This window comes from Psychrobacter sp. TPE 89C (genome assembly GCF_055522395.1).
The window spans coordinates 115,343-172,744 of record NZ_JBVFXW010000002.1 but is presented as its reverse complement, the minus strand read 5'-3'; the positions used below and the strand labels follow the sequence as shown (position 1 = coordinate 172,744).

At 42.1% G+C, this 57,402-nt stretch carries 47 protein-coding genes, 2 tRNA genes and 1 rRNA gene (1 of these 50 running past the window's edge); 32 read left to right on the top strand and 18 right to left on the bottom strand.

Annotation, left to right across the window (positions count from 1 at the left end):
* The 3 genes from rrf to ACZW67_RS01675 all read left to right on the top strand — a co-directional run.
* A 5S ribosomal RNA gene (gene rrf, locus ACZW67_RS01685) occupies positions 1-89 on the top strand; the annotation flags it as partial.
* Between the two features lie 508 nt (positions 90-597).
* Positions 598-1,326, top strand: coding sequence for an SDR family oxidoreductase (locus tag ACZW67_RS01680; protein ID WP_465181916.1), 729 nt, complete (start codon positions 598-600; stop codon positions 1,324-1,326).
* Positions 1,327-1,384: 58 nt separating this feature from the next.
* Positions 1,385-1,978 carry a DsbA family protein gene (locus tag ACZW67_RS01675; RefSeq protein ID WP_465181915.1) on the top strand — a complete coding sequence of 198 codons (594 nt, stop codon included), beginning with the start codon at positions 1,385-1,387 and terminating at the stop codon, positions 1,976-1,978.
* A 167-nt stretch (positions 1,979-2,145) separates the two neighbouring features.
* Here the strand turns inward: ACZW67_RS01675 and ACZW67_RS01670 are convergent, their stop codons facing one another.
* The gene (locus ACZW67_RS01670) at positions 2,146-3,474 is read right to left on the bottom strand and encodes an esterase-like activity of phytase family protein (protein WP_465181914.1); all 1,329 of its coding nucleotides are present in this window, start codon (positions 3,472-3,474) and stop codon (positions 2,146-2,148) included.
* A gap of 431 nt (positions 3,475-3,905) precedes the next feature.
* Here ACZW67_RS01670 and ACZW67_RS01665 point away from each other — a divergent pair, with 431 nt between their 5' ends.
* The 5 genes from ACZW67_RS01665 (at position 3,906) to ahr (ending at position 8,798) form a co-directional block, all read left to right on the top strand.
* Positions 3,906-4,928, top strand: a complete 1,023-nt coding sequence (locus ACZW67_RS01665) for a DUF1852 domain-containing protein (protein WP_465181913.1) — start codon at positions 3,906-3,908, stop codon at positions 4,926-4,928.
* 50 nt (positions 4,929-4,978) lie between these two features.
* Positions 4,979-6,007: a methionine synthase gene (locus ACZW67_RS01660; RefSeq protein ID WP_465181912.1), complete on the top strand. Its 1,029-nt coding sequence runs from the start codon at positions 4,979-4,981 to the stop codon at positions 6,005-6,007.
* A gap of 64 nt (positions 6,008-6,071) precedes the next feature.
* The gene (locus tag ACZW67_RS01655) at positions 6,072-6,584 is read left to right on the top strand and encodes a flavin reductase (protein ID WP_465181920.1); all 513 of its coding nucleotides are present in this window, start codon (positions 6,072-6,074) and stop codon (positions 6,582-6,584) included.
* 69 nt (positions 6,585-6,653) lie between these two features.
* Entirely contained in the window at positions 6,654-7,469 is an 816-nt protein-coding gene (locus tag ACZW67_RS01650) for a sulfite exporter TauE/SafE family protein (protein WP_465181911.1), read from the top strand.
* Between the two features lie 321 nt (positions 7,470-7,790).
* Positions 7,791-8,798 carry an NADPH-dependent aldehyde reductase Ahr gene (gene ahr, locus ACZW67_RS01645; protein WP_465181910.1) on the top strand — a complete coding sequence of 336 codons (1,008 nt, stop codon included), beginning with the start codon at positions 7,791-7,793 and terminating at the stop codon, positions 8,796-8,798.
* 236 nt (positions 8,799-9,034) lie between these two features.
* Here the strand turns inward: ahr and glmS are convergent, their stop codons facing one another.
* The 7 genes from glmS to hisF all read right to left on the bottom strand — a co-directional run bounded on the left by glmS (position 9,035) and on the right by hisF (position 17,009).
* On the bottom strand, positions 9,035-10,879 hold the full coding sequence (gene glmS / locus ACZW67_RS01640) for a glutamine--fructose-6-phosphate transaminase (isomerizing) (protein ID WP_465181909.1): 1,845 nt from the start codon (positions 10,877-10,879) through the stop codon (positions 9,035-9,037).
* Positions 10,880-11,081: 202 nt separating this feature from the next.
* Positions 11,082-12,458, bottom strand: a complete 1,377-nt coding sequence (gene glmU, locus ACZW67_RS01635; protein ID WP_465181908.1) for a bifunctional UDP-N-acetylglucosamine diphosphorylase/glucosamine-1-phosphate N-acetyltransferase GlmU — start codon at positions 12,456-12,458, stop codon at positions 11,082-11,084.
* A 201-nt stretch (positions 12,459-12,659) separates the two neighbouring features.
* Positions 12,660-13,241 carry a phosphatidylglycerophosphatase A family protein gene (locus tag ACZW67_RS01630; RefSeq protein WP_465181907.1) on the bottom strand — a complete coding sequence of 194 codons (582 nt, stop codon included), beginning with the start codon at positions 13,239-13,241 and terminating at the stop codon, positions 12,660-12,662.
* Positions 13,242-13,244: 3 nt separating this feature from the next.
* Entirely contained in the window at positions 13,245-14,276 is a 1,032-nt protein-coding gene (thiL, locus tag ACZW67_RS01625) for a thiamine-phosphate kinase (protein ID WP_465181906.1), read from the bottom strand.
* 2 nt (positions 14,277-14,278) lie between these two features.
* Positions 14,279-15,121, bottom strand: coding sequence for a transcription antitermination factor NusB (gene nusB, locus ACZW67_RS01620; RefSeq protein WP_465181905.1), 843 nt, complete (start codon positions 15,119-15,121; stop codon positions 14,279-14,281).
* A 208-nt stretch (positions 15,122-15,329) separates the two neighbouring features.
* Positions 15,330-15,851 (bottom strand): 6,7-dimethyl-8-ribityllumazine synthase, encoded by a 522-nt coding sequence (ribH, locus tag ACZW67_RS01615; protein WP_194197873.1) that lies wholly within the window; start codon positions 15,849-15,851, stop codon positions 15,330-15,332.
* 375 nt (positions 15,852-16,226) lie between these two features.
* On the bottom strand, positions 16,227-17,009 hold the full coding sequence (hisF, locus tag ACZW67_RS01610; protein ID WP_110923694.1) for an imidazole glycerol phosphate synthase subunit HisF: 783 nt from the start codon (positions 17,007-17,009) through the stop codon (positions 16,227-16,229).
* A gap of 190 nt (positions 17,010-17,199) precedes the next feature.
* On the opposite strand from hisF, the gene ACZW67_RS01605 reads away from it, so the two are divergent.
* From ACZW67_RS01605 to ACZW67_RS01585, 5 genes are all read left to right on the top strand, one after another.
* On the top strand, positions 17,200-18,369 hold the full coding sequence (locus ACZW67_RS01605; RefSeq protein WP_110923693.1) for a homoserine kinase: 1,170 nt from the start codon (positions 17,200-17,202) through the stop codon (positions 18,367-18,369).
* A 47-nt stretch (positions 18,370-18,416) separates the two neighbouring features.
* The gene (locus tag ACZW67_RS01600; protein WP_245905705.1) at positions 18,417-18,746 is read left to right on the top strand and encodes a putative signal transducing protein; all 330 of its coding nucleotides are present in this window, start codon (positions 18,417-18,419) and stop codon (positions 18,744-18,746) included.
* Positions 18,747-19,655 (top strand): class II glutamine amidotransferase, encoded by a 909-nt coding sequence (locus ACZW67_RS01595; RefSeq protein ID WP_465181904.1) that lies wholly within the window; start codon positions 18,747-18,749, stop codon positions 19,653-19,655.
* A gap of 75 nt (positions 19,656-19,730) precedes the next feature.
* The gene (locus ACZW67_RS01590; protein WP_465181903.1) at positions 19,731-20,846 is read left to right on the top strand and encodes an AAA family ATPase; all 1,116 of its coding nucleotides are present in this window, start codon (positions 19,731-19,733) and stop codon (positions 20,844-20,846) included.
* A 2-nt stretch (positions 20,847-20,848) separates the two neighbouring features.
* Positions 20,849-21,310: a type II toxin-antitoxin system VapC family toxin gene (locus tag ACZW67_RS01585; protein ID WP_201549812.1), complete on the top strand. Its 462-nt coding sequence runs from the start codon at positions 20,849-20,851 to the stop codon at positions 21,308-21,310.
* On the opposite strand, the gene ACZW67_RS01580 is transcribed toward ACZW67_RS01585, so the two are convergent.
* A complete protein-coding gene (locus tag ACZW67_RS01580) occupies positions 21,311-21,886 on the bottom strand; it encodes a YchJ family protein (protein WP_465181902.1) in 576 nt (191 codons plus the stop codon).
* Positions 21,887-21,931: 45 nt separating this feature from the next.
* On the bottom strand, positions 21,932-22,648 hold the full coding sequence (locus ACZW67_RS01575) for a metal-dependent hydrolase (protein WP_465181901.1): 717 nt from the start codon (positions 22,646-22,648) through the stop codon (positions 21,932-21,934).
* Between the two features lie 113 nt (positions 22,649-22,761).
* Between ACZW67_RS01575 and ACZW67_RS01570 the strand changes: the two genes are divergently transcribed.
* Positions 22,762-23,754 (top strand): DUF3025 domain-containing protein, encoded by a 993-nt coding sequence (locus tag ACZW67_RS01570; RefSeq protein ID WP_465181900.1) that lies wholly within the window; start codon positions 22,762-22,764, stop codon positions 23,752-23,754.
* Between the two features lie 315 nt (positions 23,755-24,069).
* Entirely contained in the window at positions 24,070-26,898 is a 2,829-nt protein-coding gene (gene acnA, locus ACZW67_RS01565; protein WP_465181899.1) for an aconitate hydratase AcnA, read from the top strand.
* Between the two features lie 114 nt (positions 26,899-27,012).
* Here the strand turns inward: acnA and ACZW67_RS01560 are convergent, their stop codons facing one another.
* The 6 genes from ACZW67_RS01560 to gltX all read right to left on the bottom strand — a co-directional run bounded on the left by ACZW67_RS01560 (position 27,013) and on the right by gltX (position 30,912).
* Positions 27,013-27,471, bottom strand: coding sequence for a hypothetical protein (locus ACZW67_RS01560; RefSeq protein ID WP_465181898.1), 459 nt, complete (start codon positions 27,469-27,471; stop codon positions 27,013-27,015).
* Between the two features lie 32 nt (positions 27,472-27,503).
* On the bottom strand, positions 27,504-28,157 hold the full coding sequence (locus ACZW67_RS01555; RefSeq protein WP_465181897.1) for a LysE family translocator: 654 nt from the start codon (positions 28,155-28,157) through the stop codon (positions 27,504-27,506).
* Between the two features lie 273 nt (positions 28,158-28,430).
* Positions 28,431-28,506 (bottom strand) — tRNA-Glu (locus ACZW67_RS01550).
* Between the two features lie 145 nt (positions 28,507-28,651).
* Positions 28,652-28,727: transfer RNA gene (locus ACZW67_RS01545), tRNA-Ala, on the bottom strand.
* 122 nt (positions 28,728-28,849) lie between these two features.
* Positions 28,850-29,227, bottom strand: a complete 378-nt coding sequence (locus ACZW67_RS01540) for a hypothetical protein (protein ID WP_465181896.1) — start codon at positions 29,225-29,227, stop codon at positions 28,850-28,852.
* Positions 29,228-29,385: 158 nt separating this feature from the next.
* On the bottom strand, positions 29,386-30,912 hold the full coding sequence (gene gltX, locus ACZW67_RS01535; RefSeq protein WP_465181895.1) for a glutamate--tRNA ligase: 1,527 nt from the start codon (positions 30,910-30,912) through the stop codon (positions 29,386-29,388).
* A gap of 491 nt (positions 30,913-31,403) precedes the next feature.
* Here gltX and rsmH point away from each other — a divergent pair, with 491 nt between their 5' ends.
* The 7 genes from rsmH (at position 31,404) to ACZW67_RS01500 (ending at position 41,215) form a co-directional block, all read left to right on the top strand.
* On the top strand, positions 31,404-32,405 hold the full coding sequence (gene rsmH / locus ACZW67_RS01530) for a 16S rRNA (cytosine(1402)-N(4))-methyltransferase RsmH (protein WP_465181919.1): 1,002 nt from the start codon (positions 31,404-31,406) through the stop codon (positions 32,403-32,405).
* A 321-nt stretch (positions 32,406-32,726) separates the two neighbouring features.
* On the top strand, positions 32,727-33,209 hold the full coding sequence (gene ftsL / locus ACZW67_RS01525) for a cell division protein FtsL (protein WP_194197886.1): 483 nt from the start codon (positions 32,727-32,729) through the stop codon (positions 33,207-33,209).
* Positions 33,206-35,311, top strand: coding sequence for a peptidoglycan D,D-transpeptidase FtsI family protein (locus tag ACZW67_RS01520; protein ID WP_465181894.1), 2,106 nt, complete (start codon positions 33,206-33,208; stop codon positions 35,309-35,311). Before ftsL ends, ACZW67_RS01520 begins: the two co-directional genes overlap by 4 nt.
* A gap of 78 nt (positions 35,312-35,389) precedes the next feature.
* A complete protein-coding gene (locus tag ACZW67_RS01515; protein WP_465181893.1) occupies positions 35,390-37,141 on the top strand; it encodes a UDP-N-acetylmuramoyl-L-alanyl-D-glutamate--2,6-diaminopimelate ligase in 1,752 nt (583 codons plus the stop codon).
* A 356-nt stretch (positions 37,142-37,497) separates the two neighbouring features.
* Positions 37,498-38,958, top strand: a complete 1,461-nt coding sequence (locus ACZW67_RS01510) for a UDP-N-acetylmuramoyl-tripeptide--D-alanyl-D-alanine ligase (RefSeq protein ID WP_465181892.1) — start codon at positions 37,498-37,500, stop codon at positions 38,956-38,958.
* Between the two features lie 3 nt (positions 38,959-38,961).
* The gene (gene mraY, locus ACZW67_RS01505; RefSeq protein ID WP_110923675.1) at positions 38,962-40,080 is read left to right on the top strand and encodes a phospho-N-acetylmuramoyl-pentapeptide-transferase; all 1,119 of its coding nucleotides are present in this window, start codon (positions 38,962-38,964) and stop codon (positions 40,078-40,080) included.
* Positions 40,081-40,294: 214 nt separating this feature from the next.
* Positions 40,295-41,215 (top strand): putative RNA methyltransferase, encoded by a 921-nt coding sequence (locus tag ACZW67_RS01500; protein ID WP_465181891.1) that lies wholly within the window; start codon positions 40,295-40,297, stop codon positions 41,213-41,215.
* 60 nt (positions 41,216-41,275) lie between these two features.
* On the opposite strand, the gene ACZW67_RS01495 is transcribed toward ACZW67_RS01500, so the two are convergent.
* Both ACZW67_RS01495 and ACZW67_RS01490 read right to left on the bottom strand, forming a co-directional pair.
* Complete coding sequence (locus ACZW67_RS01495) at positions 41,276-42,070, bottom strand: YdcF family protein (protein ID WP_465181890.1); 795 nt, start codon at positions 42,068-42,070, stop codon at positions 41,276-41,278.
* 206 nt (positions 42,071-42,276) lie between these two features.
* Entirely contained in the window at positions 42,277-42,819 is a 543-nt protein-coding gene (locus ACZW67_RS01490; protein WP_465181889.1) for a redoxin domain-containing protein, read from the bottom strand.
* Positions 42,820-43,654: 835 nt separating this feature from the next.
* Here ACZW67_RS01490 and ACZW67_RS01485 point away from each other — a divergent pair.
* The 10 genes from ACZW67_RS01485 to ACZW67_RS01440 form a co-directional block, all read left to right on the top strand.
* Positions 43,655-44,710 (top strand): BMP family protein, encoded by a 1,056-nt coding sequence (locus tag ACZW67_RS01485; RefSeq protein WP_465181888.1) that lies wholly within the window; start codon positions 43,655-43,657, stop codon positions 44,708-44,710.
* Between the two features lie 1,619 nt (positions 44,711-46,329).
* Positions 46,330-46,941, top strand: a complete 612-nt coding sequence (locus tag ACZW67_RS01480; RefSeq protein WP_465181887.1) for a restriction endonuclease subunit S — start codon at positions 46,330-46,332, stop codon at positions 46,939-46,941.
* The gene (locus tag ACZW67_RS01475; protein WP_465181886.1) at positions 46,941-47,576 is read left to right on the top strand and encodes a hypothetical protein; all 636 of its coding nucleotides are present in this window, start codon (positions 46,941-46,943) and stop codon (positions 47,574-47,576) included. Before ACZW67_RS01480 ends, ACZW67_RS01475 begins: the two co-directional genes overlap by 1 nt.
* Before the next feature lie 97 nt (positions 47,577-47,673).
* Positions 47,674-49,206, top strand: a complete 1,533-nt coding sequence (locus ACZW67_RS01470; RefSeq protein ID WP_465181885.1) for a type I restriction-modification system subunit M — start codon at positions 47,674-47,676, stop codon at positions 49,204-49,206.
* Positions 49,199-50,470, top strand: coding sequence for a restriction endonuclease subunit S (locus tag ACZW67_RS01465; protein ID WP_465181884.1), 1,272 nt, complete (start codon positions 49,199-49,201; stop codon positions 50,468-50,470). Before ACZW67_RS01470 ends, ACZW67_RS01465 begins: the two co-directional genes overlap by 8 nt.
* Positions 50,470-51,003, top strand: a complete 534-nt coding sequence (locus ACZW67_RS01460; RefSeq protein ID WP_465181883.1) for a Pycsar system effector family protein — start codon at positions 50,470-50,472, stop codon at positions 51,001-51,003. The genes ACZW67_RS01465 and ACZW67_RS01460 overlap by 1 nt, the downstream gene beginning before the upstream one ends.
* 15 nt (positions 51,004-51,018) lie before the next feature.
* Complete coding sequence (locus ACZW67_RS01455) at positions 51,019-51,753, top strand: adenylate/guanylate cyclase domain-containing protein (RefSeq protein ID WP_465181882.1); 735 nt, start codon at positions 51,019-51,021, stop codon at positions 51,751-51,753.
* A gap of 149 nt (positions 51,754-51,902) precedes the next feature.
* A complete protein-coding gene (locus tag ACZW67_RS01450; protein ID WP_465181881.1) occupies positions 51,903-53,270 on the top strand; it encodes a KAP family P-loop NTPase fold protein in 1,368 nt (455 codons plus the stop codon).
* 12 nt (positions 53,271-53,282) lie between these two features.
* Positions 53,283-56,591, top strand: a complete 3,309-nt coding sequence (locus tag ACZW67_RS01445; RefSeq protein WP_465181880.1) for a type I restriction endonuclease subunit R — start codon at positions 53,283-53,285, stop codon at positions 56,589-56,591.
* 28 nt (positions 56,592-56,619) lie between these two features.
* Positions 56,620-57,402, top strand: partial view of a M48 family metallopeptidase gene (locus tag ACZW67_RS01440; protein ID WP_465181879.1) — the 5' portion only. Its footprint extends 39 nt past the window's final position; the window shows 783 of its 822 coding nt (coding positions 1-783); it begins with the start codon at positions 56,620-56,622; the stop codon falls past the right edge of the window.

Genomic DNA, 57,402 nt, shown 5'->3' with positions numbered 1-57,402 from the left:
ACCTGATCCCTTCCCGAACTCAGAAGTGAAACATCGTTGCGCCAATGGTAGTGTGGATTCGTCCATGTGAGAGTAGGTCATCGTCAGCTCTCTATACTTAAAAAGAGTCACCCTTAATTGGGTGGCTCTTTTTTTTATCTTTTATTCCTAGTAACCTACGCAGCAAATCCTATTGAAAGGTGAACAAGGAGTAACGACTGTCTCCCAGACAGTCGTCCGCAGTGCAAGACGAAAGGCTATGCCTGTAGATATCTCTTGCGCTGCCTTGAGGAGGAACAATCGAAACACCGTTTCGCCCGACGCAAGACAAGAGCTGTGCTCGCAGTTAGCGGTGCTTTGCTTTAACGGCGCTCTCCTCGTTCGTCAGCTCTCTATTCTAAAGATAAACCCCCAACGCTCACGCGTCGGGGGTTTTCTTTTGCCTATAGTTTGAGGGAAAATAGCTAAGGTACGAGGCATCGAGCAAAAATGCTGGGCAAGTTCAACCCAACGCACATACTATCTCCTTCATCGTTGAATAATGTATCAGCTTGACACCACCCAGAAATAAAGCTACATTTTTGTTAGTTCTAAAAAGGAATCTATAAGGAAATAGATATGTATAGAGCACCTGTAGCGGTTGTCATTGGGGCAGGCGATGCCACTGGCAGCGCTGTTGCAAGACGTTTTGCAAGAGAAGGTTTTACCTTATGCGTGACTAGAAGGAGTATTGATAAACTTAACACGTTAGTCAGTGATATTGAAGCAGCTGGTGGAGTAGCCAAGCCATTTGGTTGTGATGCGCGTGTAGAAAAAGAAATGATCGAGTTATTCGCTCATATTGAAAACGATATTGGGCCGATTGAAGTAGTGGTATTCAATATCGGTGCGAATGTGCATTTCTCCATTGTAGAGACTACAGAAAGAGTTTTTCGAAAAGTATGGGAAATGGCAACATTATCTGGATTTTTGACAGGTAGAGAAGCGGCGAAAGTTATGATTCCTCGTGGAAAAGGGACGATTATTTTCACAGGAGCAACTGCTTCTTTGCGAGGTAGTAAAGGTTTTTCCGCATTTGCTAGCGCTAAATTTGCGTTACGAGCTTTGGCGCAAAGCATGGCACGTGAGTTAGGGCCAGAAGGCATACATGTTGCGCACCCTATTATTGATGGTGCTATTGATACGGCATTTATCCGTGACAACTTTCCTGAGCGCTATGCACTCAAAGACCAAGACGGTATCTTAAATCCTGAGCATATCGCTGAACAGTATTGGCAATTGCATTGTCAGCCAAGAGACAGCTGGACTCATGAGCTTGATTTACGCCCGTGGATGGAAACTTTCTAGTATTTATCTAACTACAAATCCTCCAAGAATTTTAATATACATTGCAAGGAATGCAAAGATGAGTAAACAAATAGAGTTTTTCTTTGATGTGGGTAGTCCAGCCAGTTATTTGGCATGGACACAATTAGAGAGCATGGCACAGCGTCACAATGCTGAAATTATTTGGCGACCTATGTTGCTTGGAGCCGTTTTTCAAGCCGTTGGTAACACTTCACCAGCTGCAGTGCCTGCGAAAGGTGCTTATATGCTCAAAGACCTTAAGCGCTTCTCAACTATTTATCAGGTACCGTTTGAGTTCAATCCATTTTTTCCGTTGAATACGATGCATCTCATGCGAGGTATTACTGCTTACCTAGGAGAACCTGAGTTTCCAAGTTGTCTAACGGCCATCTTTAATGCTTTATGGGCTGAAAAGCTCAATATGGAATCATCAGAGGTAGTCGCTGAAGCTTTGGTCAAAGCGGGTATTGATGCCACTGATTTTATGACACGTATAAGCGATACTGAGATCAAGGAGCGTTTGAAAGCGACTACTGAGGAAGCTGTATCGCGAGGTGTATTTGGTGCACCGAGTTTCTTTGTAAATGGTGAAATGTTCTTTGGACAAGATCGCTTGAGTTTCGTTGAGGATGCTTTAAAAGACTCAATCTAATGTGTAGCGTCAATGTATGAACTGAAAGTACCTGAATGATGGTTGTTTAAATACATAGAAAACCCCTGCTAATATTGAAAATAGCAGGGGTTTATTTTGGTGTCTTATAGCTGAAGACTTTCTAACTTCTAGTTCAATTATGATCTACTACAAGCACTAATGATAATTTATTTCGCCTGTAAAAAATCCTTGACCTCTAACAATAATAGTTCGTTATCATCTGCTCGATTTGGGTCTCGGCTAGAGGAAAAAGGCAGGTTGTTATCATTACCTACCACGATGTGGCTTTCATCGATAATGTCTACATTTTCAATAGTAAAAAATGGAAATACAAATTTATCACCTACTAAAGGTTTTTTAGCCACGGCCTTAGTATCTTTAATGGCCATCAAATCAATATAAGCCACTTTTTCAGCGATCTCACTTTTAGGGTCTAATTTGACCTTATATATACGTTTGAATACGGCTGGTTTGTCAAAGCATTTACTTTTATCTACAGCTGCTGTTTGGCACGCTCTATCGCTTACACCTTCTAAATTGTCTCGTTCAATAATCAAACCATAAGTATCATCGATCATATTAAAGTCTCCGATCGCATACTCGTTATTATCAAGTATGTATTTCCAGCTCTTATCAGTATAGGTATTACGCTTGGTATCAAACTGTAAGATGCGCAAGAAGTTCTGACCATCGACTGAATCATATTGTTGACGCTTTTGGTTATAAACAGCGCCTTCTAATATAGGATATAAATAACGTCCATCTGGGGCTGATGCCATACCTTCAAAGCCTTTGGAGCGTTTGATACTGTATAACGGTAGATTGTCATCGGGTTTGCTTGGTAATTGTAAGGCGGGATGGTCTGGAGAATGTACGGTCTCTCCGTCTACTTTTGTGTCATATATGGCTTTAAGAGTACCTTTGCTATCGAATCTTAGTAACCATGGGCCAAACTCTTCACCTACCCAAATATCACCATCAATGATTTGGAAACTTTCTGGATCAAAATCAGATCCTGTCAAATAGCGGCGATTACTGTCTTGATGCGTAATTCGGTGAGGTATCACTTTATTCTGATCATTAAAGAAAATAGTTTGTATAGGTTCAAAAACCCCTTTATCCCAATCCATTCGATACTGACGCATGAATAACATGGTATCTGGTGAATTGGCTTTACTACCAAAACCATTGTCCGTCAGTATCCAATAACTGCCATCAGGCATATATTTAATACCAGAATGTCCTTGCACAGGTTGTCCCGGAAACGGCAGCTTGATACCAGTGGGACGACCTGCCGATTTACCTTCAACACTGCCCAGTTTTTCAACCAATTGCCCAGTAGTGTATTTACCACTGACTTGCAAATCTTTAGGCGCATCAGTTGGAGCAGAGATAAATGTTTGAGAGGGTAGTAGGGCATGTGAGACCAATTCAGCAGGGTAGGCATCCGCTGCTGTTGCTAGCTGACTCATACCAGTCGTGGCGATGATAGCCATACTTATTCTCAAAAAATTAGCCCTTCTTGTGTACATTTTTTTCTCCAATTCTTCAATTTATTATTGTTGATAGTTAATCAAGAAGATTGAATTATGGCTATGAAGTATGTCTGTTTAATGACATCAAGACGCACGCTGAATAGGATGGTCAATGTGGCTTACGATAATATGAAAGCAATATGGTTATGCCTATTTATGTCTATACGCTCAGTTAAATCAGGCATCTAGAGATTCAATTATTTAGTTAAATAGATAATCAATACTGATACTATCCAATACTCTTTATACTATTAAAATATCTTAATGAATTAAATTCATCTTTTATTTAAATTAAGTCGTTTTTATTCATGTTGAGATTCGGGCATAATCTACTCCATACACAAATTTGGTTTTGTCTCAGATAATGAGAATAGATTAAGGCAGTAGATCCTATGAGTAAAGAATTTACCTGTTCAATTAAGCGTATTCGTTTTGACGAAAACTATCAGCCTGCAGACAGCACGCGATTGACGACTAACTTTGCAAATTTGGCACGTGGCGAGCACCGCGAAGAGAACTTACGTAAAACGTTACGCATGATAAATAACCGTTTTAATGCGTTGGCGCATTGGGACAATCTGACAGCAGACCGTTATTCTGTCGAGGTCGATATCATTTCTGTCGATATGGATGTCGAAGGCAATGGTCATACATTTCCAATCATTGAGACGCTGCAAACAACGATAGTTGATCATAAAAATAACAAACGTATTGACGGTATGATTGGTAATAGCTTCTCTTCTTATGTACGTGACTACGACTTTAGCGTGGTATTGCCAGAGCATCGTGATAAGAATTTAGCATCAATAACGCCAGATAATTTTGGTGAGTTGCATGGCAAACTGTTTCAATACTTATTGAACTCAGAAGCATACAACGCTAGTTTTCATAAAAAACCTGTGATTTGTTTGAGTGTCTCAACCAGTAAAACCTACTACCGTACCGCCAACCAGCATCCTATTTTAGGCATTGAGTACAGACAAGATGACTATTCGTTGACTGATGATTATTTTCACAAAATGGGCTTAACCGTTCGCTACTTCATGCCTGAAAACAGCGCTGCGCCGTTAGCGTTTTATTTTGCAGGTGACCTGCTAGGTGATTACACCGATCTTGAGCTGATAAGCGCTATCAGTACGATGGAGACGTTCCAAAAAATCTACCGTCCTGAGATTTATAATGCCAACTCGAGCGCAGGTGAAGTGTATCAACCAAGCTTAAAGTACCAAGATTACTCGCTGACTCAAATTGTGTATGATCGCGCCGAGCGTAGCCAGATGGCAGTGACACAAGGCAAATTCACTGAAGAACAGTTCATTAAGCCTTACCAAGCCATTTTGGAAGAGTGGGCTGCAAGCTACGATGTGACAAGCGAAGCGGCCAAAAAAAATGTGGCTAAGCAACAAGCTGCCTAACTGATCCTCACTAATTAACATAATAAAAAATAAATAAGAAGATGAATCACATGAAATTATTATTACCGACCTCAACTGCTGGCAGCTTACCGAAACCTTCTTGGCTAGCAGAACCAGAGAAAATCTGGTCACCTTGGGCATTAGAAGGTGAGCAGTTGATGGAAGCCAAACAAGATGCGCTACGTGTGTCACTACAAGAACAAGTACATGCAGGGATTGATATTGTCAGTGATGGCGAGCAGACCCGTCAGCATTTTGTGACCACGTTCATTGAGCATCTGGATGGCGTCAATTTTGAGAAGCGTGAGACGGTCAAAATTCGTAATCGCTATGATGCGAGTGTGCCGTCTGTTGTTGGCGCAGTGAGCCGCCAAAAGCCAGTATTTGTAGAAGATGCTAAGTTTTTGCGTCAGCAAACCGACCAGCCAATCAAGTGGGCGCTACCAGGGCCAATGACGATGATTGATACCCTATATGACGGTCATTATAAAAGCCGTGAAAAATTGGCTTGGGAATTTGCTAAAATTCTGAATCAAGAAGCAAAAGAGCTAGAGGCAGCTGGTGTTGATATTATCCAGTTCGATGAGCCAGCATTTAATGTATTCTTTGATGACGTAAACGACTGGGGCATTGCCACGTTAGAGCGGGCTATTGAAGGCCTAAAATGCGAAACAGCAGTACATATTTGCTACGGCTACGGTATCGAAGCTAATAATAATTGGAAAAAGACACTGGGCTCAGAGTGGCGTCAATATGAGAAAGCCTTTCCTCAACTGCAACAGTCTAAGATCGATATTGTCTCACTCGAATGTCAAAACTCACATGTGCCAATGGATTTGATTGAATTGATTCGCGGTAAAAAGGTAATGGTTGGTGCCATTGATGTGGCAACCAATACTATTGAGACACCAGAAGAGGTAGCAAATACGCTACGCAAAGCGCTACAATTTGTCGATGCGGACAAGCTGTATCCTGCAACCAATTGCGGTATGGCACCTTTGTCTCGCCAAGTTGCAAGAGGCAAGCTAAATGCATTAAGTGCAGGCGCACAGATTGTTCGTCAAGAGCTGACTGCCTAGCGTTTATTGGTACACATCAGTGTTCACCGATCTGAAATTTAGGACTTAAGCAATGATTAAAGATATGATTGAAGCAACTGACTTTAGAGATGCCATGTCTTTATTGACAACCGCAGTAAGTGTTGTCACCACAGAAGGCCCATCTGGTCTTCATGGGTTTACGGCATCTGCAGTATGTAGCGTCACAGATACGCCGCCGACCTTACTTGTCTGTATGAATCAGACGTCTCGATCACATGGCTATTTTATTGAAAATAAAATCTTAAGTGTTAATGTGTTGGGTGCACAGCATGAACAGATATCCAATGCATTCGCTTCTAAATTGCATTCAGCAGAGCGCTTTGAATATGGCGCTTGGACGCAATTGCAGACAGGCGCCCCTATATTAGAAGATGCGTTGGTCAGTTTTGATTGTGAGATTGAGCATATTCAAGAGGTTGGCACGCACAGTGTTTTTATGTGCCGTGTTGTCGCCATCAAACAAACCGAGCAACAAGGCGGGACTGAGGAAAGTTTGGTTTATTTTAATCGTGCCTATTCTCGAGTGGGCCAAATGGCTCAAGTAGAAATCGCTTAAATTGGCGGCTTCATTGTCAGACAAATAAAGTAACCATCTAACTACCTCTAAATAAGAAGTAAATCACTCGTGGAATTAATCATTTTTTTAATCATAGGGGCTCTAGCAGGATTTGCTGCAGGGCTTTTCGGTGTGGGTGGTGGTACCATCATCGTACCACTATTATTCATTGTTTTTACCCAAATGGGTTACCCTGCTGACAATATCATGCATCTGGCATTAGGTACTTCGCTTGCGACCATTATTGTCACGTCCATAAGCTCACTAATGGCGCACAATAAAAAAGGCGCAGTCATGTGGCCTGTTTTCAAAAATCTAGTGCCAGGCTTAGCGATAGGGTGTTTTTTTGGGGCAGGAATTGCAGGGCAGATATCAGGGTTATACCTTCAGATCATCGTTGGCGTATTTTTACTGTGGGTTGCCCATAAGATGTTTGTGGGTGGCAAAAAGAAAACCACTAGCGATACCAGTAATCTTCATACAGCCTTGCCTTCAAAACCTAAACAACTGGCGGCAGGTGGGGTTATCGGTATTGCTTCTGCCATTTTTGGTATCGGCGGTGGCAGTTTAACCGTACCTTATCTCACACGTTATGGTGTGGTGATGCAAAAAGCGGTTGGCACATCAGCTGCGTGCGGCCTACCTATTGCCATTGCAGGTGCATTAGGGTTTATGCTTTTTGGGATGAATAAGGATATAGATGTACCTAATACGATTGGTTTTGTCCACATCTATGCCTTTTTAGGTATTAGTATCATGAGTTTTTTCACTGCTAAATTAGGTGCAAAAGTCGCTCATATATTATCACCGCAATTATTACAGAAGTGCTTTGCCGTACTGTTGACCGTAGTAGGGTGCTATTTTCTTTATAAAGGACTGGTTTGAGTGTAAAGAATCAAACCATCAGCTCATAAATACAAATGCTAATAATGAATCGAGGGTCAAAGTGATAGTCAACTATTGCTTTGACCCTTAGTTTTTTATGATGATTTTTATCATGACCTTTCTATTGATAGCCACACCATAAAGCCTCACAACCCTTATTTTGTATGATGCGTTCTGTTTATAGTCGTGTTGGTGATTCGTCTCGTTTTGCCGATATGTCTCAGTATTATGGTAATCTTAGCTCGTTCAAGTTGAGCGGTCTACTTGTGAGTGTTGTTGTTAAAACAAGTGCTGAGACAATCCTAATAATAAGGAATAACCATGATTAATGCATATGCAGCAAAAGAAAAAGGCGGAGAATTCACCCCTTACCAATATGACCCTGGCGCGCTAGGCGATCACGAAGTAGAAATTGAAGTACACAGCTGCGGCGTTTGTCACAGTGATTTATCTATGTGGGAGAATGAATGGGGCATGACCCAATATCCGTTTGTTGGTGGCCATGAGGTGGCAGGTAAAGTACTGGCAAAGGGTCAGCATGTCACACACTTAGAGCTTGGTGATAAAGTCGGTTTGGGCTGGCACAAAGGCTATTGCAACGTTTGCGATTTGTGCATGAGTGGTGACCACAATTTATGTGCTGAGCAAGAAGGTACTATTATTGGTAACCACGGTGGATTTGCAGATAAAGTACGTGCAAAAGACACCAGCGTTATTAAAATTCCAGAAGGCTTGGACTTTAATGCAGTGGGGCCATTACTTTGTGGCGGTATCACAGTGTTTAACCCATTGGTGCAATACGATATCAAACCAACTTCTAGAGTGGCGGTTATTGGTATTGGTGGCTTAGGTCATTTGGCACTACAATTTGCTAATGCATGGGGCTGTGAAGTAACAGCATTCACCAGCGAATCAAAAATGGAAGAAGCAAAAGAATTGGGTGCGCACCATAGCCTAAATTCAAGAAATGAGAGCGACATTGAAGCAGCAGCAGGCTCTTTTGATTTGGTTATCTCGACTGTGAACGTTGATATGAATTGGAACGCCGTTATCAAAACTTTGAAACCTAAAGGTCGATTGCATTTTGTTGGATTACTGGCTGCTCCGCTAGAGATTTCAGCTGCACCACTGATTATGGCTCAAAATAGCGTGTCAGGTTCGCCAGCTGGGTCACCGTCTACCCTTCGTCAAATGTTAGATTTTGCCGCACGTCACAATATTCAGCCAGTGACTGAAACGTACAAAATGTCTGAGATAAATGAAGCGTTTGCAAGATTAGAAAGTGGTAATGCTCGCTATAGAGTGGTATTAGAAAGAGACCAAAAATAACTAAAACCAATCAGATGCAATCATGGTAGCGATACTCTGTTTTATAGATAGAATATCGCTATTTTTTTATTCAAATTTATGATGTTATTGAACGAAAAACCCCTGCTATTGAATTAACAACAGCAGGGGTAAAGTCATAATCAATAGGATGATACTTTATTACTCAGGATGATACTTTATTACTCAGGATGATAACTAATTACTCAATGACAATCATAATTATATGTTGGCAACAATCATTCCACCGTGACGCTCTTTGCTAAATTGCGAGGCTGATCGACGTCAGTACCACGCATAACTGCCACATGATACGACAACAGCTGCACAGGTACGCTATAAACGATAGGCGCTAGAGTCTCACAAACATCCGGTACATAAACCACATGCAATCTATCTTCTGCGATCATCTGACTAGACTCACTGGCAAACACAAACAACTCACCGTGACGCGCGTGTACCTCTTGCATGTTGGCTTTGAGCTTATCAAACATGCTGTCTTTAGGCGCTAGTACGACGATTGGCATGTCTTTATCAACCAATGCCAATGGGCCATGTTTTAGCTCACCTGCGGCATAGCCCTCTGCATGAATATAAGAAATTTCCTTAAGCTTTAATGCGCCTTCTAATGCAATAGGGAACTGTAAGCCACGGCCTAAAAATAAGCAGCTTCTTTTATCTTCAAAGCTTTCGCTCATCGTTTTAATAGGGGCATCAAGGTTTAAGCTGGCATGTAGTTGGCCCGGCAGCAGTTGTAGCTCGCCAATCAGTGTGCTTACATAATCATCAGTCATACGCTGTTGAATGACACCGACCTTCATGACTAATAACATAAGCGCTGCAAGCTGGGTGGTAAATGCTTTGGTAGATGCCACACCAATCTCAGGACCTGCTAGTGTCGGTAAGAAAATATCTGTCTCGCGTACCAGCGATGAGGTAGGAACATTACATAATGCTAAGCTTACTAGACCTGCTGGGGTATGCTTTTGAATATCACGTAGCGCAGACAAAGTATCAGCCGTTTCACCAGACTGAGAGATGCAAATGACTAGTGAGTTATCAACCACTACGGGATTACGATAACGAAACTCACTGGCTACCTCAACCGAACAGGGAATACGGGTAAGGCTTTCAAACCAATATTTTGCAACCAGACCTGAGTGATAGCTGGTACCACAAGCGAGAACTTGCACATGGCGAATACCTGAAAGCTGCGTTTCATGACGTTGTAAAAAGTCATTACGCAGTTTAGCAGTTTCACTTTTATCGATACCCATCTCAATGGTACGTGCAACTGCATCTGGCTGCTCATAGATTTCTTTGAGCATATAATGTTTGAATTCACCTTTATCCGCATTGTGTTGGGTAGCATCAATCTCATGTATCTGACGCGTAACTTCAACTCCATCCGCGTAGACTCGAATACTGTTACGAGTCAATTTGGCGATATCACCTTCTTCCAAATACATAAAGCGGTTAGTCACTGGCAGAAGTGCTAACTGATCTGAGGCGATAAAGTTCTCACCGATACCTACTCCAATCACCAGTGGCGAGCCTAAACGTACAGTAATGAGCTCTTCTGGGCAGTCAATATGTATAATACCGAGAGCAAAGGCACCATGTAATAACGGAATAACAGTACGAACGGCTTCTAGTAAGTCAGGCGTTGTTTTATAAATATCATTAATCAGATGTGCAACGACTTCAGTATCTGTTTGCGACGTAAACTCATAACCTTTAGCTATTAGCGCTTCTTTAAGCTCAGCATAGTTTTCAACAATGCCGTTATGCACCACCGCGATTTTACCTGAGACATGTGGGTGCGCGTTACGTTGTGCTGGCTCGCCATGCGTCGCCCAACGTGTATGAGCGATACCGATATGGCCATCAAAAAACTCTGGATTGACAGCGACTGCATCGACCAATGCCTGTACTTTGCCCACTTGGCGCTCACGGTGTAACTCACCATCACGAATGACGGTCAAGCCAGCGGAATCATAGCCGCGGTACTCTAAACGCTTAAGACCTTCAAGTAAGATATTGGCGATATTACGTTCAGCAACTGCCCCTACAATTCCACACATGGCTATTCCTTAAGTTTAATTTTTGGTGTCTCTAGATTTTAACTTTTCTATATAGAAGTACTTTACCAATCAACAAGCTGGTTGGCAGATAAGCCGTTAACTTTATAACGTGTTAGATATAATTAAGCAGCACCACAAACATTGCCGCGCTGCTTAATTTGTTTAAGTCTGACTGTTATTGACTTAACGATTGGCGCATCGATTACTTTTTAGTTGGTCGTTGAAAATCGTCTTTCTGTGTTTGTCGCGCGCGGCCAAATGCTAATGCACTAGCATCCACGTTTTTGGTAATAACAGAGCCCGCTGCAACCGTTGCAGTATCACCAATCGTTACTGGTGCGACTAAGCTGGCGTTAGAGCCGATAAAGGCATTGTCTTCAATGATGGTTTGTGATTTATTAGCACCATCATAATTACAGGTAATGACACCAGCTCCGATATTGACACCTGTACCGACAGTCGCATCACCTACGTAACTTAAGTGGTTTACTTTGCTGCCTTGACCAATGGTCGATTTTTTAATTTCTACAAAATTACCGACTTTACTGTTATCAGACAATACTGTCTCAGGGCGCAAATGGGCAAATGGACCAACGTCGACACCAGCACCAACCTCAGCACGATCAATGACACAATAGGGCTTTATATGACAAGCATTACCGAGTTGTGAGTTTTTAATAACACAGCCGGCTTCAATATAGACGTTGTCACCTAGCGTGCAGTTGCCTTCAAATACAACACCGACGTCGATAAACACATCTTGACCTGCTGTCAATGTACCGCGAATATCGACACGGGTAGGGTCAGCAAACTGTACACCCGCTTCTTGTAAGTCAGCGACCAGTTTACTTTGCCATGTACGTTCTAAGCTGGCAAGCTGTTGACGGTTATTGACTCCTTCAATCTCAAACGTATGCTCAGGCTCAATCGCTGCAATCGTGATGCCATCAGCAACTGCCATTTTGACAATATCGGTAAGATAGTATTCTTGTTGCGCGTTGTCGTTAGACAGTTCAGGCAGATATTTATGTAGTAACGCATTATCGACACAATAAATGCCGCTATTAATCTCTTGAATTTGCTGCTCGTCGGCACTGGCATCTTTTTGTTCAACGATAGCAGTGATATTGCCTACATGATCACGTTTGATACGACCTAGTCCAAATGGATTGTCTACCGTCAAAGTCAGCATAGACATGCCATTAGTATTGGCTGTCTTCAGTGCTGATAGAGTTTGATGGCTCACCAAAGGTACATCACCATAGAGAATGAGGCTTTGTCCTTCTTTTGGTAAATCAGACAGCGTCACTTTGACCGCATGGCCTGTACCTAGCTGTTCAGTCTGCGCAACCCAAGTAATTGACGATTGCGTATACTGGTCGATAATTTCCGATTTAACTTGGTCGCCGCCAAAGCCATGAACAATAATGGTCTCGTTGACAGTTAGCTTATGACACGTGTCTAAGACGTGACTCAGCAAAGATTTACCAGCCAAGGTCTGAAGAACTTTTGGCTTAGCTGATTGCATACGCGTGCCTTTACCAGCAGCGAGGATAATTACCGAGAGAGGAGATGTCATAGTAGCCCTACAAATGTAACAGAGTATAATATTGGATTATAGCGCAAATGTTCAGTTAAAAAAATACTGGAATGTGCAGGCATTTGTAATACAACCTGATAACGATAAATAAATTATCTATATAAGAGGATAGCATTCAAATTGCTAGCATAAATAAGAGGTTATATTACGGCCACTATCTATCATAGCGGCTATGGTTCTTTATAACAGCACACCAAACATAACCACTACCCATAACACTGCTGCCATGATACCTGCGATGATGTCATCGAGCATAATACCTAACCCACCAGCAACCTTTTTATCAGCCCAGCCAATCGGTGGCGGTTTAATAATGTCAAAAAACCGAAAGAGTATAAAAGCGATAACAATGGCGAAAATAGAAAACTCTTGAGACACATCTTGCCAAAAGTTTGTGGTTGCAACACCCATATAAGAGAAAGGCAGTAGGGTAATCCAAATACCAGACCACTCATCCCAGACGATATGCGGATCATCATGGCCCTGCATTAGCTCAGAAGTACGTCCGCAAATCCAAATACCGAAAATACAAGATAGAATTGTCAGAATTAGAAAAGGTATGAAGCCCAAGCTCATCAGCGGTATGGCGATGATTAACCCACCAACGGTACCCCAAGTACCAGGGGCAAGGCGCGGCAGACCACTGCCCAAACCAATGCCTAACCAATAGACCATACGATCGAGCGCACTGGCATTTTTAGGCAGTGGTGGGCAGTCATTGGCTTTGCTGATATCAGGCTTGGATAAATCGTGATCAGTCATGAGCTAACCTGTAAAATGTTGGTAACCAGTAAGGTTGGGCCATGTGGCAAATGGCGCGTGCTGAGTGGGTGTGATTGGCTGATTTTGATAATATAGTTCAGGGTGTAATGCTATAGACCTGTTTGCATCTGTCACTAGATCATCAGTCAGTGCGATAACTTCACCGATACAGGTAACAGTTATATTGCCAATAGGGGGTTCAATATGTGCAGGTAAAGTAAATGCCAGCTCGTAATCATCACCACCCGCCAGTTGGCATAATAAGCGCTCAGATAAATCAACAGTTGCCAATGGTTCGCTAGTAGGTAGCTGCTCCACATCAATGCGCATGCCTACAGCGCTTTGCTGGCATATATGCCCGATATCTTGATAGAGACCATCAGAGATGTCTATCATCGCCGTTGCGCCAATTTTGGCCAGTGCTGCGCCTAGCGCAATACGTGGAGTCGGCATATGCAGACGATGGGCCAGCGATATACCAACGGTATTGTCAGAATGTTGCAGGGCATAACTGGCATCGCCAAGCGTCCCTGATACATAAATCTTATCACCAACTTGTGCACCCGAACGATATATAGCAGTTGTGTCTGCGGCAAGTAATCCTTGTGCGCTGACACTCAATACTAAATTATCACTGCGTGTGGTATCACCGCCAATAAGGGCAACACCGAATAACTGGCAGGCGTGAAATAAGCCTTTGGCAAATCCAGTGAGCCATTTTTCATTGGCAAGTTGCTTAGGTAATGCTAATGCCAATAAAATACTATGAGGGGTCGCACCCATCGCGGCAATATCTGAGACATTGACAGCGACCGATTTATAACCAATCGCAAATGCCAATTCATTGATTTGTTGCCAGTCAGCGCTAAAATGCCGACCTTGAACCAATGTATCAATACAGCTGACTAATCGTGACCCTGCAGGCATTGCCATGACGGCTGCATCATCACCGATACCTTTTTCGATACCAGTTAATGGTGCATGTGCCGCTTGCATTTGCGAAAAAATACGCTCAATCAGCTCAAATTCATTCATAGTTAGTCTTGGTTTTTAGCATCGTCAGCGTCTTTTTTGCTCGCTTTAAACTCGCTAATATTTGCACTGGCTTTACTGGCGCTATTGCGTTTGACACTAGTGTTATTTGCGCTAATACGAGGTTTGTTTGATGCAGTTGGGCTGTCATCAATAGTGCTTTCGTTTGTAGCTTCTGTGCTATCAGCTGGTTTTGCTTGAGCTTGTTTAGCCGCTGATTTTTGTGATGTGCGCAGGTTGGCTTTGGTGTCTGATTCTACTTCAGTAGCGCGTAGCTCAACGGCCATTCTATCTAGTACCGCATTAATCAATTTATGCGCGTCAGTGGCACCGAAATGATTGTTAAGCTTCATCGCTTCATCAAGTACTACCTTATAAGGAATCTCTAAGCGATTCTGCAGCTCATAAGTACCAATAAGCAGAATAGCGTGCTCAACGGTGTCCAACTTATCAATGTCGCGATCAAGATGCTGAAGGATTAGAGCATCCAACGCTTCAATTTGCTCTGGGATATCACGCATCATTTCGTGATAGTAGCCGATATGTACAGTATGCATAGCATTAGTGGCACGAGTACGGGCAGCGATATCATGCGGCGCATTGGCTTTCCAACCGAGCTTGCCGTCTACATCGAAACGGCGATCAGTGACGAGCCACTCGTATAGACCTTGCATCGCAAAGCGTCGCGCCTTACGAATAGCGGTGTGACTGGTCTTATAAGAAGACTCACTCATATCGAAGGTTTGATCACCCGCACTGCTGCTCGCTATACGGGTAGCTTCCGCTTGTTTATCATTGATTTGTGCGGTTTTCGCAGCATTAATAGCGTGCTTGAGTTGGTCAGTCATAAGGGGTCAATACCTGAATTTTGAAATAGAATGTTAAATAGTGGTCGGCTGGCACGTTTTGCCAGTCAGTCTTGGATACCGAAATTATATGGTGAGGGCTATCGTAATAACCATAGTCCCATCAACTTCATAAATAATATTACTTATAAATACTGCTTAAATAGCACTGCTTACCTGTGTTAATAAAACCGTTAGACAGTCAATAAAACTAAGCGTCATCACTTTCGTCGTCAATATCTAGCTGTGATAAGACAGCAAGCATTTCTATGACAACCATTGCCGCTTCTGAGCCTTTATTACCAGCTTTCGTGCCAGCACGCTCAATTGCTTGTTCAATGCTATCAGTGGTCAATACGCCATTTGCAACAGGGATATTATAATCCATCGCTACAGCACTTAAGCCTTTTGCAGATTCGCTTGCGACGAAGTCAAAATGCGGCGTACTACCACGAATAATCGCGCCTAAAGCAACGATGGCGTCAAAGCGATCAGACTCAGCGGCACGTTGGGCAACCAATGGCAATTCAAAAGCACCAGGAACGCGAATAACGGTAATATTGCTACCCAATACACCATGACGTAGTAGTGCATCAATTGCACCATCTACCAATGATTCAACCACAAAACCATTAAAACGACCGACTACGATACCAATACGAACGTCTTTGTTTTGATGTAAATTACCGTCGATATGAGTCACGTCATTGCGTTGCTGTTGTAGATTTGACATAAAAAATCCTTTGCTTATTTGGCTTTTAATAAAGATGTGGGCGTAAATGAGTCGCTAAATATAGTGATGCGTTCAAATAACAGGTTCGATTGTTTGGCTTGTTATTCAATAGATACTGATAATCAAAGAAACCGGCAGTTAAATGAACGAAAATAAGTGGTTAGCGCTATGATAACATTTTTTTCTAATTTATTTGTATTTTACCAGTGTGTTATATGGGGTGTATTAGACAATTATAAATGGGCACTGCCATGGTCGAATATCAAACACGCCTTAGTCGGCTCAATCATATTTAAATACAGAGCAGGCGAGTGAGAATACTAAAAATAGTAGGCTCAGCACGCCTAATGCTATATTTGAGTTATATGTGATTGACTATAAACGCATCTGTATCCCTTGCGCTGCCATATATGCTTTGGCTTCTTGTACTGTGTATTCACCAAAATGGAAGATGCTGGCTGCGAGTACCGCATCGACGCCGCCTTCTAATACGCCTTCTGCTAAATGTTGTAAGTTGCCAACGCCGCCTGAGGCAATGACTGGTACATTTACTTGGCTAGTGATTTGTTGCATTAGAGCTAAGTCATAGCCTTTTTTGGTACCGTCGCCGTCCATCGAGGTGACCAATAATTCACCTGCACCCAGATCAGCCATCTTTTTCGCCCAAGCAACCGCATCAATGCCAGTTGGCTTACGACCACCGTGAGTGAATATCTCCCAACGTGGGACGACAATACCATTAACATTGATATCAGCGACACGCTTAGCATCGATGGCAACGACGATACATTGATTGCCAAATTTTTGCGAGGCTTCACCAACGAACTCTGGCGTAAACACTGCTGCTGAGTTAATCGCGACTTTATCCGCGCCCGCATTGAGTAAATTGCGGATATCAGCGATTTTACGCACGCCGCCGCCGACTGTAAGCGGGACAAATACGGTCTCAGCCATGCGCTCAACGGTATGATACGTGGTATCGCGCTCATCATTGGTCGCCGTAATGTCTAAAAAAGTAATCTCATCAGCACCTTGTTCGTTGTAGCGTTTGGCTACTTCGACAGGGTCACCTGCGTCTTTGATATCGACAAATTGTACGCCTTTGACCACACGGCCATTATCAACGTCCAAACAAGGAATGATACGCTTTGCTAACATAGGGTCTTTCACCTTATAATCAATTCATTCTATAGGCGCTAGTCTAGCAAAAACACCGCTGTCTCAGGCAGGTTTTCGTAAGATTATTATGCATTTCGCCATAGTTTACCCATGCGCGGTACAATTGCTGTGATTACCGCCTCAATCTATTCTATTTAACTTCTTATTCAATTGCTAAAAGTGAGATGTCATGTCCGTCTATACCCAGTTAACCAATGACCAGTTTGCCACCTTTTGCCAGAGCTTTGGCGTGTCTTTCGTGCGTGCTATTCCGATTACCCAAGGGATAAAAAACTCAAACTGGTTTATTCAAACGACTGACGATGTAGATGGCGCATACTCTTATGTATTAACTTTATTCGAAGAGCGTCCACCTGCTGATATCGAAAAAATGGCGGTTATTCTCAATCAGTTAGACGGTAAGCTACCGGTTGCCGCACCGCTATCAGTTATTGAATCCAATAGTGTTCAAACGGATGACGATGATAAACGCTATGTCATTCATTACGAAGACAAAGCTATTACGCTAGTGCCATGCCTAGCAGGGTCGCATCCAGAGCAAACCACGCAAGCGATGTGCCATGATATCGGTGCTGCTCTAGCGATGTTGCATGAGACGCTGCAAGCATTACAGCCTGCTGAGCAGTATGGCGTACCTTTATACCCGTGGGCAGATGTACGCGATCGTGAAATGCAGTTTATGCCAGGTGATGAAGCCAAATTGATGAGTGATATTTGGCGCTCTTACACAGAGTTGCCACTGACAACGTTGCCAAATGGTTTGTGTCATTTAGATATGTTTGCGGACAACACCCTATGGAATCTGCAAAAAGGGGAAGAGCATCTCACTGGTTTATTAGACTTTACCGAGGTCAGTGTTGAGCATTATGTGATGGATATTGCCATTACCATCAATGACTTTTGCACGACGTGGGGCATGGCTGAGCAAGGCGAGTCAGTGAACTTTGACCGCAGTAAGATGGCGGCATTCTTACAAGGGTATGAGTCTAAACGCGCACTTGGCCTTGATGAAAAGCGTGCGTTGCCTGTTATGCTAGCCAAAGCGGCGGTGATTTTTTGGTTATTGCGTCTAAACGTGATTCATTACAACCGTACCGAAGGTCGTACGGGTGATAACATCATGGTCAAAAACCCTGACTTGATGAAACGTCTGGCCGCTTATCACTGGGCGCATGTTGAAAAATCGCAAAACACCGTATTTGTGCTTTCTGGAACTACATCAGACAATCAAATAATCGGTGTGTTTAGCAGCATCACGCAAGCTGAGCAAGCCCGTGAAAAATTGAGCAATAGTAGTGAGTTCGCAATCAAAGAATATACGCTAGATCAATTGTCGTAAGCATTGCTTATTCACTTATTCTGGTACCAAAACTATAAGGCGATCCCATGACCGATCAAGTTGACAACTGGCACAAGCTGGCACGCTACGACACCAATATGCAAGGCGAATTGCATGCCAATTTGCTGAGAAATAATAACATTACGGTATCCATGCAAGCGCTGAGTAGCATTCCTGGTATGAACTCAGGGGCAGTGCTGTGGGTACAAGATACGGATTTGGCAGAAGCTCAGCGTATTTTAGCGACCATTCCAACCGATGGTGCAGCCTTGCTGGATGAGATGAGTGATGCGGACTTTGATGCGCTATCTGACGCTCAAAGTAATTCTACTCAAAGCAACCCGATAATGAACGACAATAACGGCGGTACTTTATAAATGTGTCAACTCTTAGGAATGAACAGCAACACCCCAACGGATATTGGTTTTAGCTTTGCAGGATTTCGCAAGCGTGGCGGTATGACTGACAGCCACGAAGATGGTTTTGGCATTGCGTTTTTTGAACGTAGCGATTGTGTGAATAGTGATAAAGCGGCAAATGATTCAACGGGACTGCGTCTGTTTCATGACAATCGCCCAAGTCATCTGTCACCAGTGGCTGACTTGGTCAATAACTACCCAATCAAAGCCATGAACGTCATTGCGCATATCCGTAAGGCTACCCAAGGGCAGAACTGCTTGGCCAACACGCATCCATTCGTCCGCGAAGTATGGGGCGAGCAGTGGGTGTTTGCGCACAATGGGCAGATGAATAGCGAATTCATTAAACGCTGTCAGCGCTTACAAGACAATGGTAATGGCTCACACTGCCAGCCAGTTGGCTCAACTGACTCCGAAATGGCATTTTGTTATTTGGTCAATCGCCTTAAAAGTAGCTTTAAGAGCCGTCCTGATGACAAGACGCTGTTTAATTTTTTGACTACGCAATGTCGTTATCTATCTGCCAACGGTTTATTTAATTGCTTGATATCAAATGGTAGGTGGCAACTGGCCTATGCGGGTAGCTTATTATTTTATCTCACGCGTAAAGCACCATTTGGTGAGGCAAAATTGGCGGACGATGACTTGGCGATTAACTTTGGCGATGTAACCACAGATGCGGATAAGGTCACTATTTTAGTCACCGTGCCATTGACTGAAAATGAAAAATGGCAACAATTGGCCGTCAATGAGTGTTTAATATTTCAAGATGGTGATGTCATTTATAAAGACAGTCCAAGCCAGCGCAAGTTTTTAACGATTGATGAAGGTATTGCGATTGCACGAGCTGTTGGGGCGAGTGTTTAGAGGTTGATCGACTTGTATTTTGACATTGGTCGTTCAATCATAAAGTTAATAGTGAACTAATAATTAGGTGTAGCCATGTTAGGCAATGACATTCAAATAAAACAGCTCGTAGGTGTTGGTGATGTACATCTTAGCTTTCAACCTGACCAAAGAGTGTATTGTCTGATTGGTGAGAACGGCATCGGCAAGACGAAGTGTTTGGAGGCGCTATTTTCTCTATACTTCACCAATTATGAAATTATATATAGTAAGGTTTTTAATGATAATTACTATTCATTTGAGAATATAGTTGTTGATGGGCATGAGCTCAACAGTAACTCTGATAAAGGCATGAAAGATGTTGATAGTCATAACTTAGCTGTAGTGATGATTGGTGCACTAAATCGAGGCACAATCGAGTATCAGGAAGGTAGTTTCGATAAAAATATTTGGGCGTATGGCGCTCGTATGTCAAATCATCTTAATAACAATTTTTCTGCTTTGAATAATAAAGAGATGAAAAGTCTTGGAATGAATGAACTGTTGAATCAATGGATTATTCAACGTGCTCAATCTGCCAATCCTTATCAAGCTGCTGAAGACAACCGAGAAGTTGAAATCATCACATTATTGGATCTGCTTAACAAAGCTGACGAGCGAATTGATAGTGAATTCCTTGAAATCTCAGGAAATAATCGCGTGTTTATAAAAGTTTCTGATAAAAAAACTGAATTATCCGAGCTCTCTAGCGGCTTTGCTTCAATTCTTAAAATCATGCAATCTATCATTGCAGGTTATAGTTATTTCACCAATGAAACTAATATTGCTTGCGTTAAAGGCGTGGTATTCATTGATGAAATCGAAAGTCATCTACATACTAAGTGGCAAGCGACTATTATTCCTACTTTAAAGCGTTTATTTCCTAATACGACGTTTTATATCACCACCCATTCCGCTATTGTTTTAAGTCAGTTGCAACATGGCGAAGCTTATGAGTTATACCGTGATAAAGAAGATGGCGTGGTCAAAACTGAGCTGATAGAACATCCAAATAATGCTGCATTTGTAGACCTGCTAAAAGATGCTTTTGACATTGATATTAATAAGCTTAAGCTGGCGCGTGACAATGCGCCACAGCAAAAAAATGCTAAAAAAATACTGACTGAACTGTTAGAAAAACGGATCAATGAGCTTAAAGAAGGAACGCAATAATAATGGATACAGAAATTGCGAAGTTACTGGACTCAAACTTTTTGACCTATCTCTTGGAAGGTAAGAATATTGATGAAAATGATGTCGATCTTCTTGAGCGTCTTATGGATTTATTAGCACTCGTCAATGATGATAATGTCGAGCTGGCCATCACACCATTGCTGCGATATGAGTTTTTAAGAAAGTTTGGTCAGAATGAGAGTGAAGATTTTAATAAATTTAAAGCAGCTGTTGAAGAATTTACATGGCTAGATATCAGTAAAGACGTGACGGATTTGGCGACCAATCTATACCGTTTAGACAAATATGAAGCAGATAGCAAAGGCATACCAAAGAATTTAGAAAAGCGAAAGTTTGATGTGTTTCATTTTGCTACGGCTAAAATTAATGGTATTGAGCTACTATCTAATGATAAGCACATAGATCAAATGGAAGGTTTATACGAGCGTTATCAAGCGCTATAACTACCCCAAATAAACCCCACAACACCGTTTAAACTTCTCTCCAGACCCACAAATGCACGGTTGCTTTTGGCTGACAGTCATCGCAACCGTGGGATCTAAAAAGTACCAGCGTGCATCATGATTAGCTTTGTTTGTAACCTTTACAAAGGCAGACAGTTCAAGGTGTGCCTGTAACTTCCCTTCTAAACTAGCGGTATTATCTTTGGTGTTAAAATAAGCCTTAAACTCAACCTGTGCATGACGTTTACCCAGCTTTGGCGTGTGCTCTACAATCTCCAATCCTGCCCAATCCGTCTCTTTTGCCCAACTCTCAATCGCCTTAATATCAAGCAAGTTTTGTTGCGCGGGTAGCGTGGTCTTGACGATATACTCTGGCTTAATCAACACAAAGGCACTATAGCGCGTACGCATGAGCCGTTCGGCTGTCTCCGCTTTTATACCATCCACTTTATCGACGTCGTCATCATAAAAAGCATCATGATAAGGCTGGCAGCAGTCTTGATAAGCGACTGGCGACATAACAGTGTCTGAGTCTGGATTTACTTGGCAAGGGCAAGTATCTGGGTAAGATTGCATAGGTTACTCTATTCTTCGTTTGGATTTTACGCCTTTGAGGTGCTTTTATTGCAGCATGCTTTTTATTAACTCTGGTAATATGCCAACTTTGAGCTGTGCCCATGGCGCTGGGTCACGTAGCTGCGCCCAAAACGCCTCAAAAGGTGGTGCCATATAGACCAGTATAGCGAGCAAGGTATATAGCAATAGATACCACCATTTGTCGTCATGCTTATAAAACTTCATCGCCGTACCCGATGAGCGTTTCATCTTCATATTGGACAGATTGACGCTATACAGCTCGTCTAATGACAGATGCACCATCGCACCGCCGAATAAGAATAAACCGTAAAACCAGCTGGTCGTCAGTGGGAGCTGCGCCCCATAATAGCTTAGGCACGTCAGACCTAATCCCAGTATCGCCATATAAGGGACGGAATGAATCACACCGCGATGCACTGTCATATTAGTAAAGACATAAAATACAACATAGCGCATAAAACCGTAGCCAGCTAGCCACAATACTATCAATGCCAGTAAGCTCAAATCACTACGCCAATGCATGACTAGGCCAAAGGCAAAGATAAACGAGGTAATATTAAAACCGAGCTTAATCGGTGTGGAATTATCAGAATCTAAGTCCGGTAACAACCCGCCAATAGTACCAAGTGCCACGCACACCAAAAAGCCTGAATCATCAATCAATCCGGCTTTATAAACCGTCAAACTCAGTGTGCCGCTGACCATAAAAGCGACATTTAGGTGGGTATTAAAATTTGCCATAAAAACTCATTCATCCATAGCGCTCAAAAAGACCTTTCGAGCGGCTCATCTAGCAGTAAAAAAGCGCACCATGATACCATAGCGTAGCCAAATGCTTAACAGAGAACGCTCCTATGCTTATCACTGATTCCCCTGTTGCCCTTGATGCTGATGTTTTATCTGAGAGCCCACCTATGCTGGATAAAAGCTTCGCTGATATTAATTGGCAGGCACCATGGATGTGCCATATAAATCAGCTGAACATCATCAGCGCAACCATTCAAAGCCTAATCTCATCAAGTGAACAAAATAATGCTATAGCGTATGAAGGTCAGCTAATAAATGTCATTGCGAGTGTATTAAACAATGCATTTAATCAGCAAAGCAGTCATGAGCAAGCAGAACTACCAATGACTAAGCCCACTCATAATAATCAAGCCCATACCTTGAAGTTCGTCTCACAGGATGCGCTGCCTGAAGGCGAAGCGTACGAAAGCTTTATTGCAACGACTGGTAATATCCCGACGCGTGATAACTTGCATGATTTATTTAACGGCAGTATTTGGCTGACGTTTCCGAAGACTAAGGCGTTGCTTAATTATTATCATATGCTAGAGATTGCCGCGCAGGGTATCAATGCGAGTAGAGGGCGTGTGCGCGATACCATTACTGTCTTTGATGAGAATGGGGCAGTGCTAGTGACTTCTGATGATAGTATTGGTGAAGCGTTGATTGGATTTGATTGGCAGGCGAGTTTAGTAGCACCGTGTGCTAAGTGGGACGAACCACAACAGCCTACTAGCCATGCACAAGCAGCGGTCTATATTTTTGGTCACGCCTTACTTGAGCAGTTGATAAAACCTCGTAAGTCTCTATGTGCGCACAGTATCGTCATTAATGTCGATCAGGATTTTTTTGCATTATCAATATCTGAACGCATGAGCTACTTGGATGAAAAGGTTGCGCACTATATGGACGAATTATTATCAAAAAATGATGTTACCCCGCGCCAGCTTGCACCGTTGCCTATTTTGGGTGTGCCACATTTTTGGTCAGAAAATGCTGACCCGAGTTTTTACGATGATGACTATGTTTTTCGCAGTGGTCGCCGCCAAAAAAGTAATTAATGTGAAATGACTGAAGGTATTGGTGGGTCAGTGGCTAAGCATTTGTTACGTTTACCATTGTGCCACGATTTGACTACGTCTAGACGTTAACAAAGGTTGATATATTTGTTATGGTAAAAGAACGTTATTGTTAAATGATAAAGGAATGATTTAAAAGGTATTTAGCCATTTTATTTATTGAGATTTATATCTCATCATTTCAAATAACGATTAACTTTAATAAACAATGATGAAGGATTTATCTAGCCACCAGTTATCAGCACAAGCGTAAGACTGCTTATGTTCAGGATATATAACAACGATAAGGAAGCTACTATGAGCGATATTTTTGATGTAAAAGACACGATTGCGGTCGATGGCAAGGAACATGCCTATTACAGCCTGCCAGCGCTAACCAAAACTTATGAAAACATCAGTAAACTGCCATTTTGCATGAAAATCGTACTAGAGAACCTATTACGTAATGAAGACGGCGGCCAATCAGTCGGGAAAAACCATATCGAAGCCGTTGCCAACTGGGATGCAGGGGCTGAGGCGTCAAAAGAAATTGCCTTTATGCCAGCACGTGTGGTGCTGCAGGATTTCACCGGTGTGCCTTCAGTGGTCGATTTGGCTGCGATGCGTGATGCGGTGGTTGAGCTGGGCGGAAAGGCCGAGCAAATCAATCCGTTCATTCCTAGTGAGTTAGTCGTCGATCATTCTGTGCAAGTGGATGCTTATGGCCGTGAAGACGCGCTAGATCTCAACGAAAAAATTGAATTTAAGCGTAATAATGAGCGTTATGAGTTCCTACATTGGGGCCGTAATGCCTTTGAAAATTTCGTCGTCGTACCACCAGCCACAGGTATCGTGCATCAGGTCAATCTTGAGTATCTAGCCCGTGTCGTGATGGCTGCTGATGTAGATGGTGAGCTGACAGCTTATCCAGATACGGTATTTGGTACGGACAGTCACACGACCATGATTAATGGTATTGGTGTACTTGGTTGGGGCGTGGGAGGTATCGAAGCGGAAGCGGCTATGCTGGGTCAACCATCATCAATGTTGATTCCGCAAGTGGTCGGCTTTGAGCTGAAAGGCAAGCTAACTGAAGGCGTTACTGCGACAGATTTGGTATTGCGTGTGGTCGAGATGCTACGTGCACATGGTGTGGTTGGTAAGTTCGTCGAATTCTATGGCGAAGGCTTACACAGTATGCCGCTAGCTGATCGTGCCACCATTGCCAATATGTCACCAGAGTATGGTGCGACCTGTGGTATCTTCCCTATTGACCAAATGGCGATTGACTATCTGCGCCTATCTGGTCGCGATGAAGCGCAAATTGAATTGGTTGAAAAGTATGCCAAGGCGCAAGGATTATGGCACGATGCCGATACGCCAGCTGCAACTTATTCAAGCAAGCTAGAATTAGATTTATCTTCAGTACAGCCAGCACTTGCTGGTCCAAACTTACCACAGCAGCGTATCAATCTGTCTGATATGCATGAGAAGTTTGGCGAAACGTTAGAAAAAATGACCAAAGATCGCAAGTCAGAAGTCGATGGTAAAATACGCTTTGACCAAGAAGGCGGTGAGCAAGAACAAGCTGAACATTTAGCAGCTCAGCCAAAAATGAACGATGATCAAGATGATGGCTATCAACCTGCGAATGGAGTTTTCTCTACTGTTAAGATCGATGAGAAAGACCACAAGCTGCGTGATGGCTCAGTCGTGATTGCCGCCATTACTTCTTGTACCAATACCTCCAACCCTGCGGTTATGATTGGTGCAGGTTTAGTCGCCAAAAAAGCAGCAGCCAAAGGTCTGAAAGCCAAGCCATGGGTTAAAACGTCATTAGCACCTGGTTCAAAAGTCGTGACCGATTACCTAGAAAAAACCAAGCTGATGGATGAGCTAGAAAAAACAGGCTTCTATCTAGTAGGTTATGGTTGCACCACGTGTATCGGTAACTCAGGACCATTGCTTGAAAGTATCGAAAAAGGTATCGAAGAAAACGACCTAGTCGCTGCTGCCGTGCTATCAGGTAACCGTAACTTTGAAGGTCGTATTCACTCACACGTCAAAGCCAGTTATCTAGCTTCACCACCGTTGGTTGTCGCTTATGCGTTGGCAGGCACGGTCGATATCGATATGACCACGCATCCACTCGGTCAGGACCAAGATGGTAATGATGTTTATTTAAAAGACATCTGGCCAACGTCAGAAGAGATTAACGAGCTGATTGCTAATAATATAGATGCTGATATGTTCCGAAAAAACTACGGTGAAGTGTTTGCAGGTAGCAAAGCATGGAACGCGATCAGTTCAGCGGATAGCCAATTGTATCCATGGGATGAAGGGTCAACATATATCAAAAACCCACCGTTCTTTGATGGTATGACCATGGAGCCAGAAGGTATCCCTGATATCGAAGGTGCACGTATCTTAGGTCTGTTCGGTGATTCAATCACTACTGATCATATCTCACCAGCGGGTAATATCGACCCAGACTCGCCTGCAGGCAAGTATTTGCAAGAGCGTGGTGTACTACAAGCCGATTTCAACAGCTATGGCTCACGTCGTGGTAATGATGCGGTCATGACTCGTGGTACCTTTGCCAATATCCGTATCAAAAATACGATGATGGCTGGCAAAGAGGGCGGCTATACCTATTACTTCAATGGTGATAGTGCTACTCTTCAAGACGGTGAGGAAATGGCTATCTACGATGCGGCGATGAAGTATAAAGAAGACAAGCGTCCGCTCGTAGTACTAGGTGGTTCAGAATATGGCTCTGGCTCTAGCCGTGATTGGGCAGCGAAGGGTACGATTTTACTCGGTGTAAAAGCAGTACTGACTAGCTCATTTGAGCGTATTCACCGTTCAAACCTAGTTGGCATGGGTGTGTTGCCATTGACCTTTAAGGAAGGTGAAAATGCAGCGACTTATAACCTAGACGGTTCTGAGGTACTTAGTATCACAGGTCTAGACAATGGTGAAAGCAAAACAGCGACGGTCACGGCCACACGTGCTGATGGCTCAACGGAGAGCTTTGATGTTAATGTCATGCTACAAACACCAAAAGAGCGTGAATACGTGCGTCACGGTGGTGTATTGCACTATGTACTGCGTCAGCTAGCTGCTGAGAGTAAAAACGCTGCATAAAGGTCAAATAAACTTAGTATGATAAAAAGCCCAATCTCCGTCGTAGTAGGGGATTGGGCTTTTTTATTGTCTGAGAAAATGAAAAGCAAATATCTGAAAATCTATTTACTTAACTTATCTGAAGTTCTCATTCCAGCTCTCTTTAAATATTTTGTTTAGGAACTTTTCTTTATCGATGTTACCATCATCGTTTAAGCAGCTTTTATCTACAAAAAGGTAGTTCGTCCAACTGATATCAGGAGACAGTTCATTGATCTCATTTACTATGTCAACTTCACTAATATCAGAGAAATCTCTAGTAATAAGTTTTTGAGCCAGCTCTAAAATACGACTTTTTGTTTTATACTCGTAAGAATTTGGGTACTTAGAAATTTTATCAAACAGTTTCTCGTAGTTTATATTTCCATCTGCGCTTACATACTCATCACTCCAGAATATATAATCACTCCAAAATGGATCGAGAGATAGTTTATTTAGTTCAAGGTTTATCTCTATTTGTCTTGGTTCTGAGCATTCCGTGTTGAGTAACTCTTCAAGTAGCAAAGTAAATTTTTTCTTACTATCATCGTTCATTATTATTTCCTCTACTGTGTATTCCAATTCTATCAACCTTTCTCAGTCAACAGCTTAATCCCTAGCCCCATAAATACGACACCACTTATTTTATTCATCATCGATTCAATTTTTGGATTCTCTCTTAGTTTTTTGCTGAACTTTGACGCCAGCAGTGCCAAACACAAGCACCATATAAAGCCAGTAACAGCAAAGGTCAGTCCCAACATTAAAAATGACAGCATGCCGTAAGCATAACTGGAGTCAATAAACTGCGGGAAAAATGCGAGGAAAAATAACGCGACTTTTGGATTAAAGGTATTGGTGAGTACACCTTGCTTATATATTTGCCAGTGGTCTAGAGGTTTGATGGATTTCGGCTTCTCGCTATCCTGCAAACTACTGGCTATCAAAGGCTGCTGTTTACTCATTAGTATTTTGAGACCCAAATAGCACAAGTATCCAGCACCAATATATTTAACGAGCATAAATGCCGTAGGAGAGTTGGCAAGCAACACGGACAATCCTAGCGAAGCCAATAGCGTATGCACCAGAATGCCCGAAGTAATACCCAACACAGAATAAAACCCTGCCGTTTGTCCCTGCGAAATACTACGGGTAATGATGTACATGCTATCCGTGCCTGGGGTTAGGTTTAACAAAATAGCAGCCAAAATAAACCCTAGATAGTTCTCAATCCCGAACATAGCGAATCCCTTCTTTTGATAACTCTAGTTGTTCGTATGTGATAAGCGTTTTATGTCTTTTATAAAACGCTTATAGGGTGGATAGTATCTAGCATTGAGTGAGTTAGCAATAGTGCCAATAGCCACTTGATAGTTAGAGTAGGATTAGGAGATGTTTGAAAACCAACAGACATAAAAAAGCCCAGTCACCGTATGATGACTGGGCTTTTTTATTGTTCGCTTACTAGTCTAATCTGATGCTAAGCAAAAGTGCTAGTAAGTGACGCCGAATAGTGGCGTCCCCAGGGGGATTCGAACCCCCGTTACCGCCGTGAAAGGGCGGTGTCCTAGGCCTCTAGACGATGGGGACGCATAGAGTGTTATAACCAATGGTTACAACGGTACTTCACAATATCAGATAGCTTACAAGTAAGCATTGCCTAGGTGCTGATATCGTCCTACTAGCGAGTATCTATTATAAATTTCAGTAGTACTGAGCATTGCAATAAATAGTATGGTGGAGCTAAACGGAGTCGAACCGTTGACCCCTTGCATGCCATGCAAGTGCTCTACCAACTGAGCTATAGCCCCTCGCTAAGAGTGTGCGTATTTTATGCAAGACCGACAGTCCTGTCAACTACTATTTTAAAAATAATGCATAAATATGCAAAAAAAAGTGTTTTAGCCTATTTTAATGGCCTAACAAGGCCAAATTAGCGTGGATTTTGCTTGAGAGAAATCTCTTTGATGGCTTTATCTGTATAAAACTCTTCTTCAGTACTATTAGAGTTACCATCAGAAAAAATGATGACACAGCACTCAGTAGGGATATATTGACCACCTTTTTCTCTGACGGTTCTGATACCTTTAAAGCCAATGATGTCAAACTGGCTTAATTTATCTAGATTATGATTGGTATAACCACAGTAAGTAGTATATATCCACTTTAAATCTTCAAAATCTTGACCTTTTGTCAGAGTAAGTTTTGCATCATAAAGCTCTTTTACGATGGCATCATAGTATTTCTGCGCTTCTTTGAGCGTGTTAAAGACATAATCTTTGCTTTCTATCGTGACGGTTTTAGCGGCCATGTTTATTTCCAGTGAAGAAGTTTGATAAAGGATATTTAATAGTCTAAAGGTAATAATACCTATTAATAACGAAAAAGGGTCAGAACTGGCCTGACCCTTCTACATTCAAAAATTTCAGTTAATCGACTGTTTAGTAGATAAGTTATTCAGTAGCTAAACTATTCAGCAGCCAAAAAGTCTGGCAATTCTGCCGCTTGTTTCTCAAGCTTTTTCAGTTTCTTTTTACCTAGGCCACCCAGTACATCAACCGCATGACGCAAGCGAGTTAGCGTCATATCAGCACCGATAATCGCCATAGAGTTCATGACTGGCGTTGATGACGTGCTACCAGCGATAGCGATAAAGAATGGCGCCATAAAATCACGCATCTTAATATCGAGGTGAGCGGCAAGACCTTTTAGCGTGGCGTAGATGTTTTCTTCTGACCAAGTTGGCAAGACTTCTAACTGCCATAATGACAGCTGTAGCATCTCGATGATTTGCTCAGGTGTGAGTGACTTATGCGTAAAGCTCTCGGCATTAATATCAGGCAAGTTCTGGAAGTAGAAACCACTCCAATTTACCGCATCAGACAATAGCTCGATACGTGGTTGAATGGCGGCTGCGATAGCGGTTAGTTTGTCACTATTGCTGGCCCATTCGAGGATTTTGTTCTTTAGCTCTTCAGGGGTAAGCGCACGTAGCCACTCTGCATTGAGCCAGTTTAGTTTTTCGATATCGAAGATAGGGCCGCCCAGTGACACACGCTGAATGTCAAAGCTGGCAATCATTTCTTCTAAGGTAAACTGCTCAGCATCATTAGGCATTGAGTAGCCCATACGACCGAGATAGTTTAGCAACGCTTCAGGTAGTACGCCCGCATCACGATAGTAGGTAATAGAAGTTGGGTTTTTACGCTTAGACAGTTTTGATTTGTCTGGGTTACGCAGTAATGGCATGTGGCAAAGTACTGGCATCTCCCAACCAAAATATTCATAAAGCAACTGATGCTTAGGTGCAGAGTTCAACCATTCTTCACCGCGCATCACATGACTGATGTCCATCAAGTGATCATCGACGACATTGGCTAAATGGTATGTTGGCATGCCGTCTGTTTTTAGCAGCACTTGCATGTCGACTTGGGTCCAAGGAATCTCAACCGTACCGCGCAGCATGTCATGTACTTGGCAGATACCTTCGGTAGGCACACGCATACGAATCACGTGAGGTTTGCCCTCGCTTACCAATTGCTCGGTGGTCTCTGGTGCAAGGTGAGCACAGCGACCATCATAACGTGGGGTCTCGCCATTGGCCATTTGCTCAGCACGCATGGTATCTAGCTCTTCACTGGTACAAAAACAGCGAAACGCATGATCTTTTTCTATGAGCATCTCGGCGTGTTTGGTATAAATGTCGCTACGTTCGCTTTGACGATAAGGGGCGTGTGGACCACCGATATCTGGACCCTCGCTCCAATCTAGACCGACCCAACGTAAGGCGTCCAAAATCATTTGTTCTGATTGCTCGGTTGAGCGTGTTTGGTCAGTATCTTCGATACGCAAAATAAACTCGCCGCCATGTGCTTTAGCAAAGGCCAAATTAAATAGTGCGATGTAAGCTGTCCCTACGTGAGGAAAGCCAGTCGGTGAAGGCGCGATACGAGTACGGACAGGGCGCGTTGGTGCTTGGGTCGATGTTTGGGTCATAGGAATCTCAAAATACGTTTGTTAATGAATGTGTTGGTTAATGAATTTAGCAGTGAAAGAGGGTAATAAAAAATCGCAATGACAAATATGAGAGTAATATTTGAATAAAAAATACGGATGAAACAATAGTCGTCAAAGTAGAAAAATAGCGTAAAATATCGTGCTAGTATAACAGAGAGATAGGATATTTTTAATGAAAAGCCCTTCTAGCGCTTGACTACAGATATATCCTTGCGATAATAATGCTAGGCAAGGCATAACTTGTTTGTTTTCATCTGATTTTTCACTATTACTGGCCAAAATGGTCGTCATCTACTGAGTCGTGTGTGTCATTATTAAATAACAAGCAAAAAAATAAGTCAAAATCTACAGCAACTCCTTCGTCAACCACTGAGCACTCTGACTTAGTGGCTAGTTTGTCTACGGTAGAGAATACGTCTGCTGATCAGTCTGCTCAAGTATCTGTAACAGATAAAACAACCTCTGACGAATTGAGTTTTGTCCATGACGCGGTATTGCTGCAAGAAACAGTCGCCGCCGTCTTGGGTGTAAAGTCTTTGCCGAAGCAAACAGGCAATGATGATCAAAACAGCCTCGACCAGAATAGCTTGCAGATAAGCGGTATTTACGTTGATGCGACCTTTGGGCGCGGTGGACATAGCAGGTTGCTATTAAGTCAGCTTGCCGATGATGCACAGTTGATTGTCTTTGATAAAGATCCAACAGCCATAAGCGTGGCTCAAGAGCTGGCAAGTACAGACAGCCGCGTGAAAGTGGTTCATGACAGCTTTGCGACATTGACGGACAGTCTAGCAGCCATGGGTATCGTGCAAGTTGACGGCTTGATGGCGGATTTGGGTATTTCCTCACCGCAGATTGATGATGGCAGTCGTGGCTTTAGCTTCATGCGTGATGGTGCGGTTGATATGCGCATGGATACCAGCCGTGGCCAGTCGGTCGCTGAATGGTTGATGAAAGTCGATGATGAAACCTTGGCTAATGTGCTTTATGACTTTGGCGAAGAGCGTCATAGCCGCCGTATTGCACGTGCGATCAAGCAAATGGACAGCTTTGAATCCACGCTTGAGTTGGCAGAAGTAATCAAAGTGGCGCATCCTAACTGGCAGCGCGGCAAGCACCCAGCGACTCAGAGCTTTCAAGCCATGCGGATTTTTATTAATAATGAGCTTGGCGATGTGGATGCCTTTTTAGAACAAAGTATCCCGATTTTGAAATCAGGCGGACAGCTTGCAGTTATTAGCTTTCACTCGCTAGAAGATCGCCGTATCAAGCAGTTTTTGCAGCGTCATAGCAAAGGGCAGTATCCAGAAGACGAAAATCTACCGATGCCGCCCAATCGTCCACGTTACTTTAGCAAGCCTAAACGCGTGGGTCCAAGCAAAGCTGAAACCAGTCAAAATCCACGCTCGCGTAGTGCATGGTTGCGCATGGCAACACGTACGGATATCGATTATCTACCTGTCGGCGACTAGTAGAGTCTAGATTGTTGGTACATAAACATCTACTTATTCTAAGTACTTGGACATATATGTGCTTAGAAATATAAGTGCTTAGATGTTTCAACGCTTGGGCATGCTATTTGGTCCGCTATCGATTTGTGAGATATGACTGATGTTTTAATGGTTACGTGGCTGTTAAAAACCTGTAAACATTCTCTGCTAGGCTCGACAGTTGCTTTCTTTTTTGTCTGTTTGGTTTTATCTTTACTGATGGTGCTGATGGCTCATGAGTGTTGTATCACTCATAGACGGTTATCGCTTTTTATATTTTGAAGTTCAATTTTTGAGATCGTCATGGCAATATCTGACAAACCGACAAAACGTCGCGCCGCACCGCCCTATAATAACGATATCGGCGAACTATTCGTGCGCCGATTTAATGTGGTCAGTATCTATGTGGCAGTGCTATTAATAATAGCTGCCGCGATCGTGTGGAGCGGTATCAAAACAGCCGAAGGCGTTCAGCAATATCATCAGGACTATAAAACCTTGCAAGACATGAAAAAACAAGAGCGTAAGCTACAAGTTGAGCACCAGCGCTTGCTCATTGAACAACAGACATTTAGTGCGACACCGCAAATTGCCAGTCGTGCTGTGTCTGAGTTGGGTATGTTCTCACCAACCCTCAAAGACAAGCTCATTATCCAGCCAGGGGCCGCTACAGTATTGGTACCAGTGGACACTACTGATTCAGATGACGAAGAGTCATATGCTGTTGGACCACGGGCTTCTACGGATTTGTCTCCTGATGTTGCGGAAGCGGAGGCAGGACAATGAGTGATAAAAAACCTAACACTGGTGTCAAAAAACCTGTCAAAACTACCAGAAAAAAACCAGCCAGTGGCAAGGTTACCAAGCCATTACGCCCTGCTAGCGCGGCTAAATCTGGACAAACGAGCAGCAAGCCTGAAAAACAATCTTCTGGCAATCGAAAAGCCAAACTGTTTGATCGCCTAAAAAAGAACGAAGACAAAGGTGCTTATACCAGCGTCAAAAATCAAAAAGCCAAAAGAGCATTTTTGGGTAAGGCATCTGGCGCATCCTCTCGTGGTGGCTTTGAGCATGATAAAAATCGCTTCCGTACTATTTGGGGTATCGCACTGATCGTATTGGGGTTGCTCATAGCTCGTGCGTATTATTTACAAGTCGCCAATGCCCAGTTCTACCAAGACAAAGGTAATGAGCTTATTACCAGCGTGCGTACGCAAAAATCTTATCGTGGCATGATTACCGATCGCAATGACTTGCCATTAGCCGTCAGCGCGCCACTCGCAACCGTGTCTTTTAGTCCGCATGATTATTCGCGTGAATATTATGAGCTAAAGCGGATTATTCTTACCAACCCTAGCAGTCCACAATTACAGGCGAATATGCAGAAGCGTCTAGACAATATGGATCTGACCACGCTTGCTGCTGCTGCCAACATCTCAGTCGATGAGTTAAAAAAAGTCACCGCCATTGATGACAGTATTGATGTCACTGACGAAGCAGCAGTAAAAGCCGCACTGCCGTCGGGCGCAGGCTCACATTATCTGCCATTGCTGAATAAGGTCACGCCTGAGATTGCTCAGAGTGTCAGCTCGCTTGATTTCCCTGGTATTTATGAAAAGAATTTCTTTCAGCGCTATTATCCGCAGCCGCAACCAAATTCGCAGTTATTGGGCTTTATGGGACAAAGTGCTAGCGACCCTGAAGGTGGTTACGAAGGTCGTGCCGGTATCGAGCGTCAGTATGAGACTGAGCTGGCAGGTGATGATGGTAAGGTATTGGTATTGAAAGATGCCAAACAAAACAGTCTAAAAGAAATTAAGCAAATTGAACCCGAAATACCGGGCAAAGATGTGGCGTTGACTATTGATTCACGATTGCAGTATTTGCTGTATAAAGAGCTAGAAAAAGCAGGGCGTTTGCAAAAAGCACGTTGGTCAACAGGTATGATCGTCGATGTGCAAACGGGTGAAGTTCTTGCACTATCGACATGGCCATCATTTAACTCAAACAACTTAAATGAGATGACGGGTGAAAACCAGCGTAACCGTGCACTCCTTGATGTGTTTGAACCAGGTTCAGTAATGAAGCCATTTACGGTTGCTGCAGCACTAGACTCTGGTAAATACACGCCGACCTCTTTAATCGATACCAATCCTGGATCTATCCGTGTTCGTGGCTATACCATTCGTGATCATAATAATCTGGGTATGATCAATCTAGCAACGCTATTACAGAAATCTAGTAACGTAGCGTCGACCAAGATTGCGCTATCACTGCCAGCCGATGCTATTAGTAATATGCAAAGGCAATTTGGCTTCGGTGCGAAGACACCATTAAAGTTCCCTGGTGAGGGCAGTGGTCTGGTCGTGACACCAAAAGAGAAAGAGACAGCACGCCGTGCAACCGTTAGTTATGGTTATGGTCTACAAGTGACTCTGGCGCAGGTGGCGCAAGCTTACTCAGCGCTAGCCGCAGGTGGCGTCATGCATCCATTGACCCTAATCAAAAATGATAAGCCGCTACCGAGCAAGCGTATCATGGCGCATGAAAAGGCGATGTCGATTGTCCAAATGCTAGAAAGTGTCACCGAGCAGGGTGGCACAGCCAAAGCCGCTGCGATTGACGGTTATCGCGTCGCTGGTAAAACAGGTACATCACGCCGTATCAACCCAGATGGTGGCTATTATACCGACCAGTACCGCAACGTCTTTGCTGGTATGGCACCAGCGTCTAATCCAAAGTTAGTCGGTGTGATGCTCATTGAAGATCCACGCAGTCAAATTTATGCTGGCTTGACGGTAGCCCCTGTGTTCCATAACGTTATGAAAGAGGCGCTACGTTTATATAATGTACCTTTAGACAAGCCGTTAAAAACAGAAGAGCCATAGCAGTAAAAGTGTAACTGACCGTTTTTCAATGTTTAGCGCTTAATTATTCGATTTGTTTCAACCATTTAGGATTTGCCAATGACTATCTCATCGCCGAACAATGCTCCTGTTACCTTGCAACAATTGCTTGAAGTCAATAGCAGTCATAAACAAGGTTTACAGCAGGTATGGACGGCGATGGTAGCGGCATCGGCTGATCAGGCAGCGACTCAAGACAAGTCAAATCATATAAATGTAGTCGCTAACATCCCATTTCACCAGTTCCGTTTAGACAGTCGTCAGCTTGAAACTAATGATGCATTCGTTCTCTTAAAAAGCCAAAAGCCAAACTGTCCAAAAAGCCGTGACTATCTATCCCAAGCTGCTAAAAATGCGGCTTTTATTCTATCGGAAGTCGATCCTATCGCGCTGTTTGCTACGGCGAATGTATCAAATTCTGCCGATATTAGCTCATCAGGGGATAGTATCTCGAACGCACAGCAAAAATTAGCTGCACTATCTTGCCCTGTATTATACGTACCCAATATTCGTGATTTTTTAGGTGATTTAATTCAATCTCGTTTGCAATATCGGCAACCAGCGACCTTACCAAAGGTCGTCGCGGTCACGGGTACGAATGGCAAAACCACTATCAGTCAACTGGTGGCGCAATTAACCCAATTAACTGGCATGAGTAGTGCAGTGATGGGTACAGCAGGTAATGGTCGACTTGGCGCATTAGTACAAGCCAGTCATACGACAGGCGATGCTTTAGCTGTCCAGCAGTTCTTGTATCAAATGGGCACAGAACGCGCTGAACTCTTAGCATTAGAAGCCAGCTCTCATGGATTAGATCAGCAGCGCTTGCAAGGCATGCCAGTGTCTGTGGCGATTTATACCAATTTGAGTCGTGATCATTTAGATTATCATGCTGATATGGCAGAGTATGTAGCGGCAAAAGCTAAGTTGTTTGATAGAGCACATTTTCCAGATTTGACGCATGCCATTATTAATATAGATGACGAGTATGCACAGGTTATGATCGATACTGCGCAGGCCAGCGATGTAATCGTTTGGACCTATAGTTTAGATCCATCAAAAACAGCTACCTTTGTGGCGGCTGACATTAAGCCAAGTCTACAAGGTGTCGAAATTACCCTGCGTAGTGATATGAATGGTAATGGATCTGGCAATGAGAAGATAAGCAACATAAACATCGTGAGTCCATTACTCGGACGCTTTAACGTTGCTAATTTGCTCGCGGCTATTGCTGCTTCAGTGGCGCTTAGTGTGAACTCAAACGATGTTGATAATGGAATATACAGTGACGTTGAGCGTATAGGCGCCGTTGTGCCGCAGTTACAGGGTGCTGTTGGACGCATGCAGCGTGTGCCGTCCAATGATGGCTGTTTTATCGTGGATTATGCGCACACGCCTGATGCATTGAGCCAAGTGCTGGCCAGTCTCAAGACTCATTGTAAGGGACAGCTGTGGGCGGTGTTTGGCTGTGGCGGCGATCGTGATGCTGGCAAGCGTCCATTGATGGCGCAAGCAGGATTGGCTGGTGCTGATCAAGTTGTTTTGACAGCTGATAATCCACGTACCGAAGATCCCAATGTCATTTTGCAAGACATGCAAGCTGGCATGAGTACAGAGCAATATCAACGTACGCATATCGAACCTGCCCGCCAAACCGCCATTGAGTATGCCGTTAGTCATGCCGCTACCGATGATATTGTTGTTATCGCTGGTAAAGGCCATGAAACGTATCAAGAAATTAATCATGTCCGTTATGATTTTGATGACAGTGTCATTTTGCAGCAAACGCTAGCGCAAGCGGGCCGAGTATAGGCAATTGGCCATGACGGTTTTTACGTCACAATCATTTAAAAGTCCAGGGTCTGTTGAACATTCAAATGTGGTGCTGGCAGTCACTATTTTTTTAGACAATATGCAGTGAAATTTTTGATGCCTAGTTATTCTAGGTGAAACAATTTCGCCATATATTGGCAAAAAATAGTACTGCCCTGAAAGGCTGATGCTAAAATTATCCCAAACGTTGTTACAAGCCTAGCTAAGGTCTCGACATTATCGTCGACTTGCGCCTAGTTTGGTGCAATTTTAGCAATCAGCAGCCCTAATATTTGGATGTTCAACAGACCCTAATATCTATAAAAATTAAGTAGTCATCATATAAGGTAATCACTATGACAGCCGACAACGATACTGCCAATCAGTCGCAAGGGCTGTATGTCTGGCAAGTAGATAATCTGCTTGCTGCGACAGCATCTCTTGATGGTCATTGGCAGTTATCACCAGAACAAATAAACGCAGGACAGACCGAGTTATCAAACGACACTGTCACGGGCAATCGTATCGCTACCGATACCCGTACGATAAAGCCGGGTGATATATTTTTAGCGCTGAGCGGTGACAATTTTGATGGTCACGATTATATCGATATGGCGGCATCAAAAGGTGCTATCGCTGCTATCGTATCTCGTCCTGTTACCAGTCCAAGCAGTATTCCGCAGTTGGTAGTGAGTGATACTCGTCTAGCACTAGGTCAGTTGGCTGCTTATCGTCGCCAGCAGCACACAGATTTGACCGTGATTGCAATCACTGGCTCTAGTGGCAAGACCACTTGCAAAGAGATGCTTGGCAGTATCTTTGGTAGATTGGCGCCAACACTGATTACCCGCGGTAACCTAAATAATGACTTGGGCGTGCCAATGATGTTGCTTGAGCTGTCGGATCATCATCGTTATGCTATCTTAGAATTGGGCGCCAATCATATTGGTGAGATTGCCTATACGACTGAGATTGTTCAGCCTGATGTAGCTTGTATCTTAAACATTGGCACCGCGCATCTAGGTGAATTTGGTAGCCGTGAAGGTATTTGCCAAACTAAGGCAGAGATTTATAGCACATTAACCAATGACCAGTTTGCGATTGTTCCTGATAAGGATGATTTTACCAATCAACTGCGCCGTATCGCTGAAAAACATACGTCTCATGTAATTGGGTTTGGTAATACTGACGTTAGTGCTAGCCATCTCGATGTAGAGCCTGAGCGCAGTGAGTTTAAATTGCATATTGGCAGCCAAGTTCATGATATCAACTTGCCACTGGCTGGTGAGCATAATGTCAATAATGCTTTGGCCGCTGCTGCCTGTGCACATGCACTAAATATTGACGTGAGTGACATCGTGATTGGGCTTGAAAATGCCCGTCCAGCCAAAGGCCGTTTGAACAGTCAGTTACTTGGTATGCATCGCCTAATTGATGATACTTATAATGCCAACCCTCATTCGGTTCGTGCAGCAGCTAAAGTATTGGCCGCGCAAACGGGTACGCAAGTGATGGTGCTCGGTGATATCGGTGAGCTCGGTGAAGCAGCTATCAGTGAACATCAAAGTTTGGGTCGTACCATTGCGACCACAGGCATCAATGTGCTGCTCTGTGTTGGTGAGTATGCCCCTTATACCGTGGCTGGCGCGCAAGAGATTGCTGATATTAGCGCGCATGCATTTGCGGATAAAGACAGTTTATTAAAGTATTTACAGCCATATTTGCAAGCGCAACAAGCGAAGCCTTGTACTGTGTTGTTCAAAGGCTCTCGTTCCATGGAAATGGAAACTCTTATAAATGCGCTAGTCGAGGAGTAGGCGGTGTTAGTTTGGTTGTTTGGCTGGCTTGGCCAGTATTATACGCCGTTTTCTGCGGTTTCTTCATTGACGTTGAGAGCATTACTTGCGGTCGTGACTGCGCTTGCTTTTAGTATGGCGTTGGGTGGACCTGTCATTCGACATCTTCGTTCGCTCAAGTACGGTCAAGCGATTCGTAACGATGGGCCTCAGTCGCATTTGGCTAAGACGGGTACGCCAACCATGGGTGGTGTCCTGATTCTCAGTGCCATTGGGGTATCGACGCTATTGTGGGCACGTCTAAACAATCCTTATGTCTGGATTTTGCTCGTTGTCATGGTTATTTTTGGTGCAGTGGGTTGGGCAGATGATTGGCTCAAGATTAAATATAAAAACCCCAAAGGCCTAATCGCTCGCAAAAAATATTTTTGGCTATCGATGGGCGCGTTATTTGTCGGCATATCTTTGTATTATATCGCGACGTTACAGCCAGATATTGCAACTACTCGTGAGATGCAGGATTTGTTATTACCTATCTTTAAAGACTGGATGATTCCATTTTCGGCAGTGCCATTCGGTATTGGTTTTATTATCTTTACCTATTTTGTGATTAATGGTGCTTCTAACGCGGTCAATTTGACCGATGGTTTAGATGGCTTGGCTATCTTGCCAGTGGTTTTAGTCGCGGCAGGTTTAGGTGCGATGGCCTATGTATCAGGTGATGTACGCTTTGCTGATTACTTACATGTGCCTTATATCGCTTACAACTCTGAAGTCATTATTGTCTGTGGTTCGATGATTGGCGCAGGACTTGGCTTCTTATGGTTCAATGCGCATCCAGCACAAGTATTTATGGGTGATGTCGGCGCACTTGCCCTCGGTGCGATGCTCGGTACGATTGCGGTTATGACTCGTCAAGAGATTGCCTTCGCCATTATGGGTGGTCTGTTTGTCGCTGAAGCACTGTCTGTTATGCTACAAGTAGGTTCATACAAACTGCGTAAAAAACGCGTTTTTCGTATGGCGCCATTACATCATCACTTTGAAGAAATTGGCTGGAAAGAAACGCAAGTGGTGGCAAGATTTTGGATTATTGCTATCATTCTTGTTATTCTAGGTCTCATGACTCTAAAACTACGTTAACTTTAAAGGTTCGTTAATTTTAAAGCTGCGTTGATACTGTTATTCTGATTAACGTTAAAGCAATATCGATACTGTTGCTTCAAGAGCCACTTCAAACCTATTTGAAGTGGCTTTTTGTTTTCCAGTCATCACGTTTTTAATAGCTTCTTTTCTGCATGAACTAACTCGAATTTTGCTAAAATGTCAGTCATATTTGTATGACTTTGAGAAACTCGTGTCTTTATTTATCTGCCCCCTTTGTCAATCTCCACTACAGCCTGCTGCAGATACATGGCGCTGTGATGGTAGCTTACACCCTAAGCAAACAGCACATCCATTTGATGTGGCGCGTCAGGGTTATGTCAATCTGCTACCAGTACAGCAAAAAAAATCTAAAGCCCCAGGCGACAGTCAGCAATCTATTGAGGCTCGCAAGCGGTTTTTGCATGCTGGGCATTATCAGCCATTGAGCGATTTAATTTGCCAAAAAATGGTGGCGTTATTGTCATCAAATGAACAGGTGAATTGGTTGGATATTGGTTGCGGAGAAGGCTACTACATACAGTCAATGGCGCAACTGGGATCGGATGTCATAGACACTCTAATCGCTGCTGATATCAGTAAACCTGCATTGGTTGAATTGGCTAAAGCCAGCAAAGCAGCAGGTCGGTTGTGGTATCAACAAAATAAAGAGACATCTATTCAGACGACAGCGATCTATCCGTTAGTCACTAGCGCCGCGCACCTACCATTACGCGCTCATAGTATGACGGGTATCAGTAGTATTTTTAGTCCCATTCTGCCAGAGGCTTTTGCTGAAGTATTGGCTGATAAGGGCTATCTAATCATTGCCAAACCTGATGCAGGTCACTTGGCAACAATGCGTGATGCCTTATTTGATGATGTTCGCGAGCATGATTCTGATAAATTTTTAACAGAGTTGTCACCGTATTTTACGCTATTAGATACTCATCGTGTCAGTACAGAGCTAACGTTATCAGCAGGTGATTTGGCTGATTTGATGACCATGACGCCCTATGCGTATCGTGCACGTAACGAGAAAAAACAGGCATTACTAACAGCCGTTGAAACAAAGCCATTTAATACTGAGGCAAAATTTGTGGTTTATTTTTTGCAAAAGACGACCGATAAGTAGCTGCTTATATCAGTATGCCTATATAGCTGTATAGTGCTGATAACGAGAGTATAGCTAGCATTAATACTCTCCTAATAGCCAACCACTCACAAAGGCAAAGTACTCACGGAACCACGCATTATAGCGAATGGACAAAGGCGTAGAACTGGCGATGGTGATAGGTTGCTCATAGCCTTGGTGCTTGGCAATACTGGCTGCGCGAATGGTATGAAAGTCACTGGTCACGATAGCGATGGGCTCAGCGATAGACAGCCCGTTTGCTTCTAAGATGGCTCGGCTATTGGCTAAGTTTTCTTCGGTACTGGTGCTTTTACCTTCTTGTGAAATACGCTCGAAAGCAATGCCATGTGATTCGTGTAGATACGTTGCCATAATATCGGCCTCGCTACGTGTACGCTGAAAGCCCACGCCGCCACTGGTTATGATCAATGCATTAGGTTGTGATTCGATCAGTGGCACAGCGGTGTCCAAGCGTTTGGCGAGAGTCGGTGTTGGTTTGCCTGCCACCGTTCCTGAACCCAATACAATAATCGCTGCCACAGTCGGTGCAGGCTCTTTGCTAAGCGTAATCTGCTGCTGTAATGACCAGATAAAAAGCCCAAAGCTAATGAGCCAAAGCGTAAATGCAGCCCACAGTCCATACCATAAACGATTTAACCAAGGGTTTCGGCTGAAAAATTTGCGAATGGCTTGCCAAAATAGGCCATGAGCGACAAAGACAATCCCTAATAGCAACGGTACTACCGAGCCAAAATTAATTTTACCAACCGCTATCAAAGTAACACAATCAACGATGGTCACGATACCGATAGTGAATAAGATGACACGAATGCTAGTAAGTAATGCTTTTGACATAGAAATAATACGCTTGTATGTAGATAATCGGTATATGAGAGAGTGGTTTTAAAGGTGCCGAGTCTAAGATTATCACAGTCGTACATTATGATAGATGGATAGGGTATGGATTTTTAAGGCGGGTCATCAATCATCAAATAAAAAAGAGCTCCCTAATTGGGAGCTCTTTTTTTGAAAGATATATAAAACTGCTATTTAAACAATCTCTAGCGATGCATACCACGGACAGGATAGTTGTTTTCTGGATTTCTAATGAAAGCCAAGCCACCAGCCAGCACTTCTAGATCTGGACGGGCAAATGGTGCATTTGAGATGTCGAGGATTTGAATATTACCTTCTGCATTGATAACAAACAGACCAGGTTCAGCGAATGGATGATCGGTTTCTTTCTCTGAGCGTGGGTCAGAGATGTATAAACCTAGCGTGTTCATCTGCTCAACAGTTAGACCGTAAGCGATAGGGAAGTTAATATCTAGCTCTTCTAGGTGCGCGTTTAATTGCTCTTTACTATCACCTGAGATGGCGATGATATCAACGCCTACCTTAGCAAACGACTCTTTTATAGATTCAAGCTGAGTGAGGTATTGAGTACATTTTGGGCAATGTTTACCGCGATAAACAACGACCATTTTCCAGTCATGACCATTTTCGGGCGTACCTAATGATTTTACTTCGCCATTTAGCACGGTTACGTCTATCTCTGGGAATTTTACGCCAGCATGAAGTTTTTGAGTGTAGTCTGTTGACATTATTTTTATCCTTATCATTTTATTAAAAAATTATTTATGTTGAATTTGATTGATCGTTCAATATGCTCAGTACCGATACTACAAATAAACGCTCAACAATGAAGTTGGCTTTTTGTTAGCGAGTGCAAGGTTTTATGACTGCTCAGCTTTCTAGTTCTCTCTCTCGTTACATGGAATGGGCAAGGTGAGGGAGATACTTATCTTATCTGTTATTATCTGATCATTCAGATAAGCATTAGGACAATGACTAACAGTGCACAATTCAATCAAGCTTTCTCCAGTAAAATAACTTTTCTTCCAATTATGTGCCATATTACCCAGTCCCTTTGAGCTTGTATTTATTCGATTCACATCATCAATTAAAAACGTTTGCCTCGCTATTCCTAGCCGACGAACAGTTGTACTCAGATTGCCTTTGTGATTCGTTGTTTTTGACAGCCTCTGATTTAAATCCCGTACTGTAGCTCTGCATTTTCTCGGTAACGATAAACTCCTTATCGAGTTGTTAGTTGACCAAGTTTGGTTATAAGGTTTTTTCAATAGAGCTCAAGGTATATCTTAATTTTACAAATGGTGATAAAGATGACATGAATTACCATAAAATGAGAAAAATAGTAGGGAAAATCCTGTAAATCTTACCTAATTTATATAACTAGCAGTTGCATTTAGAATGCAGTTTGGAGGGAGTGCTAGAATTTTATATTATATCCTAGCAAATTATAATTTTACATTATTTAACAATGTTGCTAACTTTCCTATTTGTATTCTAGTGTAAGTTTATTGTATCTAATCTTAGATGTTGTAGATCAAAACCACTACTCTTGAGGATGATAATATGAAGAAAATTGGAAATGCTTTATTGATAACCGTAGGCCTAGCCTTTAGCCCGTTCACACAAGCCATCGCAGCAGAGCGTCCAATTATTTCTGTTCTGATTCCTGGAAAGCATAATGATAATGGTTTTATGGAAGCAGCTTATCGCGGCTACGAAAAGATCAAAACTGAATTAGATGTCGATGCGAACTATGTCTCCAATATATCCGCCACTTCAGATCAAAAGCTATTAACGGATGCAATACGAGAGCTTGCACAAAAAAATCCAGATATGATCATTGCTCATGGTGGACAGTGTAACGGTCCAGCAGAAGTCATCAGTAAAGAGTTTCCTGATATTAAATTTGTCGTTATTCAAGGTCACGTACAAGGCCCAAATCTGTCAAGTTATGTGGTACGCCAAGAAGACTCTGCATGGTTGGCAGGTGCGCTTGCAGGGCTGACGACTAAAACGAATATAGTAGGTCATATCTCTGGCGCTTGGCCTAAGCCTGGTCTGATGGGTCGTGCAGCTTTCTATGATGGGCTAAAATATGTTAATCCTGAGGCTACGTTTTTGACTTGGTTCACAGGCGATTTAGATAACAAGGATATCAACGCAGATGCGGCTTCAGCAGAGATATATAAAGGAGCTGACGTTATATACACAATGCTAAATGCTGGGCGTCAGGGTGTGATTGAGGAAATCAACACTCATGATGGTAAAGTACGTCACATTGGTAATGTATCCGACTGGACCAAGGTCGATGGTTCATTTGTTGGCTCAGCTGTTGCTGATGCAAGTGTGGCTATTCTCAATGCCGCTCAAGATCTTACTACTGGAAAATGGCGCCCTAATCAGATACACGAAATAGGACTCAATCAAAATGATGTTATAAGGCTAGCTGTTGCTGACGATGTATCGCCAAAGGTGAAAAATAAATTAGATACTTTGGCTAAGAAAATTATTGATGGTGACATTAAGATTTCTACAACCTATAACGGCAAAGAGTTTAATCCGGTAACTGGTAATTTTGTACCGCAGACCTTCAAAGAAACACTGAAAAAATATCAATAGTAGATTTAATAGAAAAAAATAGAGTTGAAAATCTGGTTATTGTCTCTTGATAAACTTAACAAATTGACAACTGCTAAAGCGGCACTTACTTTGCCAAACTGATATTTCTCTTGGTTTAAAGGTGACTTAAAGTGTTCACTTTTTTGAAGAGTCTTATACATAGTAGGGTCAGTTATGGAATCTACAAAGATGAGATTATTGCTACAATAACCAGTTTCTTGCTTTACTATATTATAGGTTCTGATAGCCGTACCAATGAGAATCCTGGATATAAAGCAAATATAAATGATGATGGGAAGGTTGGGAGTCCACAGAATGAACTGCCCCGAATATATCGGAGGCCGTTTATTTAAGTTAGACAGCTAGGCTCAACTGATTAAGATTATCACAACAAAAGCAATCACACTAGAGTCGGCTATTTTATCCGTGTAGCGAATAGATAAGGACTGAAAGCCTCGATCACTGTGATAAAGAACTTCTTCGTATTTATGTCTGCTATCACTTGATTTAAAGTTGCTATTACAGTGTCTGTATTTAGACGATTACATATTTCAAAGCCGACGATAGCAAGAGCAGACATATTCATAATAAAAAGGCTATAAATCCAGTCACTACATATCAGGTGTTCTAAATTAATTGACCACTACAAATAGCCCAACACAATACATGAGATGCATAGAGTCAAACGGGAATATTTCGAGCAGCAGTAGATAATGAGTAGAGACAGAGAGTCTTACTTTTAAAAGGTTTAAGGGATGCTTGAAATAGGGTAGGACAAGATAAAAAAGCTGAGGCTTTGATTAAGTAGAATAAGATTGGCGGTGAAGGAGGAAGTCAAACTAATATAGTAAGTAATTGATATTAAAGTATTTAATTATAAATCTATACATTGTAGACCAACTATTAGACCAACATATATAAAGTGTTGGATGCAAAGCAGACAATTAGGTTTATATTTTAATTAAGTGTAACAAAATATTTCTACAGTACTATTTGGTTTCAAACATATACTATCACTAAAAAGCATTTTTGGTTGTTAGGACTTATTTTTATCTAACCACTTAACTCGTCTAATACTACTCGCCACCATCCCAAGCGAACTCTCCTCTATAGTCATTCCACTATAAAAACATTACAGCGTTAACCTCGCTTGAGGTATCACATATACATCTACACTCAGTTGCCTTGTACTACTTTTAAATTGAATCGACTATACAATGTCTGCGTAACGCTCGTTATACACACGCAAGATAACATTCTTATCTAGTATCAACTACTTGTCAATAAAGTCATTATTTATTAGCGCAATCACAACCTCTCTATAAGGTTTGGTCAGTAAGTGCTCAACGATTAATCGGTCGTTGGATCAGATACGGATATTCAACAAGTTGCCGTTTTCTATTTTGACCAAGTAAATTGAAGCAGGATAGAGTTTGAGCAGATTACTCAAATTAATATAGCATGAATATACTTAGATATTTCGCAAAGCTAAATTTTTTATGCATAAAAGTCAATTATGCATAAAAATCGTTGACTCCTATACTAAGTTAGTAGATAATTACACAGCTTAGTATTTATTTACATAATTTAGAATTATGCATAAAAAAAGGGGGGTGTTTGTGAGGAACCAATATAAGCATTTAGAACTTATCCAAATATGTGAAATAAAATCAGGTCGTTCGATACGTGGTGCTATCACTGGAGTTGAGGATACTGGTATAAGAATCGTGCAAATGAAAGACTTATCTGTAGATGGTATTTCTTGGGATTCTTGTATCTCTACTGAACTGACAGGTAAAAGCGCGCCTGACTGGCTTGTTAAAGGCGATGTTCTAGTACTAGCACGTGGTAATCAAAATTATGCAGTTTTAGTTGATGACTCTATAAACGATATAAATGCTAAGGTAATAGCAGCACCTTATTTTTTTGTATTGCAAGCTAAAACTGAAAAAGTACACTCTACCTATTTAACATGGTGGCTGAACCAGAAACCAGTACAAAACTACTTTAAAACTAAGTCTAGAGGTACAGGATCACTTAGCTTGCCACGTTCTGCACTAGAGGAAACAGAGATTGTATTACCTACTATTGAGGAACAACAGATTATTGCCAGTTTATATAGCAATCTCGCTCAGCAGAAGGCTGTGCAGCAAGAACTGATATCCAATAGTGAACAGTTATTAGCTGGAATAGCTCAGATAATTAATAACAATAAAGAAGGATATTGCTAATGTTAAAAATTGAAGGTTTGAATTTAGTATTGGTAGGGCTTGCTGCGTCAATACCATTGCTATCGCCGTTTCTTCCATTCTTAAGGGATTTTATCTCAGCTACAATAAGTCGAGTGGTTAAAGATAGGGCTGCAATAGAGAAGCTGAGACTAGATTTAGATAATTTGCTAAGTAAAGAAAAATATATACAGGATATTAACGTTTTAAATGTAAAAATGTTTAGAAACATACCGTTTGCAAAGATAAATATCTTGCTGCGTAAAAATATCAGTTTGACACATCTTGTTGAAATGAGTGATATCACTAAAAAAGGTTTGTGCACCTATGTACGAGAATCCGAAAAAATAGAAATAGTAAGCGCTAAAAGATGTAGAGCCGTTAAGAGAAAAGATATTATTTTGCATCTCTATTTCATTTTATTTTTAATGACTATCTTAGCACTTTTTGTAGATATCGTTTGGTTTCAAGAGCCTATAACAATAGTATTATTGTTTATTTTCTTTTGCACTTTTGAGATTGCTTGGCTCAAAAGGAGAAGTCCTTATGAGTCGTACAAAGAGCTAACTAAAAATGAAGAAAGCATAAGTAGACTTCGTAATCAGGGCATTATAGTTGCTCAGACTATTACTAGCTAAGTCATGCGAACAATTGTAGATACCAGTCATATACAAATCAGTTCTTTAAATAGAACCAATAGAATAAATAATTTTAGCTTATCAATAGGAACAGAGAATGAGTACAACCGATACGATTACTACTACCCAAATCAATCAAGACGATATCAATAAAGCCGTATGGAACGCCTGCGATACTTTTCGCGGGGTCATCAGCGCTGATACCTATAAAGACTTCATCTTAAGCATGCTGTTCCTAAAGTATCTGTCTGATGTCTATCGCGATGAGTACAACAAGCTGGTTGATCAGTATGGCGACAACCCCGAACTGATCCACGCCATGATGTCCAAGCAGCGTTTTGTGTTGCCTGAAGGTGCTAGCTTTTGGGACTTGTATGAGCAGCGTCATCAGCCGGGTAATGGTCAACGGATTGACGAGGCGCTACATGCGTTAGAGGAAGCCAACGGTACGAAGCTCAAAAACGTCTTTCAAGATATCAGCTTTAACACCGATAAACTCGGTCAAGAAAAGCAAAAGAATGAGCTGTTACGCCACCTGCTAGAAGATTTTGGCAAAGACATCCTCAATCTAAGCGTTGAGCGTGTTGGTAGCTTGGACGTGATTGGTAATGCTTATGAGTTCTTAATCAAACACTTTGCTGCTAGTAGTGGGGCGACGGCTGGTGAGTTCTATACGCCGCCCGAAGTATCGAATTTGCTAGCGACTATCCTTGAGCCTGTAGAGGGCGATCAAATCTGTGACCCTGCCTGTGGTTCAGGCTCGCTACTCATCAAGTGCGGGGCGATGGTACGCAAAAACTCGGGCTCTAAAAAATATGCGCTATTTGGTCAAGAAGCCATTGGCAGTACATGGGCACTGGCGAAGATGAATATGTTTTTGCATGGCGAGGACAACCACCGTATCGAGTGGGGCGATACCATCCGTAATCCGCTGTTACTGGGTAGCGATGGCAAGCACTTATTACAGTTCGATGTGGTGACCGCCAATCCGCCGTTTTCACTGGATAAATGGGGTCATGAAGATGCCAGTAGCGATCCCTATGGTCGCTTTCATCGCGGTGTACCGCCCAAGACCAAGGGCGACTATGCCTTTATCAGTCATATGATTGAAACGCTTAAGCCAAGCACTGGTCGTATGGGTGTGGTCGTACCGCATGGCGTGCTGTTCCGTGCGTCTAGTGAAGGCAAAATCCGTCAGCAGCTCATCGAAGAAAACCTACTCGATACGGTGATTGGTTTACCTGAGAAGCTGTTCTTTGGTACGGGTATTCCTGCAGCAATTTTACTGTTTAAGAAAAATAAAACCGATGACACGGTATTATTCATCGATGCCAGTAATGAGTTTAAATCAGGTAAGAACCAAAATCAGCTCACTGAAGATAATATCAATAAAATTATCGCGACTTATAAAGCGCGAGAAAGCGTCGATAAATATGCGTATCTAGCGAGCTTTGATGAAATTAAAGAAAACGACTTTAACCTAAATATTCCGCGCTATGTTGATACGTTTGAGGAAGAGGCGGAGATTGATTTGGATGCGGTGCGTACTGAGCGTCTTGAATTAAAAGCTGAATTAGAAAGTTTAGAGGCCGAGATGGCAGGGTTTTTAAAGGAGTTGGGTTATGAATAAATACCCGACATCTTGGAAAGTACAACGATTAGGTAAGGTTTTTCCTAAGGTAGTTGTGGGATATGTAGGAAACGTTAATGATCACTATTGTTCTGAAGAGGAAGGGGTGCCTTTTTATAGAACGTTAAATATTAGGAATGGTTATTTTAGGCACATAGACCTTAAATATGTCACTTACTCATTTAATGATAAAAACAAAAAATCCCAAATTAAAAATAACGACATACTGATTGCCCGCGTGGGAGCTAATCTAGGCATGGTATGCAAAGTCACAGGCTTAAATAGTGTCGCCAACATAGCTAATGCAATTATTATTAAATCAAGTTTAATAGAAGATGCTGATGTTGATTTTTTTACCTATTTCTTACTTTCTCCATTTGGAAAAAAACAGATTTTTGCTGGAGCAGCAGGTGGAGCACAAGGTGTTTTTAACACTAAGCTTACGCAAGAAATAAAAGTTCCTGTTCCAAGTTTTCCAGAACAACAAAAAATCGCCAAAATCCTATCAACTTGGGATAAAGCGATTGGCGCGACTGAGCGTTTAATTGAGAGTAGTACCCAGCAGAAAAAAGCTTTGATGCAGCAATTGCTGACCGGTAAAAAGCGTTTGATTGATGAGTCGGGTAAGCGGTTTGAGGGTGAGTGGGAAGAGAGAAAGCTGAGCAACTTAGGTTCAACGTTTAACGGCCTAACAGGAAAAACCAAAGTAGACTTCGGTTCTGGCAAGAAATACATCCCTTACATGAATATTTTCAAAAATACTTTCATAGATACGGATAATCTCGATTATGTAAATATTGATGTCGATGAGAAGCAGAATACAGTACAGTTTGGAGATATTTTTTTCACAACGTCGTCAGAAACTCCTGAAGAGGTCGGTATGTCGTCTGTTTTGCTGAAGAAAACTAAAGAACCAATATATTTGAACTCTTTCTGCTTTGGCTTTAGACTTTTCGAAATCGATAAGGTTGCTCCAGCTTTTATTGGTTATATTTTGAGAAGTAGCCATGTTCGGAGAAAAATTGCAATTTTAGCTCAAGGTGCTACACGTTATAACTTATCAAAAGTTCAACTATTGAAAATATCTATAGCTTTACCTTCTTTAGAGGAACAACAGAAAATCGCCACCGTGTTAACCAATGCCGATAGAGAGATTGAATTGCTTGAGCAGCAATTGGCTGATTTGCAGCAAGAGAAGAAGGCGCTGATGCAGGTTTTGTTGACGGGTAAGAGAAGGGTGGTGGTTGATGGGGAAGCAATTTAATGGGAGTTAGTCCTCGAATAAGTGATGAAATACTAGAGAAAAATTTAGAGAGAGTAATAGGCTTTGTTGCGAACTGTGATAGCAAAGTATCCTACTTACTCTCTGCTGTAGGAATTATTCTTACTATCCTATTCACTGTAAAGCCTACAAATCTAACTTTTCTAAAGTTAGCTATAGGTAGTGATGAGACGCATGCACTCCTTGGATTTAGTGTGTTAACAATTATCTTGTCTTCATTCTATTTTCTACAAGGGGTATATCAATTATCACAAGCATTGACAGCACGAACAAAAATACATTCTGGAAATAGTAGCTCTATGATCTTCTTTGGTGCGATATCAGCTCAAGCAGGTAGTCATGATTACTTACAGAGTATCGAGAAGAATGAGTATAGCTATAGAGAGGATTTAGCTTGTCAGATATACATTAATTCAAAAATATGTACAGAGAAATTTGAAAGATACAACAAAGGCTTTAAATCAATTTTATTTAGTTTGCCATTACTTGTAGTTTCTTGGTCCTACTTGTTTTAAATAAGGATAAAAAAAATGTCAGAATATGATTATAAGCAAGGAAAGAACAGAGTGGAGTCTATCCTTGATAACTACATGAAAATAGAAGAAAAAAATAAGCTTCCAAGTGATGATAACTTCACTTTTGAAAATGGTTATTTGTCATGGGTAACAGCTATATTTGTTGATATAAGAGACTCTACTTCTTTATTTTCTAAGAATGATGAACCTACTGCTAAGTTAGTTAGAGCATTTACTTCAGAGATTATTGAGATTCTTAGAGATGATGAAAACATGCGTGAAATAGGTATTCGTGGAGACTGTGTTTATGCAATTTATACTACCCCTGAAAAATCCGATATTCTAGAATGTGCTAATAAAACTTTTTATATTAATACTTTTATTAATATGTTTAACAAGTTACTCGAAAATAGAGGTCAGGATAAAATTAGAGTAGGCATTGGTATGGCTACCGATAAGGAGCTAGTAATTAAAGCGGGTAGGAAAGGGGTAAGTATTAATAGTAAAGTATGGATAGGAAAAGCTGTAACTATTGCATCGAAGTTGTCTTCTTATGGTGAAAAAAGCTTTCATTCTAGATTGATGTATTCTCCACTATCTTACGAAAACTTTATTGAAGGTTTTGAAAAGAAACAACCAAACGATAATGTAAGAAACTGGTTTTCTTATCAAAGTGGCTTAGATGCATATGGATCAGGAATTTTGATGAGTGAGTTTGATGATTGGGTCAAAGGTGATTTCGCAGAATGATCAGAAACTTAGATATATATAACTAAACCTAAGGAGATTAAGTTAAAAATTTCCTGCCTTAAACTTTCTTGTTATGCTGGATGGCTAGTTTGTTCTGTAGCAGTTATTAATGCATAAAAATTATCAATTCCAATCAGAGGAACAATAAAGTGAATGTGACTATTACAACAAAAACATTCGATGGACAAGGTGGACGTGATGAGTTTCAACGTAAAAGTATCGCTGAAAAAGCCATTAAACTTCTGAAATCTGATATAGATATTTCACCAATGGTCATTGATGGTAGTTGGGGCACAGGTAAAACTGAGTTCTGCCATAAACTTATAAATCTAATGAAGCAAGATAATACACACAATATTATTTATATTGACGCTTTCAAAGCTGATCATGTCGATGAGCCTTTGATGACTGTACTCGCGGAAATTATTAAAATCTTACCTGACGGTCCACGCAGAAAGGCTTTTATAAATAGAGTGTTACCAGCTGTACGGTATACCTTAAAAACAGTTGCTAAAGCTGGGGTTTCCCATCTTCTAAGACAAGACTTTGCTGATCTTACAAACGATTTTGATGAAATGATTCAAAAAGCCGCTGATGATTCAATAGATAAAACAGCAGAGTTAATACTCAAAGATCATGTAGAGGCAGAAAAGAGTTTACAGACGTTACAAACTGCTTTAACTGCTATCGCATCTCAACATCCTATTATCATATTTATCGACGAACTTGATCGCTGTAGACCAAACTTCGCGGTTGATATGCTGGAGATAATCAAGCATACCTTTGATGTTGAAGGTGTTAGCTTCGTACTTGTTACTAATACTCAGCAGTTGAGAGCTTCTATAAACCATTGCTATGGTCAGGCAGTTAATGCACAACGTTACTTAGATAAGTTTATAAAGTTCCAATTTGAGTTGTCACCGCATTCTCAACGACACATGACAGACCCTGTTTTAGCTGCTAATGCTTACTTTTACCAGCTGATAGGAGAAAAAGGTTGCTTATCTAGTAGCCTACTAGCAAATACCCTTTTAAGAAAGTTTCTTATAAAAGTTATTAGGCACCAAGGTCTTTCTCTCAGAGAGATAGAGACATTAGTGCTACATATACAAGTAGTACAAGTACTATCTAATTCGCATCGTTTTATCCCTGACGAATATATTGGTTATTCGTTGTTGAGATTAGTTGGTGTCATGCTAGTTTGCTTTAGACCTGATATTTTAAGAGAGATTAGAAAAGGTGTGGTTGATGCTGATTTGTTAGGTGATTTCTTGGGTGTAACAAAACTAACTTATCTTGAAGAGGGTGGTCGTGAAATACCTGAAGTATGTGAATTTATCATGGCTTCTCTGAGTGCTGATTTCAATGAAAATAATATTAACTATGCTACATCAGAAGATCAGCAGAAAAAATGGAATTCATACATGAGACATGTCAGTTTTATGGAAGGAATACCATATAGAGGTAGAGCGGTAGCTCAATTTATAGAAACAGCAAATATAATGGCGTTTGAATAATAGGAATACGTAATGACATCAGCCATAAACTTCGCTGAAGAATTCAGCTCAAAGATTCCAGCCTTAACCTTACTGACAACATTAGGCTATGAGTTCATACCACCCAGTCAGTGCAGCGCCATGCGCTCAAAGGTTGTTTCAAATAAGGCTACTGACCAAGTCGTATTACTACCTATCATGCGTGCATTTTTAGCCGAGCAAACTTTTACGTTTGAAGGTAAGGCGCATCCTTTATCAGACAGTGCCATTGATAAAATCATGCACGAGCTCAACCCTGCCATGAACTTGGGCTTGCAGTTGGCCAATGAAAAACTCTATAACGCTATGTTATATGGCGTGACGGTGACCGAATTTATCGATGGAAAAAAAACCTCGCAAACCATCGCTCTGATAGATTGGAATACTATTAGTAATAATAGCTTTCACGTTACCGAAGAGATGGTGGTACTCAATAGCGAGGGCACGAGTAGTCGTAGACCTGATATCGTTTGCTTTGTGAATGGTTTACCGCTAGTAGTCATCGAAGCCAAACGCCCTGACTCCAGTAGAGAGTGGCAATCGACCAATGCCCAAGCGGTATCCCAGCATATTCGCAATCAACATCAAAAAGAAATCCCACATCTATTTGCCTATAGCCAGTTATTACTGGCCATCAATGGTAATGACGGTCTGTATGCCACTTGCGGTACGCCTGAGAAGTTTTGGGCAAAATGGGTCGAAGAAGAAATCTCTGAGCCTGAGTTTGCCCGTATAAAAAATCAAGCACTCAGTCCTAAGCACATTGAGAATCTGTTTGGTGATCGTCCTGCCTCTATCAAAGAGGAATATAAATCATTGATTACTGGCGGTGATCTAGTCGTCACCGACCAAGACCGCTTAATCATTAGCCTTTTACAGCCTGAGCGTTTGCTTGAGATGACGCGCATGTTTACCTTGTTTGATAAAAAAGTGGGCAAAATTGTTGCCCGTTATCAGCAGGTCTTTGGTATCAAAGCCTTGATTGAACGTATCAGTACCTTTGATGGCCCTGATGGTAAGTCGGGTAGTCGGCAAGGTGGTGTCATTTGGCATACCACAGGTAGCGGCAAGTCCTTTACGATGATTTTCTTCTCCAAAGCTTTGATTTGGTTAGAAGAACTCGCCAAGTGCCGCGTCATTATCGTCACCGACCGTGTCGATCTAGAAACTCAGCTTAGTCAAACCTTTGCTTCTGGTGGTGTGCTCAGTGATCGCGATAAATCCGATGCCATGGCAACCTCTGGTCGCCGTCTAGCACAACAAATCGGGCACGGTAACGAGCGTGTTATCTTCTCTATTATTAATAAGTTTGGCTCAGCGGTTAAGTACGATGAGTGCTATAACGACAGCCCAAACATCATCGTCATGGTCGATGAAGGTCACCGTAGCCAAAACGGTGAGAATAACATCCGTATGGCGCAAGCCCTACCAAACGCTGCTTTTATTGCCTTTACGGGTACGCCTCTGCTAAAGGATGATAAGACTGAAAACAAATTCGGTAGCATCATTCACTCTTATACCATGCAGCAAGCGGTTAAAGACAAAACCGTTACCCCACTCTTATATGAAGAGCGTATCCCTGAGCTCAATACCAATGACCAAGCCATTGATGCTTGGTTTGACCGTATTACCCAAAAGCTTACCGATGATCAAAAGACTGATCTCAAACGTAAGTTCTCACAAAAAGGTCAAATCTATCAGGTTGAAGGTCGTATTGAACTGATCGCTCATGACATTTCTGACCACTTCCAAAACTTTAAACAGCAGCACCTTAAAGGTCAACTGGCCTGTGACTCTAAAGCCTCAGCTATCCGCTATAAAATGGCATTGGATAAGATTGGCAAAGTGACCTCAGTGGTTGCTATGTCACCACCTGATACCCGTGAAGGGCATGATACCGTTGATGGCAAATCAAAAGACATCGTCCAGAACTGGTGGCAAGCCAATGTTGCCAAAGAGTATGGCGGTGATGAAAAGGCTTATACCAAAGCTATTATAGAAGCCTTTAGTCAAGATGATGGTCCTGACATTATGATTGTCGTTGATAAGCTATTAACGGGCTTTGATGAGCCAAAGAATACCGTGCTGTATATCGATAAGCCCTTAAAGCAGCACAACCTGATTCAAGCAATTGCACGGGTAAACCGCTTGCATGAGAAAAAGCGTTTTGGTTATCTGATTGACTATCGTGGCATTTTAAAAGAGCTGGATATCACCATTGAGAAATACCAAGATTTAGCAGAACGTACACAAGGTGGCTTTGATATCGAAGACCTTAAAGGTCTGTATAACGCGATGGATACCGAGTATAAGCAGCTACCAAGACTGCATAGCGCGCTATGGGCGATATTCTCATCGGTGAAAAACAAGCAAGACGGGCAAGCGTTAAGACAAGTGCTTGCGCCAAAGATGCAGGAAGTCGATGGCAGAGTGGTCGATACCAAGCTTAAAGAACGTGACGACTTCTATGCGGCTTTGACCGAGTTTTCTAACGCGATGAAAATTGCCTTGCAGTCAGCGTCTTTTTTTGAAGACAAATCATTCGATAGTAAACGTGATCGTTATAAACAAGATCTAAAAGCCTTTGTTAATCTGCGTAAGCAAGTGCGCGAAGATGCTGATGAGACTGTCGATTACGATGAGTACGAAGCAGATATTCGTAGCTTACTCGATAAGCACATCGCAGGGCTTGAGGTTCGCGAGGCAAAGGGCGTTTACCTAGTCGATAATTTAGGCAAGGATGTTAAGCCTGAAGCGATGAGTGACGATGAAGCCCGCAACCAAACCGATAAAATTACTGGTCGGGTGACCAAGATGATTGAGCAGGATCTGGCTGATGATCCGTATGCTCAAGAGTATTTTTCTAAATTGCTTAAGCAAGCGATTGCGGATGCCAAGGCAATGTTCGATGCGCCAGTGAAGCAGTACATGATGTTTGCTGACTTTGAGCAAGCCGTCAAAGACCGTGATGTCGCTGATGTGCCGAATGCATTTATTGATGATAGTGGTAAGTTAAACAAACATGCTCAGGCGTACTTTGGTTTGTTTAAGCATTTATTTGATACTGATTTCTTGATAGATAAAGAGTTAGGTAACGACAAGCTAGTCGCTTACGCCTTTGAGATTGATAAGATCGTTAAGACAGCAGTGGCTGAGTATTCTATTAACCCAGCAGAGATCGAAAATGCTATTAGTGTCAAATTGCTGCCGATGTTATTTATGGATTTGGGTATTGATAAAGCGCAACAGCTCATCGAAGAAGTTCTAAAGATTACCCGTCTTGGACTTTCAAGAGACAAGTAGCTTAAGAGCAGTAAGAGGGTAGTAGGCAATGACTGAGAATGGTGTGTTTTATTATGGTCAAGATAAGATTGATTATGAAGTCGTGCGTAAAGAAGCAACTTATAAAGAAAAGATAAACAAGTCTGAAAGCGATAAGCTAATTACTGAAAACACCAAACCTAGCAAACCTCGAAAAGTAGTCATCAAAGTACATCCTGATCAGCGTGTGGTTGTTACCGCACCTGTCGATGCGGCGGATGAGATGATTTATGATGCCATGATGAAACGTGCTCGCTGGATATGGCGAAGCCTACAGGATTTTGCCAAGCAACAAGATCATGTATTGCCCAAACGTTATGTCAGTGGTGAAACCCAGTTTTATCTGGGTCGTCGTTACGTGTTAAAAGTGCTTATTAATTCTGAGACTGAACCTAGCGTAAAGCTTAGCCGTGGTCAATTGAATGTATTCTTGCAGCAAAACAATGTGCAAATAGACCAAAAAATACAAGCTGAAAAAGTGAAAAGTATGGTCGATAAATGGTATCAAAACAGAGCTAAAACTGTCTTCAGTGCCAGATTGAAAGCCTTGCTACCAAAGGCTTCATGGGTAAAATGTGATCCATTATACAAAGTTTTAATAATGCAAAAACAATGGGGGAGTTGCTCTACAAAAGGCAATTTAATACTCAATCCTCATTTGGTTAAAGCGCCAAAGGAATGCATTGATTATGTCATCTTGCATGAGCTGTGTCATATAGCTGAATACAACCACAGTGAGAGCTTTTGGAGGTTACTGACGCAAGTAATGCCGAACTGGAAAGAGGTAAAAGCG

Bases quoted from the DNA above. Each gene is read 5' to 3' on its own strand.
- ACZW67_RS01680 (WP_465181916.1), top strand. From the start codon at position 598: ATGTATAGAGCACCTGTAGCGGTTGTCATTGGGGCAGGCGATGCCACT.
- ACZW67_RS01675 (WP_465181915.1), top strand. From the start codon at position 1,385: ATGAGTAAACAAATAGAGTTTTTCTTTGATGTGGGTAGTCCAGCCAGT.
- ACZW67_RS01670 (WP_465181914.1), bottom strand. From the start codon at position 3,474: ATGGCTATCATCGCCACGACTGGTATGAGTCAGCTAGCAACAGCAGCG.
- ACZW67_RS01665 (WP_465181913.1), top strand. From the start codon at position 3,906: ATGAGTAAAGAATTTACCTGTTCAATTAAGCGTATTCGTTTTGACGAA.
- ACZW67_RS01660 (WP_465181912.1), top strand. From the start codon at position 4,979: ATGAAATTATTATTACCGACCTCAACTGCTGGCAGCTTACCGAAACCT.
- ACZW67_RS01655 (WP_465181920.1), top strand. From the start codon at position 6,072: ATGATTGAAGCAACTGACTTTAGAGATGCCATGTCTTTATTGACAACC.
- ahr (WP_465181910.1), top strand. From the start codon at position 7,791: ATGATTAATGCATATGCAGCAAAAGAAAAAGGCGGAGAATTCACCCCT.
- glmS (WP_465181909.1), bottom strand. From the start codon at position 10,879: ATGTGTGGAATTGTAGGGGCAGTTGCTGAACGTAATATCGCCAATATC.
- glmU (WP_465181908.1), bottom strand. From the start codon at position 12,458: ATGACATCTCCTCTCTCGGTAATTATCCTCGCTGCTGGTAAAGGCACG.
- ACZW67_RS01630 (WP_465181907.1), bottom strand. From the start codon at position 13,241: ATGACTGATCACGATTTATCCAAGCCTGATATCAGCAAAGCCAATGAC.
- thiL (WP_465181906.1), bottom strand. From the start codon at position 14,276: ATGAATGAATTTGAGCTGATTGAGCGTATTTTTTCGCAAATGCAAGCG.
- nusB (WP_465181905.1), bottom strand. From the start codon at position 15,121: ATGACTGACCAACTCAAGCACGCTATTAATGCTGCGAAAACCGCACAA.
- ribH (WP_194197873.1), bottom strand. From the start codon at position 15,851: ATGTCAAATCTACAACAGCAACGCAATGACGTGACTCATATCGACGGT.
- hisF (WP_110923694.1), bottom strand. From the start codon at position 17,009: ATGTTAGCAAAGCGTATCATTCCTTGTTTGGACGTTGATAATGGCCGT.
- ACZW67_RS01605 (WP_110923693.1), top strand. From the start codon at position 17,200: ATGTCCGTCTATACCCAGTTAACCAATGACCAGTTTGCCACCTTTTGC.
- ACZW67_RS01600 (WP_245905705.1), top strand. From the start codon at position 18,417: ATGACCGATCAAGTTGACAACTGGCACAAGCTGGCACGCTACGACACC.
- ACZW67_RS01595 (WP_465181904.1), top strand. From the start codon at position 18,747: ATGTGTCAACTCTTAGGAATGAACAGCAACACCCCAACGGATATTGGT.
- ACZW67_RS01590 (WP_465181903.1), top strand. From the start codon at position 19,731: ATGTTAGGCAATGACATTCAAATAAAACAGCTCGTAGGTGTTGGTGAT.
- ACZW67_RS01585 (WP_201549812.1), top strand. From the start codon at position 20,849: ATGGATACAGAAATTGCGAAGTTACTGGACTCAAACTTTTTGACCTAT.
- ACZW67_RS01580 (WP_465181902.1), bottom strand. From the start codon at position 21,886: ATGCAATCTTACCCAGATACTTGCCCTTGCCAAGTAAATCCAGACTCA.
- ACZW67_RS01575 (WP_465181901.1), bottom strand. From the start codon at position 22,648: ATGGCAAATTTTAATACCCACCTAAATGTCGCTTTTATGGTCAGCGGC.
- ACZW67_RS01570 (WP_465181900.1), top strand. From the start codon at position 22,762: ATGCTTATCACTGATTCCCCTGTTGCCCTTGATGCTGATGTTTTATCT.
- acnA (WP_465181899.1), top strand. From the start codon at position 24,070: ATGAGCGATATTTTTGATGTAAAAGACACGATTGCGGTCGATGGCAAG.
- ACZW67_RS01560 (WP_465181898.1), bottom strand. From the start codon at position 27,471: ATGAACGATGATAGTAAGAAAAAATTTACTTTGCTACTTGAAGAGTTA.
- ACZW67_RS01555 (WP_465181897.1), bottom strand. From the start codon at position 28,157: ATGTTCGGGATTGAGAACTATCTAGGGTTTATTTTGGCTGCTATTTTG.
- ACZW67_RS01540 (WP_465181896.1), bottom strand. From the start codon at position 29,227: ATGGCCGCTAAAACCGTCACGATAGAAAGCAAAGATTATGTCTTTAAC.
- gltX (WP_465181895.1), bottom strand. From the start codon at position 30,912: ATGACCCAAACATCGACCCAAGCACCAACGCGCCCTGTCCGTACTCGT.
- ftsL (WP_194197886.1), top strand. From the start codon at position 32,727: ATGGCAATATCTGACAAACCGACAAAACGTCGCGCCGCACCGCCCTAT.
- ACZW67_RS01520 (WP_465181894.1), top strand. From the start codon at position 33,206: ATGAGTGATAAAAAACCTAACACTGGTGTCAAAAAACCTGTCAAAACT.
- ACZW67_RS01515 (WP_465181893.1), top strand. From the start codon at position 35,390: ATGACTATCTCATCGCCGAACAATGCTCCTGTTACCTTGCAACAATTG.
- ACZW67_RS01510 (WP_465181892.1), top strand. From the start codon at position 37,498: ATGACAGCCGACAACGATACTGCCAATCAGTCGCAAGGGCTGTATGTC.
- ACZW67_RS01495 (WP_465181890.1), bottom strand. From the start codon at position 42,070: ATGTCAAAAGCATTACTTACTAGCATTCGTGTCATCTTATTCACTATC.
- ACZW67_RS01490 (WP_465181889.1), bottom strand. From the start codon at position 42,819: ATGTCAACAGACTACACTCAAAAACTTCATGCTGGCGTAAAATTCCCA.
- ACZW67_RS01485 (WP_465181888.1), top strand. From the start codon at position 43,655: ATGAAGAAAATTGGAAATGCTTTATTGATAACCGTAGGCCTAGCCTTT.
- ACZW67_RS01475 (WP_465181886.1), top strand. From the start codon at position 46,941: ATGTTAAAAATTGAAGGTTTGAATTTAGTATTGGTAGGGCTTGCTGCG.
- ACZW67_RS01470 (WP_465181885.1), top strand. From the start codon at position 47,674: ATGAGTACAACCGATACGATTACTACTACCCAAATCAATCAAGACGAT.
- ACZW67_RS01465 (WP_465181884.1), top strand. From the start codon at position 49,199: ATGAATAAATACCCGACATCTTGGAAAGTACAACGATTAGGTAAGGTT.
- ACZW67_RS01460 (WP_465181883.1), top strand. From the start codon at position 50,470: ATGGGAGTTAGTCCTCGAATAAGTGATGAAATACTAGAGAAAAATTTA.
- ACZW67_RS01455 (WP_465181882.1), top strand. From the start codon at position 51,019: ATGTCAGAATATGATTATAAGCAAGGAAAGAACAGAGTGGAGTCTATC.
- ACZW67_RS01445 (WP_465181880.1), top strand. From the start codon at position 53,283: ATGACATCAGCCATAAACTTCGCTGAAGAATTCAGCTCAAAGATTCCA.